The 56,691-nt window shown below is 56.6% G+C and carries 55 protein-coding genes and 1 pseudogene (1 of these 56 only partly in view); 30 read left to right on the top strand and 26 right to left on the bottom strand.

What is annotated here, in order from left to right; all coding sequences use genetic code 11:
- Nucleotides 1–45 precede the first annotated feature (45 nt).
- Together HBN68_RS20665 and HBN68_RS20670 are read right to left on the bottom strand one after the other, a co-directional pair.
- Nucleotides 46–885: pseudogene (locus tag HBN68_RS20665) on the bottom strand (IS66 family transposase); the annotation flags it as partial.
- Entirely contained in the window at nt 825–989 is a 165-nt protein-coding gene (locus HBN68_RS20670; protein ID WP_262373582.1) for a hypothetical protein, read from the bottom strand. The pseudogene HBN68_RS20665 and the gene HBN68_RS20670, both read right to left, overlap by 61 nt.
- A 375-nt stretch (nt 990–1,364) precedes the next feature.
- On the opposite strand from HBN68_RS20670, the gene HBN68_RS20675 reads away from it, so the two are divergent.
- From HBN68_RS20675 to HBN68_RS20690, 4 genes are all read left to right on the top strand, one after another.
- The gene (locus HBN68_RS20675; protein WP_262373578.1) at nt 1,365–1,874 is read left to right on the top strand and encodes a fimbrial protein; all 510 of its coding nucleotides are present in this window, start codon (nt 1,365–1,367) and stop codon (nt 1,872–1,874) included.
- Nucleotides 1,875–2,009: 135 nt separating this feature from the next.
- Nucleotides 2,010–2,714: a molecular chaperone gene (locus HBN68_RS20680; protein ID WP_262373579.1), complete on the top strand. Its 705-nt coding sequence runs from the start codon at nt 2,010–2,012 to the stop codon at nt 2,712–2,714.
- Between the two features lie 41 nt (nt 2,715–2,755).
- Nucleotides 2,756–5,263, top strand: a complete 2,508-nt coding sequence (locus tag HBN68_RS20685; protein WP_169965929.1) for a fimbria/pilus outer membrane usher protein — start codon at nt 2,756–2,758, stop codon at nt 5,261–5,263.
- 57 nt (nt 5,264–5,320) lie between these two features.
- Entirely contained in the window at nt 5,321–6,412 is a 1,092-nt protein-coding gene (locus tag HBN68_RS20690; RefSeq protein ID WP_169965931.1) for a fimbrial protein, read from the top strand.
- 47 nt (nt 6,413–6,459) lie between these two features.
- Here the strand turns inward: HBN68_RS20690 and HBN68_RS20695 are convergent, their stop codons facing one another.
- The 3 genes from HBN68_RS20695 to HBN68_RS20705 all read right to left on the bottom strand — a co-directional run bounded on the left by HBN68_RS20695 (nt 6,460) and on the right by HBN68_RS20705 (nt 12,477).
- Nucleotides 6,460–7,938, bottom strand: coding sequence for a hypothetical protein (locus HBN68_RS20695; protein ID WP_169965933.1), 1,479 nt, complete (start codon nt 7,936–7,938; stop codon nt 6,460–6,462).
- A 141-nt stretch (nt 7,939–8,079) separates the two neighbouring features.
- Nucleotides 8,080–10,284: an autotransporter outer membrane beta-barrel domain-containing protein gene (locus HBN68_RS20700; RefSeq protein ID WP_169965935.1), complete on the bottom strand. Its 2,205-nt coding sequence runs from the start codon at nt 10,282–10,284 to the stop codon at nt 8,080–8,082.
- A 222-nt stretch (nt 10,285–10,506) separates the two neighbouring features.
- Complete coding sequence (locus HBN68_RS20705) at nt 10,507–12,477, bottom strand: hypothetical protein (RefSeq protein WP_169965937.1); 1,971 nt, start codon at nt 12,475–12,477, stop codon at nt 10,507–10,509.
- Nucleotides 12,478–13,019: 542 nt separating this feature from the next.
- Between HBN68_RS20705 and HBN68_RS20710 the strand changes: the two genes are divergently transcribed.
- Complete coding sequence (locus HBN68_RS20710) at nt 13,020–13,370, top strand: DUF3077 domain-containing protein (RefSeq protein ID WP_169965939.1); 351 nt, start codon at nt 13,020–13,022, stop codon at nt 13,368–13,370.
- Between the two features lie 83 nt (nt 13,371–13,453).
- Here HBN68_RS20710 and HBN68_RS20715 read toward each other — a convergent pair whose 3' ends face one another.
- Together HBN68_RS20715 and HBN68_RS20720 are read right to left on the bottom strand one after the other, a co-directional pair.
- Nucleotides 13,454–14,614, bottom strand: coding sequence for a patatin-like phospholipase family protein (locus HBN68_RS20715; protein ID WP_169965941.1), 1,161 nt, complete (start codon nt 14,612–14,614; stop codon nt 13,454–13,456).
- A 27-nt stretch (nt 14,615–14,641) separates the two neighbouring features.
- A complete protein-coding gene (locus HBN68_RS20720; protein ID WP_094994009.1) occupies nt 14,642–15,574 on the bottom strand; it encodes a lipid A biosynthesis lauroyl acyltransferase in 933 nt (310 codons plus the stop codon).
- Between the two features lie 120 nt (nt 15,575–15,694).
- On the opposite strand from HBN68_RS20720, the gene minC reads away from it, so the two are divergent.
- From minC to HBN68_RS20755, 7 genes are all read left to right on the top strand, one after another.
- Nucleotides 15,695–16,432, top strand: a complete 738-nt coding sequence (minC, locus tag HBN68_RS20725; protein ID WP_169965943.1) for a septum site-determining protein MinC — start codon at nt 15,695–15,697, stop codon at nt 16,430–16,432.
- A 200-nt stretch (nt 16,433–16,632) separates the two neighbouring features.
- Nucleotides 16,633–17,445: a septum site-determining protein MinD gene (gene minD, locus HBN68_RS20730; RefSeq protein WP_094994011.1), complete on the top strand. Its 813-nt coding sequence runs from the start codon at nt 16,633–16,635 to the stop codon at nt 17,443–17,445.
- A 3-nt stretch (nt 17,446–17,448) separates the two neighbouring features.
- Nucleotides 17,449–17,703, top strand: a complete 255-nt coding sequence (minE, locus tag HBN68_RS20735; protein ID WP_003175252.1) for a cell division topological specificity factor MinE — start codon at nt 17,449–17,451, stop codon at nt 17,701–17,703.
- A gap of 90 nt (nt 17,704–17,793) precedes the next feature.
- The gene (locus HBN68_RS20740) at nt 17,794–18,429 is read left to right on the top strand and encodes an RluA family pseudouridine synthase (RefSeq protein ID WP_047274219.1); all 636 of its coding nucleotides are present in this window, start codon (nt 17,794–17,796) and stop codon (nt 18,427–18,429) included.
- A gap of 128 nt (nt 18,430–18,557) precedes the next feature.
- Complete coding sequence (locus HBN68_RS20745; RefSeq protein ID WP_094994012.1) at nt 18,558–19,847, top strand: M18 family aminopeptidase; 1,290 nt, start codon at nt 18,558–18,560, stop codon at nt 19,845–19,847.
- Nucleotides 19,848–19,982: 135 nt separating this feature from the next.
- Complete coding sequence (locus HBN68_RS20750) at nt 19,983–20,165, top strand: hypothetical protein (RefSeq protein WP_048365256.1); 183 nt, start codon at nt 19,983–19,985, stop codon at nt 20,163–20,165.
- A 119-nt stretch (nt 20,166–20,284) separates the two neighbouring features.
- Nucleotides 20,285–22,444 carry a mechanosensitive ion channel family protein gene (locus HBN68_RS20755; RefSeq protein WP_094994014.1) on the top strand — a complete coding sequence of 720 codons (2,160 nt, stop codon included), beginning with the start codon at nt 20,285–20,287 and terminating at the stop codon, nt 22,442–22,444.
- Here HBN68_RS20755 and HBN68_RS20760 read toward each other — a convergent pair.
- Nucleotides 22,441–23,163, bottom strand: coding sequence for a UTRA domain-containing protein (locus tag HBN68_RS20760; RefSeq protein ID WP_169965945.1), 723 nt, complete (start codon nt 23,161–23,163; stop codon nt 22,441–22,443). The two genes, HBN68_RS20755 and HBN68_RS20760, sit on opposite strands and share 4 nt — an antisense overlap.
- 331 nt (nt 23,164–23,494) lie before the next feature.
- Here HBN68_RS20760 and HBN68_RS20765 point away from each other — a divergent pair, with 331 nt between their 5' ends.
- The 6 genes from HBN68_RS20765 to HBN68_RS20790 all read left to right on the top strand — a co-directional run bounded on the left by HBN68_RS20765 (nt 23,495) and on the right by HBN68_RS20790 (nt 28,773).
- The gene (locus tag HBN68_RS20765; protein ID WP_169965947.1) at nt 23,495–24,562 is read left to right on the top strand and encodes an ABC transporter substrate-binding protein; all 1,068 of its coding nucleotides are present in this window, start codon (nt 23,495–23,497) and stop codon (nt 24,560–24,562) included.
- Between the two features lie 101 nt (nt 24,563–24,663).
- Nucleotides 24,664–25,479: an alkaline phosphatase family protein gene (locus tag HBN68_RS20770; RefSeq protein WP_169965949.1), complete on the top strand. Its 816-nt coding sequence runs from the start codon at nt 24,664–24,666 to the stop codon at nt 25,477–25,479.
- A complete protein-coding gene (locus HBN68_RS20775) occupies nt 25,476–26,312 on the top strand; it encodes an ABC transporter permease subunit (RefSeq protein ID WP_169965951.1) in 837 nt (278 codons plus the stop codon). Before HBN68_RS20770 ends, HBN68_RS20775 begins: the two co-directional genes overlap by 4 nt.
- Nucleotides 26,299–27,099 carry an ABC transporter permease gene (locus HBN68_RS20780; RefSeq protein ID WP_169965952.1) on the top strand — a complete coding sequence of 267 codons (801 nt, stop codon included), beginning with the start codon at nt 26,299–26,301 and terminating at the stop codon, nt 27,097–27,099. Before HBN68_RS20775 ends, HBN68_RS20780 begins: the two co-directional genes overlap by 14 nt.
- On the top strand, nt 27,096–28,085 hold the full coding sequence (locus tag HBN68_RS20785) for an ABC transporter ATP-binding protein (RefSeq protein WP_169965954.1): 990 nt from the start codon (nt 27,096–27,098) through the stop codon (nt 28,083–28,085). Before HBN68_RS20780 ends, HBN68_RS20785 begins: the two co-directional genes overlap by 4 nt.
- Before the next feature lie 34 nt (nt 28,086–28,119).
- Nucleotides 28,120–28,773 carry an HAD family hydrolase gene (locus HBN68_RS20790; protein WP_094994021.1) on the top strand — a complete coding sequence of 218 codons (654 nt, stop codon included), beginning with the start codon at nt 28,120–28,122 and terminating at the stop codon, nt 28,771–28,773.
- Nucleotides 28,774–28,815: 42 nt separating this feature from the next.
- On the opposite strand, the gene HBN68_RS20795 is transcribed toward HBN68_RS20790, so the two are convergent.
- Entirely contained in the window at nt 28,816–29,778 is a 963-nt protein-coding gene (locus HBN68_RS20795) for a zinc-binding dehydrogenase (RefSeq protein ID WP_169965956.1), read from the bottom strand.
- Between the two features lie 139 nt (nt 29,779–29,917).
- Between HBN68_RS20795 and HBN68_RS20800 the strand changes: the two genes are divergently transcribed.
- Complete coding sequence (locus HBN68_RS20800) at nt 29,918–31,999, top strand: carboxy terminal-processing peptidase (protein WP_169965958.1); 2,082 nt, start codon at nt 29,918–29,920, stop codon at nt 31,997–31,999.
- A gap of 91 nt (nt 32,000–32,090) precedes the next feature.
- Here the strand turns inward: HBN68_RS20800 and HBN68_RS20805 are convergent, their stop codons facing one another.
- From HBN68_RS20805 to HBN68_RS20820, 4 genes are all read right to left on the bottom strand, one after another.
- Nucleotides 32,091–32,546 carry an SEL1-like repeat protein gene (locus tag HBN68_RS20805; RefSeq protein ID WP_094994024.1) on the bottom strand — a complete coding sequence of 152 codons (456 nt, stop codon included), beginning with the start codon at nt 32,544–32,546 and terminating at the stop codon, nt 32,091–32,093.
- Nucleotides 32,547–32,915 (bottom strand): hypothetical protein, encoded by a 369-nt coding sequence (locus HBN68_RS20810; RefSeq protein WP_094994025.1) that lies wholly within the window; start codon nt 32,913–32,915, stop codon nt 32,547–32,549.
- A complete protein-coding gene (locus HBN68_RS20815; RefSeq protein ID WP_094994026.1) occupies nt 32,912–33,250 on the bottom strand; it encodes a helix-turn-helix transcriptional regulator in 339 nt (112 codons plus the stop codon). The genes HBN68_RS20810 and HBN68_RS20815 overlap by 4 nt, the downstream gene beginning before the upstream one ends.
- A gap of 415 nt (nt 33,251–33,665) precedes the next feature.
- Nucleotides 33,666–34,403, bottom strand: a complete 738-nt coding sequence (locus tag HBN68_RS20820) for an FKBP-type peptidyl-prolyl cis-trans isomerase (protein WP_094994027.1) — start codon at nt 34,401–34,403, stop codon at nt 33,666–33,668.
- A 266-nt stretch (nt 34,404–34,669) separates the two neighbouring features.
- On the opposite strand from HBN68_RS20820, the gene HBN68_RS20825 reads away from it, so the two are divergent.
- A complete protein-coding gene (locus tag HBN68_RS20825; RefSeq protein WP_169965960.1) occupies nt 34,670–36,484 on the top strand; it encodes a di-heme-cytochrome C peroxidase in 1,815 nt (604 codons plus the stop codon).
- 46 nt (nt 36,485–36,530) lie between these two features.
- Nucleotides 36,531–37,667 carry a catalase family protein gene (locus HBN68_RS20830; protein WP_169965962.1) on the top strand — a complete coding sequence of 379 codons (1,137 nt, stop codon included), beginning with the start codon at nt 36,531–36,533 and terminating at the stop codon, nt 37,665–37,667.
- Nucleotides 37,668–37,741: 74 nt separating this feature from the next.
- Here HBN68_RS20830 and cysB read toward each other — a convergent pair whose 3' ends face one another.
- From cysB to HBN68_RS20850, 4 genes are all read right to left on the bottom strand, one after another.
- Entirely contained in the window at nt 37,742–38,716 is a 975-nt protein-coding gene (gene cysB / locus HBN68_RS20835) for an HTH-type transcriptional regulator CysB (RefSeq protein ID WP_047277772.1), read from the bottom strand.
- A gap of 105 nt (nt 38,717–38,821) precedes the next feature.
- Nucleotides 38,822–39,331: a universal stress protein gene (locus HBN68_RS20840; RefSeq protein WP_094994030.1), complete on the bottom strand. Its 510-nt coding sequence runs from the start codon at nt 39,329–39,331 to the stop codon at nt 38,822–38,824.
- 83 nt (nt 39,332–39,414) lie between these two features.
- On the bottom strand, nt 39,415–40,332 hold the full coding sequence (locus HBN68_RS20845) for a 5'-nucleotidase (RefSeq protein ID WP_094994031.1): 918 nt from the start codon (nt 40,330–40,332) through the stop codon (nt 39,415–39,417).
- A 38-nt stretch (nt 40,333–40,370) separates the two neighbouring features.
- Nucleotides 40,371–40,757 carry a thioredoxin family protein gene (locus tag HBN68_RS20850; protein WP_169965964.1) on the bottom strand — a complete coding sequence of 129 codons (387 nt, stop codon included), beginning with the start codon at nt 40,755–40,757 and terminating at the stop codon, nt 40,371–40,373.
- On the opposite strand from HBN68_RS20850, the gene HBN68_RS20855 reads away from it, so the two are divergent.
- Together HBN68_RS20855 and HBN68_RS20860 are read left to right on the top strand one after the other, a co-directional pair.
- Nucleotides 40,756–41,202 (top strand): PilZ domain-containing protein, encoded by a 447-nt coding sequence (locus HBN68_RS20855; protein WP_094994032.1) that lies wholly within the window; start codon nt 40,756–40,758, stop codon nt 41,200–41,202. The genes HBN68_RS20850 and HBN68_RS20855 overlap by 2 nt on opposite strands.
- A 131-nt stretch (nt 41,203–41,333) precedes the next feature.
- On the top strand, nt 41,334–42,410 hold the full coding sequence (locus HBN68_RS20860) for a 3-deoxy-7-phosphoheptulonate synthase (RefSeq protein WP_094994072.1): 1,077 nt from the start codon (nt 41,334–41,336) through the stop codon (nt 42,408–42,410).
- A 59-nt stretch (nt 42,411–42,469) separates the two neighbouring features.
- Here the strand turns inward: HBN68_RS20860 and ppk2 are convergent, their stop codons facing one another.
- The 3 genes from ppk2 to HBN68_RS20875 form a co-directional block, all read right to left on the bottom strand.
- Nucleotides 42,470–43,390, bottom strand: coding sequence for a polyphosphate kinase 2 (gene ppk2 / locus HBN68_RS20865; protein WP_202969409.1), 921 nt, complete (start codon nt 43,388–43,390; stop codon nt 42,470–42,472).
- A gap of 423 nt (nt 43,391–43,813) precedes the next feature.
- Nucleotides 43,814–44,320 (bottom strand): macro domain-containing protein, encoded by a 507-nt coding sequence (locus tag HBN68_RS20870; protein ID WP_094994034.1) that lies wholly within the window; start codon nt 44,318–44,320, stop codon nt 43,814–43,816.
- A gap of 161 nt (nt 44,321–44,481) precedes the next feature.
- Complete coding sequence (locus HBN68_RS20875; RefSeq protein WP_094994035.1) at nt 44,482–44,763, bottom strand: GNAT family N-acetyltransferase; 282 nt, start codon at nt 44,761–44,763, stop codon at nt 44,482–44,484.
- A gap of 482 nt (nt 44,764–45,245) precedes the next feature.
- Here HBN68_RS20875 and oprI point away from each other — a divergent pair, with 482 nt between their 5' ends.
- Nucleotides 45,246–45,497 (top strand): outer membrane lipoprotei OprI, encoded by a 252-nt coding sequence (gene oprI, locus HBN68_RS20880; RefSeq protein WP_003172710.1) that lies wholly within the window; start codon nt 45,246–45,248, stop codon nt 45,495–45,497.
- 121 nt (nt 45,498–45,618) lie between these two features.
- Here oprI and HBN68_RS20885 read toward each other — a convergent pair whose 3' ends face one another.
- The 3 genes from HBN68_RS20885 to HBN68_RS20895 form a co-directional block, all read right to left on the bottom strand.
- Entirely contained in the window at nt 45,619–46,674 is a 1,056-nt protein-coding gene (locus HBN68_RS20885) for a L,D-transpeptidase family protein (RefSeq protein WP_169965966.1), read from the bottom strand.
- A gap of 109 nt (nt 46,675–46,783) precedes the next feature.
- Nucleotides 46,784–47,077 (bottom strand): hypothetical protein, encoded by a 294-nt coding sequence (locus HBN68_RS20890; protein WP_003446817.1) that lies wholly within the window; start codon nt 47,075–47,077, stop codon nt 46,784–46,786.
- Nucleotides 47,078–47,135: 58 nt separating this feature from the next.
- Complete coding sequence (locus HBN68_RS20895; RefSeq protein ID WP_094994037.1) at nt 47,136–47,741, bottom strand: arylesterase; 606 nt, start codon at nt 47,739–47,741, stop codon at nt 47,136–47,138.
- Nucleotides 47,742–47,751: 10 nt separating this feature from the next.
- Here HBN68_RS20895 and HBN68_RS20900 point away from each other — a divergent pair, with 10 nt between their 5' ends.
- The 4 genes from HBN68_RS20900 to HBN68_RS20915 all read left to right on the top strand — a co-directional run bounded on the left by HBN68_RS20900 (nt 47,752) and on the right by HBN68_RS20915 (nt 52,439).
- The gene (locus HBN68_RS20900; protein WP_094994038.1) at nt 47,752–48,435 is read left to right on the top strand and encodes an ABC transporter ATP-binding protein; all 684 of its coding nucleotides are present in this window, start codon (nt 47,752–47,754) and stop codon (nt 48,433–48,435) included.
- Nucleotides 48,435–50,939 carry an ABC transporter permease gene (locus HBN68_RS20905; RefSeq protein WP_169965968.1) on the top strand — a complete coding sequence of 835 codons (2,505 nt, stop codon included), beginning with the start codon at nt 48,435–48,437 and terminating at the stop codon, nt 50,937–50,939. The genes HBN68_RS20900 and HBN68_RS20905 overlap by 1 nt, the downstream gene beginning before the upstream one ends.
- A 34-nt stretch (nt 50,940–50,973) precedes the next feature.
- Complete coding sequence (gene greB, locus HBN68_RS20910; protein ID WP_094994040.1) at nt 50,974–51,471, top strand: transcription elongation factor GreB; 498 nt, start codon at nt 50,974–50,976, stop codon at nt 51,469–51,471.
- Between the two features lie 110 nt (nt 51,472–51,581).
- Entirely contained in the window at nt 51,582–52,439 is an 858-nt protein-coding gene (locus HBN68_RS20915; RefSeq protein WP_169965970.1) for a hypothetical protein, read from the top strand.
- Between the two features lie 46 nt (nt 52,440–52,485).
- Here the strand turns inward: HBN68_RS20915 and HBN68_RS20920 are convergent, their stop codons facing one another.
- From HBN68_RS20920 to HBN68_RS20930, 3 genes are all read right to left on the bottom strand, one after another.
- Nucleotides 52,486–52,794: a hypothetical protein gene (locus HBN68_RS20920; protein WP_094994042.1), complete on the bottom strand. Its 309-nt coding sequence runs from the start codon at nt 52,792–52,794 to the stop codon at nt 52,486–52,488.
- A 284-nt stretch (nt 52,795–53,078) separates the two neighbouring features.
- The gene (locus tag HBN68_RS20925; protein WP_094994043.1) at nt 53,079–53,516 is read right to left on the bottom strand and encodes a DoxX family protein; all 438 of its coding nucleotides are present in this window, start codon (nt 53,514–53,516) and stop codon (nt 53,079–53,081) included.
- 103 nt (nt 53,517–53,619) lie between these two features.
- Nucleotides 53,620–55,038 (bottom strand): transglycosylase SLT domain-containing protein, encoded by a 1,419-nt coding sequence (locus HBN68_RS20930; protein WP_169965972.1) that lies wholly within the window; start codon nt 55,036–55,038, stop codon nt 53,620–53,622.
- Between the two features lie 237 nt (nt 55,039–55,275).
- On the opposite strand from HBN68_RS20930, the gene HBN68_RS20935 reads away from it, so the two are divergent.
- Together HBN68_RS20935 and HBN68_RS20940 are read left to right on the top strand one after the other, a co-directional pair.
- Complete coding sequence (locus HBN68_RS20935; RefSeq protein ID WP_094994045.1) at nt 55,276–56,088, top strand: TatD family hydrolase; 813 nt, start codon at nt 55,276–55,278, stop codon at nt 56,086–56,088.
- A gap of 123 nt (nt 56,089–56,211) precedes the next feature.
- On the top strand, nt 56,212–56,691 hold the start of the coding sequence (locus HBN68_RS20940) for a methyl-accepting chemotaxis protein (RefSeq protein WP_169965974.1). It continues 1,002 nt past the right edge of the window; 480 of the gene's 1,482 nt are visible here — the first part of the coding sequence; its start codon is at nt 56,212–56,214; its stop codon lies off the right edge, out of view.

Raw genomic sequence — 56,691 nt, forward strand, 5'->3', positions numbered from 1 at the left:
GTAAGCGCTCCATAAACCCCACCGACTACAAGATGGGTAGAGCGCTTAGCTGGGCGATACCGGCGAGCAGTTCCACGGCAACAGCGCTTCGTAATCTTCAACCGAGTCCGCCAGTGGTAGCCGTTCTAATGCGTGGCGCAGCCACGCATAGGGCTCTTGGCCGTTGGCTTTGGCAGTCTCGACCAAGCTGTAAAGTTGAGCACTGGCGGTCGCGACTTTGGGTGTGTCGCTAAACAACCAGTTCTTTCCTCCGATGACGAAGGGCCTGATCGCGCGCTCGGCAGCGTTGTTGTCGATTGGCAGATAGCCTTCCTCGACATACCGCTCCAGTTTGTTCCAGTTACTTGCCAGATAGCCGATGGCCTTGCCCAAGGCGTTCTGAGACGTAACTTGTGGCTGCGTCTTTTCCATCCAGCTTTTTAACTGAGCCAGTACTGGCAGACTCCGATCATGACGGCCGGTTTTACGATCGTCGTCACACGCATCCTTTAGATCACGCTCTACGCCATACAGTTTGTTGATCAAGTTCAGCGCGATGTCGGCACGTCCTGTCTTGCCTTTAGGCTGCACTTTTTGTGCTTCCACGAACTTGCGACGAGCATGCGCCCAACACCCTAGACGCTCGACCCTGGCTTGCGCACCCAGCGCGTTGTAACCGGCGTAATCATCGGCCATCAGATAGCCGCGATAACCTTCGAGCAGGCGCGTCGGTACCTCCTGCGCACGGCTGGTGGAATAGTCAAAAAGGATCACTGGTTTATCTGGCGGGCCGCCGGTTTGCACCCACATCCAAGACTGGTTGCCTGGGTCTCGGTCAGGCTCTTTCAACACCTGCACGCGCGTTTCATCGCAGTGGACAACACGGCTGCCCAACAGGCTATCTTTATATCCAACTCGACCAGCGCCGCCAGGCCGTCGATAGATTTTCGGAAGTCGACGGTCTTGGGGTACAGATACACTTTTTCGACTTTGGCATCGGGTCGCATCATGGCGAGCTGGCTCCTGAGGGAATCGGGAGCACAGCATCCGGGATCGGATCAGCGCTTTGAATGTGGGGTTTATGGAGCGCTTACCTTTAAACCCCCATCTCTTTACCCACTGCATTTATAACCAATGCAGTGGGCATCTCATACGTTTACATTAACTTATTACCTAATACGTCGCAGCTGTAAAAATGAGAGTTCTCTCATATATACCCTTGCCGCCGCCCCCCTAGACTCGCCCCACACGAGACGCGCTCATACAGCTCCCCTAATTCGTCCCGGCATCGTCTCGGTTTTTTAATGCTTGGACCTCACTTAAGAAGACTCTTCATTTATATGAATATTTCCCGGTTACACGTGTGTTTCGGAATAACGCTGAGCATGTTCGGCTCTTCCGCTTTTGCTACTTCTGGCAATATCGACTTTGAAGGCATGATTACGAGCAGCACGTGCCCTATCGAGATCGTTAACCCGGGTGACGGATCCATCGGAAACCTTGTCAATATGGTTGATGTTGAGGCCAGTCGCTTTACAGCGCTTAATCAAGATCGCGGCGGTAAAGCCTTCTCCCTTCGCCTGTCCCCCGACGCGGGGTGCGCATTAGATCCCGCAAACCCAAATACAGCGACTGTCACGTTCAGCGGCCTAGCAGACGCAACCGGTGATCATTATGCAATCAAAGATAGCGGCGACCCTGCCAAAGGCGTTGTGATTGTCATCAAGAATAAAAGGGGTGATATCGTAAAGAACGGTGTTGAGTCCTCGCCCTTCGACCTGAGCGCAACCTCTCCCACTGATATGGAGTTTGATGCGTTTTACCGCTCAAGCTCCATTCCTGTCAGCGCGGGTTCGGCGTCGGCGAATATTGCCTTCGTAGTGAAAATCAACTGACACCCTTCAACAAGTGCTGCAAACCCTGCTCAAAGGTTTCAGCATCCTGTTAAAGCTGTGCACCAGGACGTATCTGCGTCCTGGTCGAAGGTAATTCTGATGCTTAAGTTCATATCCATACGCCGTGCAGTCAGCATGGCCGTAACGCTACTGCTCGCCACCCAATCGTGTATTAGCCAAGCAGCCTTGAGCCTGGGCGGCACAAGAGTCGTGTTCGAAAGCGACAAACGCAGTGTCTCTGTCATCGTGCGTAATCCCAGCCAGGATACCTATGCAGCCCAGGCCTGGATAAACACAGAAGCAGACGATACAACCACGGCTGTTCCCTTTATTGCATCGCCCCCATTGTTTCGACTTGATCCAGGCAAGGATCAACAGGTGCAAATTAATGGATTGCCAAATGCCCTGCCCACGGATCGAGAGTCACTGTTTTACTTCAATATTCAAGAAATCCCGCAAACCAACGCAATAACCACCAATGCACTCAATATTGCTCTGCGCACACGCATCAAACTTTTCTACCGCCCTCAGAACCTTCAGGGCAGTTCTGTAGCGCGCTTAGAGGAGCTTCAGTGGTCGGTTCTGGAAGTTGGCGGTAAGACTCGGTTGAAGGTCAACAACCCAACACCTTTTCATGTGTCGTTTGTACGGCTTGAGGTGCTTGTAAACGGCAAGTCGGTTGTACTCCAACAGCCGACCATGGCGACGCCCCTTAGCGAGCATACCTTTGACCTTCCGGGTATGAAACCCATGCCAGGGATGCAGGTCGTGTTTTCTGCCATCAATGACTATGGCGCCTATACCTCACCCATAACTCGCCCTATTCAGACAGTCCGCTAAAGCGCTTACGCACCAAACTCTTCATCGCCAGGAACTTACTCATGATCCGCCCTCTTGAACGAGCGCTGCCCCCCAGTGCGCGCGTCGCTCAGCTTTTTGCTGTTGGTATTGCATTCTGCGCAGTGATCGAAGTTCGGCCCGCAAGGGCCCAAACTGTTGAATTTCAACATGGCTTTATGCGCCAAAACAGCGAGCACAGCGAGGACGTCAGCGCCTTGGCTTTAAAAAGCCTGTCAGAAAAAAATGCACTACCTCCCGGTCGCTACCGTGTCGCCCTGAGAATCAATCAAAACTATTTCGCCGAGCGAGAGATCACGTTCGAATCCAATCCTCAGAACAACGGGCTGTCACCGTGCCTCAATGCTGAGCTTTTAAAAGAAATGGGCGTTAGATCCGAGACATTCAGGCCCGAACACAACGCTCAAGCGTGTATCGATTTGCCAAACCTTATCAGCGGCGCAAGTTTCACTATGGACAATAGCACCCTGCGCCTCTCCGTTTCGATTCCTCACATTGCGATGCGTCGCGACATCATAGGCTTTGTACCTGTCGGGCAGTGGCAAACAGGAATCAACGCAGCTTTTCTCAACTATCAAGTCTCTGCCCAACAAGGCAACAGCCGTTACTTAGGGAGTCGAGAAAGCCAAGACATGAACTTGACCAGTGGCCTGAACTTGGGGGCTTGGCGCTTTCGCAGCAATCAGTCACTGCGACAGAACGACGACGGCCAACGCGAATGGCTGAGGGCTTATACCTTTCTACAACGCGATCTCCCCGGCACACATGCCATCCTGACACTTGGCGAAACATTCACCTCTGGCGACGTTTTTCGCAGCATGCCGATCATGGGGCTCTCGATAAATTCTGACCTGGGCATGTTGCCTGATGTTTTACAAGGTTACGCACCTGTAATCCGTGGCGTCGCACAAAGTCGCGCCAAACTGGAGGTGCTGCAAAATGGCTACCCCATCTACTCCACTTATGTGAGCCCTGGCGCGTATGCAATAGAAGATCTGAGTACGGTGGGGGGCAGTGGTGAACTGGAGGTAGTCTTGACCGAAGAAGACGGCCAAATCTCTCGCCGTACTTTGCCCTATGCCAGCATTGGTAACTTGCTGCGTCGTGGCGTGTGGCGCTACAACGCGACAGTCGCAAGGTATAATTCGGCTTACGAACTTGAAGAGCCGCTACTCTGGCAAGGCACTTTGGCGATGGGGACTCTCTGGAATTCAACGCTTTATGGCGGTGCGCTTGCAAGCGAATTTTATCGTGCTGGCACTCTGGGACTGGCTAGAGATTTCGGTTCGGCGGGTGCTTTGTCGCTCGATGTCACGCACGCTAATGCAGAGGTTGACTCTGAGACATCACACGTCGTGCAAGGTATGAGCTACGCCATCAAATATGGCAAATCGTTTGAAACCCGTACCAACTTGCGCTTTGCCGGGTATCGATACTCGACTGAGGGTTATCGCGACTTTGAGGAGGCACTTCGCGAACGCCGTCAGGACGGATTTTATGGCAGCCGTCGCAGCAGACTGGAAGCGTCCGTTTACCAAAATCTGGGTAAAAGCAGCTCTATAGGCCTGACTTTTTCCCATCAGGATTATTGGTTCAGTGACTATCAACAGCGTCAGTTTCAATTGCAGTTCAATACTCACCACAAAGGCATCAGCTACAACCTATATGCCTCACAGGCACTGAGCGAACGCAATGGCATGAAGACTAACCGCCAGATTGGGTTAAGCATTTCACTACCGCTTGATTTCGGTCGTTCTACATCCCTGACCTATGACGCGCAGAAATATGGTGATCGCTTGAGTCAGCGCGCCAGCCTTGGCGGGAATGCAATTGACAATCGACTTAGTTATCGCGCATCAGTCAGCCACGAAAATACCCAGCAAACATCCGCAACGATCGCCCTCGGTTATCAGACGGCCTTTGGCAGCGTGGGCGCTGGCTTCACCCACGGTCGTGATCATCGCAATCTCAGCCTAAATGCCAGCGGAGCCGTACTCTTGCATGATTCGGGTATCGAGTTTGGTCCGTACCTGGGTGAAACCATGGGGATCATCGAAGTTCCCGATATCCCTGACATCGGCGTCGTCAACTCCCCAGGAGTACGAACCAACCAACGTGGTTTTGCCCTGGTTCCTTATCTTCGGCCATATCGGGTGAATGAAGTGCAGTTGAAAACAGATGATCTGGGCCCTGAAATCGATATTGATAACGGCACGACCCAATTGATTCCACGTCGCGGCGCCATTGTTAAAGCAACATTCAATGCCCGAAAAGTCACGCGCATGGTTATAACGGGCTTCACATCAGCAGGCACCCCGCTGCCTTTTGGCGCACGAGTGAGTGATTCGACTAATCAAGAGCTCGGTATGGTAGGTCAAGGTGGTCAGGTCATGTTGAGCGGCGCAACAGGCAAAAAAACCCTGCAAATACTTTGGGGCGATGACGCTCGCCAAGGCTGCAAATTACACGTGGACACCTCAACGATGGAGCACCGCAATGGGTATTACCTGCAAACCCTACAGTGCCAATAACTCACTCTGCATCAATGTCTGCATGACTACTCCCCCCTTCACACGTTCGGAGCCTGCATGAAACGTTCAATTTCATGGCTGTTAGGTCTAGTCATTTTTAGCCACCTGCTGCCCGTATGGTCTGCGGACAGTACGAACACCTGCTATTGGCAGCCGTTAGTTCCTCAAGGCCCCCAGCTTTACCGTTATGACATGGGCAGTGTTTACATACCGCGAGATGCTCAAGTAGGCAGCGTCATAGGAGAGTTCAAGAAAGGAGGTGCCAGCTACGATGAAAACAACGCAGTCCTTAAGTGTTCCAATGATGGCAATCATATCCTCGATTTTGATATTAGTGCGTTCAATACTATTTCGCCGGTGATGCTGCCCCCTGTGAACGGCGAAGACGTAAATGGTAAAGTCATTGAAACTAATATCAGTGGCGTCGGGGCGTATATAGAGTTAGGAAGTCCATTCAACGGCGGAGGACCTAATGTATTTGAACCCAATGGACCTCCATCTGTACCGTTCACTGCCATTCACAACAAACGAATGACAGCAGAAATGACTCTGTCATTGCTTATTCATAAAATAACACTAATTAAAACAGGTGCCATCACGGCTGGACCGCAATTCCTGGATGGCAGTATATTGGCGACATCCACCCTATCAGGTGTCGGCAAGGCATTTGATTTTGGTATATCCGGAACAGTCATCCAGGCCCAGTGCAGTGTTTCTGCTACAGCCGTTAGTGCAGACCCTGTTGATCTTAAACAGTGGGTCATGACAGACTTCAGTGGACCCGGAACCGGTACAACCCCTGTACCTTTCTCTATAAAACTTGATAATTGCATTGCAGACCCGGCTAACGCCAACATAGCGACTGCTCATATTTTTCTGGAGGGCGCTAAAGGCTCAGCGCCCATTGATGCACAAAAGGGCATATTTAGTCTCAGCCCCGACTCAACAGCGAAGGGCTTTGGGATTCAAATATTACAAAACGATGGCATAACACCTTATGAACTCCAGAAGGTAATACCCATTATTAAAATCACGCCCGGGGAAGTTCTAATGAATTTCAAAGCGCGCTTCATACAGACCGGCCCTAGCAAAGATCTAGAACCCGGAAATGCTAAGGGCGCACTTGGGTTCACCATCACGTATCAATAAAAATAAGCGCCTCATCTGTGGAACGAGGAGGCGCACAAGCAATACGATTACTTCTCCAACTTTAAAAAATATTTACGGTACTCATCTTCGTCCATCCAGGTCTCTTTATCATCGAAGCTGAACACGGTGACTAAGGTCAGCTCGCTGGGTATTTTGAAGGGTGCAATCTCCTCAGCCGTTATCTTCCAGGTAATGGTATCCCCGACATTATCCTCTGTAACCATCAGCCCAGGCTCAATCTGAAACTCAGCCACTAGCTGAATGCCGCTCACACCTTTAGCCCAAATATGAACGTATTGGCCTGGCAATATCCAAAACCACTTAAGTTCAAGTGTGACATCCAGTCCGGCCGGCGGAAAATTGCTGACACTTACGCTGGGTGAAGCACAGGATGCGTAAGGCAGCCCATTACTCTGCACCATATTCATCTGTACTGTTAACGTTTCAGAATCAATCCCTTGTTCATCACCGCCCCCTATCAACTGGACTTGGTATTTAACGGGAAAAGAATGCCCCATATTTTGGGGCATGTACGCTGTCGACACTGGGAATAATCGATCAGTCGGCAGTTCACTCCAATCGCTTACATAATACCCAGGCTTACCCTCCCGGCCCCAAAACACCCTGACCTTTTCACCAGGGTATATATCATTGGTCTTGGGTATTTCAACGGTAACGCCCTGCCTCGCATTAATCGGGTCCAGATTGACTGTAGAACCCGCTCCGCTGGCCTCCATCACTTTGGGTCGAGGGAGGTTGCGGGGGGCAGCCGCTGCCTGCACTTGCAATTCAATCCGTTCCGAAGCCAGGCTGACGTTACCGGCACGGTCCTCAACTTGATAATGGGCATAGCGTTTGCCGTCGCCACGGGTACGGATCATATCCCCGGTAAACGTTAACGGCGGTAAAACCCCAGTGATATCGTCTATCTCCAAGGTGAGTGTATCCACCACTTCAATATCAGTGTCAGATGAGCCCCAGTACCAGGTAATCATATCCCCCACCTTTTTGCCGCTGTAGTCAGGCAGGGTGGCTAACACTTGATCATTGTTTGCGGGGTCTGCCAGGTAGGCAGCGGTGATGCTGTTGGGGGGGCTGACTTCGGGGGGGAAAATCAAGGTGCTGTCAGTGGCTAAAAGGGGCGAGTTTTTATCAATGGTGATCGTAAAGACTTTAGAACCTTGAGTCGTCTGGCTCCAAATAGTGACTAGATAATGAAGCTCGTGCTCACCTTCCAAAAGCCGGTCAGCCGGAATGGGCACAAAAAGATCATTTGCATTAATAGGCGCTGTCCACACCTTTTTACCCACTTCAACAGTCCCGAGGAAAATTTGAATCTGTTCAGGGTCTTGCTCAGAGGGCTGAGAGTTCTCCCATAATTCAAATTTAACTTTAAGAGGGTTGAAAGGGTCGCTCCAGGCTGCTCGTGCAAGAAGGTTTATTTCTTCACCATCCGCTATATCAGGCAATGGGGCGGGGTCTGTTGAGGGTGGGGGCAGTAACGCCAAGGCATTAGTTGACAGCATGGCAGTCTTCCGTTGATAAGGGTCAAGTAACGAGGGCGGAACCCGCGAATCGTCTCGCCCTCGGGTAATAACCATTTAATCCAACTTGACTTCTGCTGGACACTGTCAGAAGTAACAGTATCCAACATTAAACCAGTCGTTTTACCAGCTATAACGTACGCCTACATTGGCGCCCCATGGCTGTTCAATTTTGTCGCCATTGCTGTAATCAAAATCAGCGTGCACTGAAACCTTGTCAGTCAGCGTCACGGCAATACCAGCGCCCAACTCGCCACGAGAGCCCGAAAGGTCATTATTGAAGACGTTATTATTGACCTCAACCTTGGTGTTATTGGCAAACTCGTGAACGTAGGCCGCACGTATGTACGGTTGCATCACCTTACCCTCACCCAGATTAAAATTACGCCCGGCAGTTGCACCGACTTTGCCAAGCAGGGAATGCGTGCTCTCGCCTTCTGCAGACAAATCGTTGTCCAGGTGATAATTTTTGCCGCCAACGACAAGGCCCGATAACTGAGTGAAAGGTTCGACAAAATAATCGTCGGCCAACGCGATATGACGTCCGAACTCCAGAGACGCCCCCACACCATTGTTGTCATAGCGGCCTTTGGTCTGGGTACCATCGCTCAGTTGAACCTTGGACTCGTTCTGAAAACGGTTGAACTTAAGCACACCGTCAAAATAGTAACCGCTTTGTTGATCCATCCAGGTGGTGTAGGCACCCACATAGTAACTATTGACGGTGCCCGAGGTACCACCGCTCAGAGCCAGATCGGATTTGCTGTAGCCACCCAGCACCCCCACCAGCCACTGCCCATCACCCAAAGGTAACGGCGCGTCCGCACCAAAAGACAAGCCTTGTTGATTTTGCTGATAGGCCACGCCGGAACTGGCGCTGACATCAAACTTGTTACCATAGGCACGCATCCAGCCACCAGCCTGGCCCTGATCCATGCGCACATCGCCCATGCGGCTGCGCAACGTACTTAGCTCGCCATACCACACAGTGGGTGCGGCATTGAACAACGCCATCACCGATCGGGTGCCCGGGCTTATAACGCGAGACGTCGTGTCCAGATACCAGTCGTTTTCACCATGTTTGATCAGGTCGTAATCAAAAGCCCCCAAGCTCACCATGCCACCTGCCAAGGCGAATGAAGCATCACCCGCCTCAATGTGCACGACCGCAGTGGAGCCCGGTGCAACAGGTTCGGTGCCACTGCTTTCAAGCGCCACCAGATGGTTGCCGCTAGCGGTACCCGTAACCGTCAAGGTATTGATCTGGCCCGTGGTGAAATTGTTGTACATGTAAAAAGTGCCACCAGTGCCAGACAGGTTGGCCACAGACAATGAATAAAAATCGCCCGGCTTACCGAACTGCACACCGCCATCATTGAGCGACAGATTCTCGACAGTACCATTACCGTCCATAATCCAGCGGGCATCGCTGTTAACCGTAAGGCTTTGAACATTGTCCAGTTTGCCGGTCAGTGTGGCCTGATTCTGCAGCGTCACATTAGCGGTGCTCATGTCGTCTGCGACGATATTGCCGACCAAATTACTGTTATCCACCGTCAAATTACCTTCGGCACCCCTAACGACTTCCATCAAGGTGCCGTTACTACCCTTCAACGTTGACTGATCGCGCACAATAATATCGGCCACTACCGCACCGACTCCGAGGGTATCGACAAGAATGGCCGATCCGGCGAGCCCCTCAACATGCGTCTTGTCGCTCAAAACAAGCGTGTTTTTTCCAGAAACATTTATATCGACACTGACCTGAATGCCTGCTCTGTTTCCCGTAATAACACTATCACTGGCATTGACTGTGCCACTAAACATGCGAAGACCTGTCGCACTATTACCCGTTCCAGACACAGTGCTACCAATCAAATTAAGCTCGCTCAGACCATTGACCACAATGCCATGAGCCACGCCGGTGATCGTACTACCAATCACGTCAGCAGAAGAACTTCTTGAATCAGCTACACCGTAACTTACAACCAGTCCTACTTGATCGCTGCTGATCGTACTGCCCGTTATAGTGGCCGTGCCGCCTTGCAAACTGACCCCGGCTTTACCAATAGCGTTTACCTCTGAACCCGTCAGATTCAGCGTTGACCCTTGCACTGAAATGCCTGCCGTTTTGGCCCCAACGGCATTTAACGTAGCATCATTAATCAAATCATAATTAAAGACTGCAGTACTCGAATCTATATCCAGTGTCGTACCATCAATCACTTTTGCAAGGCTGTGTTCACTCACCACTAATAAGGGAGCAACAGATAACATCTTCAGCGCAAATGAAAGTCGATTCATGTTGAAAACTTCAAAAACAGGCATGAGAGGCTCCTTGATCTAAACGATGCGTGGCAAAGCGTACCCTTTCTAAGAACGACGAATTGCCTTGCATAAAGGTGCCGGAGATTACTCAGAAACCCGCTAAGAATATGCAGGCGAATCCTGACGATGGCGTAGGATAAAAACTACGTTCATCCATATCTCCTGAAAATACCTATAGGCAGTTGCGAAACCCTAATAGCCTCGCAACTGCCGTGCTTTAGCTTATGGAACTGTACTCAGGTCGCAGGTGCCACCGCCTGCTGACAGAACGACCCCCGTGTCGGACGCAGCAGAGGTTTCATCTTTTCCATTTACAGATAAGGTGTAGGTGACCTCACCTTTGCCTTCCTGATCGGTAGGTCCAGCCCATGTAGGCAGAATCTTAGTGTCGTAAGGTCCGACGAACCACATCACACCATTGGCTGCCTCCACATCACTAATAGGTCCCAGCGTTTCACTCAAACCCGCTCCAGGAACAAGCACGGGATTGCCGTAGGTTGTATAGGCCTTCCATTCAACATCAATCGTCATCCCCGATTTCAGGTAGTCACTTGGGGGAATCAAGTAATGGAAGCCAATTTCCCCTCCTTCAATGACCAACGATCTGCAGGTCAGTCTTTTTGTTGTAGAGCCGATGAGGTTTTGCGGTTCAGCGAGAGGCAGATTAATCTTCAAGAAATCAATCTGCACGTGCGCAACAACTGAAGAGTCATCATTATGAGCGGCAGCCGAATTGCTGAGCGTGTAATGCACGGGCATCTTAGCGCTATTTCCTTCGGGCTTGATGACATCCCAATCGAGGTCGATTGGAACGGTATCACCGGCTGTGTCGTTTGCCGTATCGATGATGTAAGGGATGCCGATCGCTTTACCATTCCAATAAACTTGATAGGTATCACCATCCGCGAGAGGCGCAACCAACGTAATGTCTGCACGAATCGGTTGATCTTCATCATTGGCTTCAAGTACGTTTTCTACGCCCGACTGACCGAACACCTTAGGAGCCAGCAGCGCAGGGTTGGTCGGATCAGGCCAATCCGGATTCTCAGGACCTGGCTTAAAGAAGTCGACCTTGACCACTGTTTGTTTCTCGGATTCAAACGCTACCCCTCCGCGATAGACCGTGTAATAAACAGGTGTATCAACTTCTCCAGTGTTCACACCGTATTCGTCTTTCATATGCATTATCGGGACGGGAAGGCTAAACCTCTCGGGGTTCACTCCTACCGGGGTGCGAATACTCACGGGGTTTGATCCCCAAACTATCTCGATTTCATCAGTTTCTTTACCATTGGGGATGCGGGGGAACTCCACATGCACCCCGGTATAAGCATCTGCACGATTTATGATGCCATCCGAAGCCTCCGGCACAGTAGGCGAAACCATCGTAGAAGGTGGCAAATCGCCTAACGCCACCGGGATCAGGTCATAAGCCGAAATCAAACTGCGGTTACCTGCTTTGTCTATAAGGGTATACCCACAGCAATACCGACCATCGGGCAACGCTTTGATAGTAGCGACCGGAATTTTCACCTTGCCATCAGTCCCAGGCACTACATCAATCGGGTCAATATTCTCGGGGTCTTCAGGCAACTTGTCAGGCAACCAAGTAAAGGCAATTTGATCGCCTTCTGCCGCTCCGGTCCAACTCGGAACAGTCCCTTCAATATCCGTCAGCCCGTTCAGGGTAGTGTCAAAGATCGGGCCACCACCAAATCCGAAAGTAACTTTACCCGGCACGTCTGGAAAGTTCGGCGGAATTTTATCGATGACGATAGGAACTCTACTTGAAGCCGTCTCGGTCTCTACATAATTGAAGTGAACGTACCAAAGTTCAAACGGCCCTTCATTACTCGTATCCAACAAAAAATCGCTAGGAATGGTGATTATCTGAGGGAAGCCGGTGATAGGGCTGGGGTAGGTCTCTGTTTTAAGATCAACATAATCTGAGCTCCCAACCCGAGCAATTCTCAATGAAATTTTATCAGCCTCATTAGGCGGAGGCTGTTGACCCCAGTCGGGTATTTCTACCTCTATCCCCTTGTCGAGTAACTTACGCTCTAACAGTCCTGCCGGATTCCCCGCAATGACCCCTCTGACCACAGGGTCTTTCACGCTTACGTTTACAGCACGCCCTGCCACTCGATGAGCCCAAGCCGGTTGCGATGCCTGTTTATTATCTTTACGTGCCATAAATCGCTCTCCGATAAATATCGACTAGCCACTGAGAAATTAATTGCTATTAGCACTCTTGGGTAAATCAAGACGAGTGGGATAGCAATTTTTCCTACACTTCGTGCGACGTGTAAGACCCCACGTGGATTAAGCGCGCTTATTTAAAATCGCGAAACTGTCAAACTTGACAGGTATTTATGCATACAGCCCACGCGCCTCTCAGCCACGCAAATCAGCCATTTCGTACGACTTTTCTCTTTCAAATATCCGACATATCCGAGAAAATCCCGCTCGCTTGCGCCCAGTCAAATCGAGGTCTAGTCTCGGCCCATCGCTGCACATTCAGCGGTCGGGTTTAGTCGCCCGTTTTGTATGCGGCGCAAGGCGCCACCTCCGCGAGGCGCTTTTTTTACGGCCTGCGTTTTATGGTGGCCGTGCGCAGGGCGCCCTCGTGGCGCGCCGGGTTCCGTATACACCGGTCGACTAACCTGCGTACGGCTGCCACCCCCTCGTTTAGTCGCGACAGGTGATAGCTCCTTTTATGTATACGGAGTTGCCCCATGAAAAAGATCGTCCCCGACCCACCTGCTTTCACCCTGCAAGACGCTGCGCCGTGCGATCCACAGTTGTTGGACCGGGCCGCCGCCGATCGTGCGCTTGATTACTACCTGCACGGCCATAAGCCCACTCGCCCCGTGGACACGACCACGTATGCCATCGCGAACAGCGTCAATTTAGAAGCGGCTTTGGCCCAAGCGTCAGACTTGTTGCGCTGCGCCGGGGCATCGGCGACTGAGGCGGGGAATGGCATGAGCGGGCCTGCGCGCGACCTGGTGTTGTCGATCACACATTTGGTTGCACTGGCCAAAGCCTACGTTGATAAGTCGCTGGACAGTCTGACAACGCACTGACGCAGCACGCGCCTGAGTGCAAGCAGGCGCGACACAACAGGTTGTGCCGCCGGACATCCGCTCCCGGTGCGCGTCAACACCCCCTACAGATTGTGGGCGTCAATGCCCAAAAAGCGCGAGAGTGCTTCGCGTTGGGCCAGCGCATCCTTGCGCCCCAGTTCGATCAACTCGGTGCAGTACCCCTTCTCGAACAACAAATAGCTGAGCACACCTGCGCCACTGGTTTTGGTCGCACCCGGCCCACGTAAAAACAGGCGCAGGGCGGCGGGCAGTTCATGGCGATGCCGCGCGGCAATTTCGTCGAGGGGCTGGCTGGGGGCAATCACCAGCACGTCCACCGGCGCCAGGCCCGGGCCGTGGGGTTGGTCGGGCAGTAAACGGCTGAAGTGGTTCAGGCGCTCCAGCAGTTCAATGTCGCTCTCAAGGCTGTCAATAAACGTACTGTTGAGCAGGTGGCCGCCGATTTGCGCCAGACTCGGTTGTCGGGCGTTTAAATGGCGCGCTTGTGCGCCTGCCGTGTCCGGCCCTCGCGGGTTGCCGCTGACACCGACCACCAACACCCGCGTAGCGCCCAGATGCAGGGCCGGGCTGATAGGCGCAGACTGACGCACGGCGCCATCACCGAAGTACTCTTCGCCGATGTTGACCGGAGCAAATAAAAGCGGGATGGCCGAGCTGGCCAGCAGGTGTTCGACCGTCAAGGCGGCTGGCCGCCCGATACGGCGATGGCGCAACCAACCGTCGATGGCGCGCTCACTTTGGTAAAAGGTCACGGCCTGGCCCGAGGTATAGCCAAAAGCAGTCAGTGCCACGGCGCGCAACTGCTGCGCCGCAATGGCCTGATCGATCCCCGAAAAGCTGATGTTGTCGTTGAGCAAATCGCGCAACGGCGAACTGTTGAGCAGCGCCACCGGCGCCTGAGGGCCAAGCCCCAACACACTGCGACTCACAAAACGGCTGGCCTGATGAATCACGCCCGGCCAGTCACTGCGCATCACCCGATGGCTTTCGAGGTGCCGCCAGAAGGCGGTCAATCGCTCGACGGCGAGGGTAAAGTTCAGTGCGCCGCTGGCCAGGCTGACTGCATTGATCGCCCCGGCCGAGGTGCCGACGATAACCGGGAACGGGTTGGGCGCGCCCGCGGGCAGCAACTGGGCAATGGCCGCCAGCACCCCCACCTGATACGCGGCACGCGCGCCGCCGCCCGAGAGAATCAGGCCGGTTACCGGCGGCACGCCGCTCACCGACGGGCGCCCTGCAGGCGGCGCGGGTCAGCGGCGCGCGTCGTACAACTTGGGCTCGCCCGGCGGGCGGGTCTTGAAACGGCGGTGAGCCCACAGGTATTGCTCGGGGCACTCACGAATGGCCCGTTCGACCCACTGATTGATGCGCAGGCAATCGGCCTCATCGCTTTCTCCGGGGAAATCCTTCAAAGGCGGATGAATCACCAATTTGTAACCACTGCCATCCGCCAGCCGTTGTTGAGTAAAGGGCACAACCTGCGCTTTGCCCAGCTTGGCAAACTTGCTGGTGGCGGTCACGGTTGCCGCCTGAATGCCAAACAAGGGCACGAAGATACTCTGCTTGGCGCCGTAGTCCTGATCCGGCGCGTACCAAATCGCACGGCCTGAACGCAGTAACTTGAGCATGCCGCGAACGTCATCACGCTCCACCGCAAGCGAATCCAGGTTGTGGCGCTCGCGGCCGCGTCGCTGAATGAAGTCGAACAGCGCATTCCCATGCTCGCGGTACATGCCATCGATGGTGTGTTTTTGCCCGAGCAAGGCGGCGCCGATCTCCAGCGTCGTGAAGTGGAAAGCCATGAGGATCACGCCCTTGCCTTCCAACTGCGCCTGCTTGAGATGCTCCAGCCCTTCTACATGGGCCAGCTTGGCCAGACGCGGCTTAGGCCACCACCAGCTCATGGCCATTTCAAAAAACGCGATACCGGTTGACGCAAAGTTTTGCTTGAGCAAGCGCTTGCGCTCAGCGGCGCACTTTTCGGGGAAGCACAATTCAAGGTTACGCGCGGCAATGCGCCGACGAGCACCGGCAACCCGGTACATCAGCGCACCCAACACACGCCCTAACCCCAACTGCACTTTATAAGGTAGCTGCACCACCAGCCAAAGCACGCCAAGGCCCAACCACAGCGGCCAAAAACGCGGGTGTAAAAAAGCAGCACGAAAACGCGGGCGATCCATTAATGATTCCGGACAGACACAAGGGCCGGGCATTCTACATCGTTCGACCCCGCTTGCGGCTCGCGGGCGTTCTCGTTATAAGTCTCAGCACTTTAAGTGACAAGCCGCAGTAAACCGACCATGAGCCAAACCGAATCGCTAGACCAAGCCCCTGTGTTCCAGCTTAAGGGCAGTATGCTCGCCATCACGGTGCTGGAACTGGCCAAAAACAACCTTGACGCCCTGGATCGCCAACTGGCTGCCAAAGTGGCACAAGCCCCGAATTTCTTCAGCAACACCCCGCTCGTTCTGGCATTAGACAAAATGCCCGCCGGCGAAGGCGCCATTGATTTGCCGGGCCTGATGCGCGTCTGCCGCCAACATGGCCTGCGCACCCTGGCCATTCGCGCCAGCCGCATTGAAGACATTGCCGCCGCGATTGCCATCGACCTGCCCGTGCTGCCGCCGTCCGGCGCACGTGAGCGACCGATTGAGCCGGTCGAAGCCGAGGTCAAGAAAAAGCCCGAAAGACCGCCTGAGCCGGTGGTCAAACCGACCCGCATCATCACCAGCCCCGTACGCGGTGGCCAGACGGTGTATGCCGAAGGTGGCGACCTGGTGGTCATGGCGGCGGTCAGCCCCGGTGCGGAACTTATGGCCGATGGCAACATCCATGTGTACGGGCCAATGCGCGGTCGTGCACTGGCCGGACATAAAGGCAATACCAAGGCGCGGATTTTCTGCCAGCAGTTGAGCGCCGAACTGGTGTCGATTGCCGGCAAGTACAAAGTGTCGGAAGACCTGCGCCGTGATCCATTGTGGGGTGCAGGGGTTCAAATCAGTCTGTCAAGTGACATGTTGAACATCACCCGTCTTTAACGGATACTCTCGCCATTTTCCAACCATCTCAAAAGCGTAGAGAAAACAGTTTAAACCTTGTAGGAAATCAACAATCAGCCAGCGCTTACTCAAGTAAACGCCGAGCTGCACGATCATCCGCCAGGACTGTTCACCTGCCGTCGTTAATAGAGATGTTATTCAGGGGCTAAAAAGTCCTTTTTCCTTAGGGGTGAAACACCTTGGCCAAGATTCTCGTGGTTACATCCGGCAAGGGTGGTGTGGGTAAGACCACCACCAGCGCCGCTATCGGTACCGGCCTCGCACTGCGCGGCCATAAAACAGTCATCGTCGACTTCGACGTTGGCCTGCGTAACCTGGACTTGATCATGGGCTGCGAGCGCCGCGTGGTGTATGACTTCGTGAACGTGGTCAACGGCGAAGCCAACCTGCAACAGGCACTGATCAAAGACAAGCGCCTGGAAAACCTGTACGTGCTGGCCGCCAGCCAGACCCGTGACAAGGACGCATTGACCAAGGAAGGCGTCGAAAAAGTTCTGATGGAACTCAAAGAAACCTTCGAATTCGTGGTGTGCGATTCCCCGGCCGGTATCGAGACCGGTGCGCACTTGGCCATGTACTTCGCAGACGAAGCGATTGTCGTGACCAACCCTGAAGTTTCCTCGGTACGTGACTCGGACCGCATGCTCGGCCTGCTGGCCAGCAAGTCCAAGCGTGCTGAAGAAGGCCAGGACCCGATCAAGGAGCACTTGTTGCTCACCCGTTACAACCCGGAGCGCGTCAGCAGCGGAGAAATGCTCGGCGTTGAAGACGTCAAGGAAATCCTCGCCGTGACCCTGCTGGGCGTGATTCCGGAATCCCAGGCTGTTTTGAAAGCTTCCAACCAAGGCGTGCCCGTCATTCTTGACGACCAGAGCGACGCTGGCCAGGCCTACAGCGATGCGGTTGATCGCTTGCTGGGCAAGACCGTGGAACATCGTTTCCTCGATGTTAAGAAGAAGGGATTCTTCGAGCGTATCTTTGGAGGCAACTAAACAATGAAATTTCTCGACTTCTTTCGCGCCAACAAAAAGCCAAGCACCGCGTCGGTCGCGAAAGAGCGTCTACAGATCATCGTGGCGCACGAACGCGGCCAACGGAGCACGCCGGATTACCTGCCCGCCTTGCAGAAAGAGCTGGTAGAAGTGATTCGTAAATACGTCAATATCGGCAACGATGACGTGCATGTCGCGCTGGAAAACGACGGCAGCTGCTCGATTCTGGAACTCAACATCACCCTGCCAGATCGTTAACCGATCCGGCCGACACCACGGCGACCTGGGCGCCTTCTTTGCGGAGAAGGTTCCCACGTCGCCGTTGGCGTTTCTCAAGAGGCTGTTTTAATGCCGTTGTCGAACATCCATATCATCCATGAGGACGCTGGCGTTCTTGTGGTCAACAAACCGACGTTGCTGCTGTCCGTGCCCGGCCGCGCAGAAGACAACAAGGATTGCCTGATTACCCGTCTGCAAGAAAACGGCTACCCCGAAGCGCGCATCGTGCATCGCCTAGATTGGGAAACGTCCGGGATCATTTTGCTGGCGCGGGATGCTGACACCCACCGCGAATTGTCTCGCCAGTTTCATGACCGTGAAACCGAAAAAGCCTACACCGCATTGGCCTGGGGCCAACCGGCGCTGGACAGCGGCACCATCGATTTGCCACTGCGCTACGACCCGCCGACCAAACCCCGGCATGTGGTGGATCACGAATTCGGCAAAAACGCGCTCACCTTCTGGAAAGTCCTGGAGCGCTGCGGTGATTACTGCCGTGTGGAACTGACGCCGATCACCGGCCGCTCGCATCAACTGCGGGTGCACATGCTGTCCATCGGCCACCCGCTGCTGGGCGACGGCCTGTATGCCCATGAACAGGCACTGGCCGCCTACCCGCGACTGTGCCTGCACGCCAGCATGCTGAGCTTCACCCACCCGCAAACGGGTGAGCGCCTGCGCTTCGAGTGCCCGGCGCCCTTCTGATCCCAGGCACACCCCGTGCGTCGTCGCTGTCGAGAAACGAAAGCAACGACGACGGGATTCACCCGCTCTTGGGATCAAATTGTGTGGCCAATGCGCTAAACTCGCGGCCTTGCTGTCTGGAGTAACTTATGCGCGAAGAGTTGAACCAAGGCCTGATCGACTTTCTCAAGGCCTCCCCTACCCCCTTTCATGCCACCGCCAGTATGGTTCTGCGTCTGGAGGCCGCCGGTTATCAGCGCCTCGACGAACGCGAAACCTGGTTCACTGAAGCCAACGGGCGCTATTACGTCACTCGCAACGACTCCTCCATCGTGGCTTTCAAGCTGGGCCGTCACTCGCCCTTGCACGGTGGCATTCGCATGGTCGGCGCGCACACAGACAGCCCCTGCCTGCGGGTCAAGCCTCAACCCGAACTGCAGCGCCAAGGCTTTTGGCAACTGGGCGTCGAAGTGTACGGCGGTGCCTTGCTGGCGCCTTGGTTCGACCGCGACCTGTCGCTGGCCGGGCGCGTCACTTTCCGCCGCGACGGTAAAGTCGAAAGCCAGTTGATCGATTTCAGGGCGCCCATTGCGACCATTCCGAACTTGGCGATCCACCTCAATCGCGCCGCCAACGAAGGCTGGGCGATTAACCCGCAGACCGAATTACCGCCGATTCTGGCCCAGGTCGCGGGCGATGAACGTGTGGACTTCCGCGCCTTGCTGACCGACCAACTGGCCCGTGAGCACGGCCTTAACGCTGACGTGGTGCTCGATTACGAGTTGAGCTTCTACGACACCCAGAGTGCCGCAGTGATCGGTCTCAATGGCGATTTCATCGCCGGCGCCCGTCTCGACAACCTGCTGTCGTGCTATGCCGGGCTGCAAGCGCTGCTCAATACCGAGACCGAAGAAACATGCTTGTTCGTGGCCAATGACCACGAAGAGGTCGGCTCTTGTTCGGCCTGCGGCGCCGATGGCCCGATGCTGGAGCAGATCCTGCAACGCCTGCTGCCCGAAGGGGATGAGCTCGTCCGTACCCTCCAGAAATCCCTGCTGGTGTCTGCAGACAACGCTCATGGCGTTCACCCCAACTACGCCGACAAACACGACGCCAACCACGGTCCGAAACTCAATGCCGGGCCGGTGATCAAGGTCAACAGCAATCAGCGTTACGCCACCAACAGCGAAACGGCCGGTTTCTTCCGCCACCTGTGCATGGCCGAAGAAGTACCGGTGCAAAGTTTTGTGGTACGCAGTGACATGGGTTGCGGCTCCACCATCGGCCCGATCACGGCCAGCCACTTGGGTGTACGCACCGTGGATATCGGCCTGCCTACCTTCGCCATGCATTCCATTCGCGAACTGGCCGGCAGCCATGACCTGGCGCATTTGGTCAAAGTGCTGAGCGCGTTCTACGCCAGCCAGCAACTCCCCTGAAGCCGAGCGGAGCGGGCCTGCCCCGCTCCGTTAGCTGAAATGTGCGGGCGTACGGCTCAATTTTGATACACGTCACCGCACACTTTCACAATCGGGCCTAGACTGGAGCCCATTCATTCCTTCAGGTCCATAACAATGATCGAGATGTCTGCGTTCCACTCCATGATGATTCCCATTGTGTGCGGCATGTTGCTGCTGACTATCGGTTTCACCCTTCGTGAGCGAACCAGCGGCATCGGCGTCCTGATGATCTGGTGCGGCATGCTGCTGATTTTCGGCACCATCGTGTTCAAGATTCTGGCCAAGCTGAATTCCTGAACGCCTGAGCTTTTTTAGCAAAATCCAGCGATGATTGATTTCATGTGTGACAAGAAATGAATCATCGCTGCCCCTAGCGTACACTCGGTCAACCTGCCCCCCTTGAGGTTGATCGCCCAGTGCTTGTTCGTTTGTTCGCCCTGCCTTATTTACTGCTCGTTTGCGTACTGACGCTATCGCCCCTGACGTCTGCGCACGCGGTCGGCTTGCCCGGCCTGTTAGGCAGCCCGGATAAAACCCAGGCTCAACCCACCGAGCCTCTGGGCCAGTCGCTGGACGAAGTGATTAAAAACCTGGAGAACGATCAGCAGCGCAGCAAACTGTTGGCCGATTTGAAGAAGCTGCGCGACGCCACCAAGAAGGCGCAACCCGAAGCTGAAATCGGCGTGCTTGGGCTAATCGGCAGCACCCTGACCGACCTTGAAAAACAGTTCATGGGCACAGACAGCCCGACCTCGCGCTGGGCACGAGAAATCGAACAGGCACAAGACGAACTCAACGACCTGATGTTGCCTGCCAGCCAATGGCTGCCGATCATTTTTGCCTTTGCGCTCATCATCATGGTCTGGAGCCTGCTGGCCGCGCTGCTGATTTGGGTCAGCCACCGGGTGCGCCTGCGCTTTGGCCTGAGCGAAGAGTTGCCGCAGCATCCCAAGGCGGTAGACATGCTGCGTTTTGCCCTGCGCAAGTTGGGCCCGTGGCTGGTGGCCTTGATGATCACCGTGTACATGAGCTATTCGTTGCCGTCTTCGCTGGGCAAGGATTTGGCCATGGTGCTGGCGTATGCGCTGGTCATCGGCACCTGTTTTTCGGCCATTTGCGTGATTGCTTTTTCCCTCCTCGATGGCCCGCACCGCCACCGCGCCCTGCACATCCTGCGGCATCAGGCCTTTCGCCCGCTGTGGTGGATCGGCAGCTTTGCTGCCTTCGGCCAAGCCCTCAGCGACCCACGGCTGGTGGCCACGCTGGGTGTGCACCTGGCACACACGGCCGCCACGTTTGCCAATGTCATGGCTGCGCTGTCCACCGGCTTGTTCATCATTCGCTTCCGCCGCCCGATTGCTCACCTGATTCGCAACCAACCTCTTTCCCGACGCCTGACCCGGCGCGCCTTGAGCGACACCATTGAACTGCTCGGCACGTACTGGTGGATTGCAGCGCTGATTCTGGTGGGCATCTCGCTGGCCGCGACGTTTATCTCGGCGGGCGACACCAGCACTGCGTTGCGGCAGTCGTTGATTTGCACCGTGTTGGTGGTGCTGTGCATGGTCATTAACGGCCTGGTACGTCGGCACGCGCAAAAACCGCAACGCGGGCACAAGCGGCACGCCCTGTACTCCGAACGCCTGAAAAGCTTCGTCTACACCCTCGCACACCTGGTGGTGTGGCTGGTGTTCATCGAGCTGGGCCTGCGGGTATGGGGCCTGTCGCTGATTCGCATCACCGAGGGCGACGGCCATGAGATCACCGTCAAACTGTTCGGTCTGGGCGGTACGCTGCTGTTTGCCTGGCTGATCTGGATTCTGGCCGATACGGCCATCCACCATGCCCTGACCCGTTCACGCAAAGGGCTGGCCAACGCCCGCGCGCAAACCATGATGCCGCTGATCCGCAACGTGCTGTTCGCGGCCATTTTCATCATTGCGCTGATCGTGGCCCTCGCCAACATGGGCATGAACGTGACGCCCCTGCTGGCCGGTGCCGGTGTTATCGGTCTGGCCATTGGTTTCGGCGCGCAGTCATTGGTTGCGGACTTGATTACTGGCCTGTTCATCATCATTGAAGACTCGCTGGCCATCGACGATTACGTGGACGTCGGCGGCCACTTGGGCACTGTCGAAGGGCTGACCATCCGCACCGTGCGCTTGCGTGACATCGACGGCATCGTGCACACCATCCCGTTCAGCGAAATCAAAAGCATCAAGAACTACTCGCGCGAATTCGGCTACGCGATCTTTCGCGTGGCCATTCCTTACAACATGGAAATCGATGACGCGATCAAGTTGATGCGCGAGGTCGGGCAAAAGATGCGCTCCGACCCGCTTCAGCGTCGCAATATCTGGTCACCGCTGGAAATTCAGGGGGTTGAAAGTTTTGAATCGGGCAGCGCGATTTTACGTGCGCGCTTCAAGACCGCGCCGATCAAGCAATGGGAAGTGTCGCGCGCGTTCAACCTGTCGCTCAAACGGCACCTGGACGAAGCCGGGCTCGATCTGGCCACGCCGCGCCTGAGCGTGCAGGTGATCACGGCAGGCAGCGGTGTTTTACAAAAGGATTAATCCTGCCCCTGCACCTCGACGCCAACATGGATGGCGTCATGTCGCCAGTATTCCAGGTCGCAGTCGATCAGCCGCCCGTGCTGATCGTAGTTGACCCGTGCGATGCGTAGCCCCGGACTGCCCATCGACACTTTCAAGGCAGCGGCGGCGGCCACCGGCAAGGCTGTGGGCACGATCTCGAATTGCACCCGACCGTAATGCAAATCGTAGTGGCGGGCATACAGCTCGGTGATCGACTGCGTCAGATCAAACTCCAAAATCCGTGGGAAGTATTGTGGATTCAAGTAGTGCTCTACATACAGCACCCGTCGTCCGTCGATACGCCGTCCCCGGCAAATTTGAATCACGCTGGACAGTGCCGGTAACTTCAAACGCTCGCACACGGCGGCAGACGCAGGCTGCAACCGCACCGAAATCACATCCGTGGTGGGCACTCGCCCTTGGGCGCTGACCATCGCGTGAAAATGACTGCGCTGCATCAGGTTGTAGGCCAGTCGCGGTGGCGAGATAAACCAGCCGCGCCGCTCTTCGCGGTACACCACCCCTTGGGCTTCGAGTTGCAAGAGTGCTTCGCGCACCGTCACCCGCGTGGTGTCGAACAACTCACTGAGTTTGCGCTCTGCAGGCAATTGGCTGCCGCAGGCCAGTAAGCCGTGCCCGATTTGCTCCTGCAGCGCACGGCTAATGGCTGTCACCGCCTTGGGGGCTTCTTCACGCATAACGTTACCTATCTGGACTAGTCCAGCACCAAATATGGGCAAATGCGGGCCGTTTGCTCCGCGATCCTGAGGTGCCAAGCCTAGGCAGCTCACATGACTGTTCGATGACATGCCTTGCCATTACTGTCGCCAATGTCCCGAAAAACGCGGCTAACGCCATGGTCTACGCTTACTTGCAATGCGTGCGCTGGCCTCAATCTGCCCGTGCGCAGTGGATGCCGACATCAAAGTGTCATACGCCCGGCCTAAATTGGCTCAGGTATTGCTGACCTAGACCAACACCCTGAAAAAGCCCCATAAAAAAACGAGTGAAAAAACCAAGGAGCTACGGATGAAACAGTTTTTTCTGGCATCACTGTTAGGTTCAAGCATCGCTCTGTGCAGCACGGCCATGGCCGCCGACGTCGATTTGAAAACCCTCGAAGCAGCTGCCCGCGCCGAAGGCGTGGTCAACAGCGTGGGCATGCCCGATGAGTGGGCCAACTGGAAAGGCACGTGGGCCGATTTGAACACGCTCTACGGCTTGAAGCACATTGACACCGACATGAGTTCAGCCCAGGAAGTGGCCAAGTTTGCAGCTGAAAAAGACAACGCCAGCGCCGACATCGGTGACGTGGGCGCTGCGTTCGGGCCGATTGCCGTGTCCAAAGGCGTGACCCAGCCCTACAAGCCGACCACCTGGGAGCAAATCCCCGACTGGGCCAAGGACAAAGACGGCAACTGGGCGCTGGCCTACACCGGCACTATTGCGTTTATCGTCAATAAAAAGCTGCTGCACGGTTCCGATGTGCCGACCAAATGGGCTGACCTGAAAACCGGAAAGTACAAAGTGTCTATCGGTGATGTCAGCACCGCGGCCCAAGCCACCAATGGTGTACTCGCCGCTGCACTGGCCAATGGCGGGGATGAAAAGAACATTCAGCCGGCCCTGATCATGTTTGCTGACATCGCCAAACAAGGGCGCCTGTCGCTGGCCAATCCGACCATCGCCACGCTGGAAAAAGGCGAGGTCGAAGTGGGTGTTGTCTGGGACTTCAACGGCCTGAGCTACAAGGCCAAGATGGCCAACCCCGATGACTATGTGGTGCTGATCCCCTCGGATGGCTCCGTCATTTCGGGGTACACCACCCTCATCAACAAATACGCCAAGCACCCTAACGCGGCTAAATTGACCCGTGAGTTCATCTTCAGCGATGCAGGGCAAATCAACCTTGCAAAGGGCAACGCTCGGCCGATTCGGGCTGATCACTTGACGCTGCCAGAAGACGTGCAACGTAAGTTGCTGCCAAATGAGCAATACAAAGGCGTAACCCCGATCAAAGATGCCGATGCCTGGGAGAAAACGTCCAAGGCCCTGCCTCAGCTGTGGCAGGAAGAAGTCATCATTAATATGCAGTAACGCCCTAACCCCTGTAGCCGCTTCGCCGCAGACTGCGATCCACCGCGCAGCCTGCGGCAGTGGCTGGCAGGCGGCATGCTCTTTCGCTTGCGGAGTGGTAGATGAAACACAAGGTCATTTTGGTAGTACTCGACGGACTCAATTACGAAGTTGCCCGCCATGCCATGGGGCATTTGCAGGCGTATGTGGGTGCCGAACGGGCAGCCCTGTACAAAATGGCGTGTGAACTACCCTCACTGTCGCGCCCGCTGTACGAGTGCATCCTGACCGGCGTATCGCCCATTGACAGCGGCATCGTGCACAACAATGTGTCGCGTCTGTCCCACCAGCGCAGCGTGTTCCACTACGCGCGCGAAGCGGGCCTGAGTACGGCCGCCGCGGCCTATCACTGGGTCAGCGAACTGTATAACCGCTCGCCGTTTATCATCCCGCGTGACCGCCACACCGAAGCACCGGATTACCCGATCCAGTACGGGCATTTTTACTGGACCGATCACTACCCCGACTCTCACCTGTTCGCTGACGCAGAGCATTTGCGTGTTAAACATTCGCCCGACTTCCTGCTGGTGCACCCGATGAACATTGACGATGCCGGGCACAAACATGGCCTGGACTCGGCGCAGTACCGAAACAGTGCGCGCTCGGCCGACATCATTCTGGCTGACTACCTGCAAGGCTGGCTGGACGCGGGTTATCAGGTGCTGGTGACTGCCGACCATGGCATGAACAATGACCGCTCGCACAATGGCTTGCTCGACGAGGAACGCCAGGTCCCGCTGTTTGTGCTGGGCGAAGCGTTCAGCTTCAACCCCGACGTTGAACCTCGGCAAACCGAGCTGTGCGGCACGGTATGCCAATTACTGGGCGTGGCCCATGACAAGCCCGTGTGCCACGACCTGCTGAGGCCCGCCCCATGAGTCGAGGGAAATGGCTCGCCTTGTTATGCCTGCTGCCGTTCGCGGTGTTTTTTATCGTGTTCCAGATCGCACCCTTGGTGTGGGTGCTGATTCACAGCGTGCAATCGCAAGACAGCGGCTGGGGCCTGGCCAACTTCAGCAAAATTGTCAGTTCAAAGTTTTACAGACAGGCGATTCAGCACAGCCTGGAGATCAGCTTCTGGTCGAGCGTATTTGGCATTGTGATCGCGGTGCTGGGCACTTATTCACTGCGCAAAGTGGATTCGCGGCTGCGTAATTTCGTCAACGCCTTTGCCAACATGACCAGTAATTTCTCCGGCGTGCCGCTGGCCTTTGCCTTCATCATCCTGCTGGGGTTCAACGGCAGTATCACGATCATGCTCAAACAGGCGGGGATCATCGAGGATTTCAACCTGTACTCCAAAACTGGGCTGATCATTCTTTACACCTATTTCCAGATCCCGCTGGGCGTGTTGCTGCTGTACACGGCTTTCGACTCGCTGCGTGAAGACTGGCGCGAATCAGCTTCGCTGCTGGGCGCCAACAGTTGGCAATTCTGGCGTTTTATTGGCTTGCCGGTACTCACCCCCGCCCTGCTTGGCACGTTCGTGATTTTGCTGGCCAATGCCTTGGGCGCTTACGCCACGGTTTACGCGTTGACCACCGGCAACTTCAACGTATTGCCGATCCGGATTGCCGCGTTGGTATCGGGCGATATCAGCCTCGACCCGAACATGGCCAGCGCCCTGGCCGTGATTCTGGTGGGTTTGATGACCTTGGTGACGCTGGTGCATCAGTGGCTGTTGAAGAGGACTTACCATGTCGCGCGCTGAATCCACATCCGCCAGCCTGTATCACCGTAGTGTGGTCTGGCTGCTGTTCCTGATCCTGCTGCTGCCGTTACTGGGCACGCTGATCTACTCCATCGCCAGCAGTTGGTCGGCCACCATTGTGCCCAACGGGTTCACCTTCAAGTGGTACATCCAGTTGTGGGGCGATCCGCGATTTCTGGCGGCATTCGGGCAGTCGCTGCTGGTCTGCGTGGCAGCACTGGCGCTGTCGGTGGTGCTGATTTTGCCGTTGCTGTTTGTGGTGCACTACCACTTCCCGAAGCTCGACGCGCTAATGAACATTCTGATCCTGCTGCCCTTTGCCGTGCCGCCCGTGGTGTCGTCGGTGGGCCTGCTGCAACTGTATGGCTCCGGCCCGCTGCAAATGGTGGGAACCCCGTGGATTCTGATTGGCTGTTATTTCACTGTCGCGCTGCCCTTCATGTACCGCGCTATCACCAACAATCTGCAGGCAATCAACCTGCGCGACTTGATGGACGCTGCTCAATTGCTGGGCGCCAATACCTGGCAAGCTGCGTTTCTGGTGGTGCTGCCCAACTTGCGCAAAGGCTTGCTGGTAGCGCTGTTGCTGTCGTTCTCGTTCCTCTTCGGTGAGTTCGTGTTTGCCAACATTCTGGTGGGCACCCGCTACGAAACCCTGCAGGTGTTCCTGAACAACATGCGCAACATCAGCGGCCATTTCACCAGCGCACTGGTGATCTCTTATTTCCTCTTTGTATTGGTGCTGACCTGGGTTGCCACCTTATTGAACAAGGACAAAAGCCAATGAGCTTCGTCAGCGTCGAACATCTGCAAAAAAGCTATTCCGGCACCCCGGTGTTCAGCGACATCAATTGCAGCATCGCCAAGGGAGAATTCGTCACCCTGCTCGGCCCGTCGGGGTGCGGCAAGTCCACCCTGCTGCGCTGTATTGCCGGGCTGACGCCCGTGGACGAGGGCACAATCCTGCTCGACGGTCAGGACATTGTCCCGCTGAGCCCGCAAAAGCGCGGCATTGGCATGGTGTTTCAAAGTTACGCGCTGTTCCCCAACATGACGGTCGAGCAAAATGTGGCCTTTGGCCTGCGCATGCAAAAGGTCAATGCCAATGACAGCCACAAGCGGGTAACTGAGGTGCTGCAACTGGTGGAGCTTAATGACTACGCCAAACGTTACCCGCATCAGTTGTCGGGGGGGCAATGCCAGCGCGTGGCGCTGGCGCGCTCGCTGGTCACTCGCCCGCGCCTGTTGCTGCTGGACGAGCCACTGTCTGCACTGGATGCACGGATTCGCAAACACTTGCGCGAGCAGATTCGTCAGATCCAACGCGAACTTAACTTGACCACCATCTTCGTGACCCACGATCAGGAAGAAGCGCTGACGATGAGTGATCGCATCTTCTTGATGAACCAGGGCCGCATTGTCCAAAGCGGCAATGCGCAAACCCTGTACGCAGCCCCGGTGGATGCCTTTGCGGCCGGTTTTATTGGTAACTACAACCTGCTGGATCCGGAGGCGGCCACGCGCCTGTTGCAACGTCCGGTTACCAGCCGGATCGCAATCCGTCCCGAGACCCTTGGATTAAGCCTGCAAGGCGAACCCGACGCACTGATCCGCAGCCACAGCCTGCTGGGCAATGTGATCCGCTATCGCGTAGAAGTCCGCGGCGTGGAGTTGATCGTCGACGTGCTCAATCGCTCATCGGCGGATTTGCTCCCGGATGGCCAGCGGGCTGCCCTGACCATCGATCCAAGCACCCTGTGTGAGGTAGCCTGATGTTCTTGAATTCACTGAAAAGAGAGTCGCGCTGATGGCTTTGGCAATTTTTGATCTGGACGAAACCCTCATTCACGGCGACTGCGCCACCCTGTGGAGCGAACAGATGGGCCGTTTGGGCTGGGTTGACCCCGAGTCGTTCATGAAGCGTAACAATGAACTCATGGATGCCTACAGCCGGGGCGAGCTGGCCATGGAGGCGTACATGGCATTCAGCCTTGAGCCAATGATCGGCCGCACACCTGAAGAGATTGAACACCTGGTCGAGCCCTGGGTGGAAGACGCTATCGAGCCGATCATATTCAGTGACGCCACCCGCACCATTGCTGCCCATCGCAAGGCCGGAGACCGGATTTTGGTGATTTCCGCCTCAGGCACCCATTTGGTCAAGCCGATTGCAAAACGCCTGGGCATCGATGAGGTGCTGGGCATTGAGCTGGAGATCAAGCACGGGGTATACACGGGCAACACCGTTGGCACGCTGACGTACCGCGAAGGCAAGATCACCCGCTTGCTGGAGTGGCTGGACGCCGAAGAAGAAAATCTGGAAGGGGCGAGTTTTTATTCCGATTCACGCAACGACTTGCCGCTGCTGCTGAAAGTGGATCACCCGCACACGGTCAACCCTGACCCGGTATTGCGCGAACACGCTGAAAAAGCCGGGTGGCCGGTTCATCACTGGAAGTAAGCGCCCAAGCCCCTCTCCGCACAGGACAGGGGCTTAGCCGATTTACACCAGGCTGGGGTCAATCACCAGCACCAGCTTGCCGGACACCTGATTGCCGGCCAACTCATCAAACGCTTCTTGCGCCTGCTCAATCGGGAAGGTTTTAGCCAGTTGTGGGCTCAAACGATTCTCGGTGAACAAAGGCCATACTTGCTGACCCAAATCACTGAGCAAGTCCGCTTTAAACTGGTCGTCACGGCTGCGCAGGGTCGAACCCAACAGCTGGATCCGCTTGCCCAGTACGATGGCCAGATCCAGCTCAGCCTTGCGCCCGCCCATCAAACCGATCAGCACCCAGCGACCGTCCTGAGCCAGCAACGTCAGGTTGGACTCCACGTAATTGGCACCCACCGGGTCCAGCACCACGTCGAACGGCCCCAGCGCCTTGAGGCTGTCGAGCCCCTCGTTACGCAGCACGCCACCTTGCGCCCCCAGTGCTTGGCAATACGCCAGGCGCTCTGCAGACCCCACACTGACCCAGCACGGGCTGCCAAAGGCTTTGCACAGTTGAATGGCGGCTGAACCGACGCCACTCGCACCTGCGTGTAACAGCACTTTTTCACCGGGTTTCAAACCGGCCAGCTGGAACAAGTTCAACCAGGCTGTGCTGTACACCTCGGGCAATGCCGCGGCTTCAACCAGCGACAAACCTTCAGGCACCGGCAAGGCATGGCGCGCATCCACCACCACTTCCTCGGCCATGCCGCCCCCGGCCAGCAGCGCACATACCCGGTCACCCACTTGCCACGACGATCCGGGACCAACTTCGCTGATCACGCCCGAACATTCCAGGCCCAGCACGTGACTGGCGCCTGGCGGTGGCGGATAGAGCCCCGCACGCTGTAAAAGATCGGCACGGTTAAGCCCCGCTGCCGCCACACGAATCCGAATTTGCCCTGCATCGCAGGTGGGACTTGGCTCTTCAACCCACTTCACTTGACCTTCAACGCCTTGCAATGCTTTCACAGTGCCTCCATAGTGAGTCCGGACTGAGCCCGGCGCTGAAGCACCGGGCTTTTTGCATTATGCGACCGGTCCTTGATGGAACCGGCGACTTCAAAGACGGCCTAATATGCGTTATCAATTGCCCCCGCGTCGAATCAGCATGAAGCATTTATTCCCTAGCACCGCACTTGCCCTATTCATTGGCCTCGGCGTTTTGCCGCTTTCGGCCAATACATTCGCCGCTAACAGTTGGGATAACCTTCAGCCCGATCGTGATGAGGTAATTGCCAGTCTTAACGTTGTTGAGCTGCTCAAGCGCCATCATTACAGCAAGCCGCCACTGGATGACGCACGTTCCGTGATCATCTATGACAGCTACCTGAAGCTGCTCGACCCCTCGCGCAGTTATTTCCTGGCCAGCGATATTGCCGAATTCGACAAATGGAAAACCCAATTTGACGATTTCCTCAAAAGCGGCGACCTCAACCCTGGCTTCACGATCTACAAGCGCTACCTGGACCGGGTCAAATCGCGTCTGGACTTCGCTCTTGCAGAGCTGAACAAGGGGGTCGACTCGTTTGACTTCAACGCCAAAGAGACACTGGAGGTCGACCGCAAGGACGCGCCGTGGCTCAAGACTGAAGCCGAACTCAACGACCTGTGGCGCAAACGCCTTAAAGACGAAGTGCTGCGCCTGAAAATTGCTGGCAAAGAGCCTGCAAAAATCCAGGAACTGCTGACCAAGCGTTACAAGAACCAATTGTCGCGCCTTGATCAGACCCGCAGCGAAGACATCTTCCAGGCGTATATCAACACCTTCGCCATGTCTTACGACCCGCACACCAATTACCTGTCGCCCGATAATGCGGAAAACTTTGACATCAACATGAGCCTGTCGCTGGAAGGCATTGGCGCCGTGTTGCAAAGCGATAACGACCAAGTGAAGGTCGTGCGTCTGGTGCCAGCAGGCCCGGCGGACAAGACCAAGCAGGTTGCCCCGGCGGATAAAATCATCGGCGTTGCACAAGGCGACAAAGAGATGGTCGACGTCATCGGCTGGCGTCTGGACGAAGTGGTCAAGTTAATTCGCGGCCCTAAAGGCTCTGTCGTGCGCCTGGAGGTGATTCCGGCCAGCAATGCGCCGAATGACCAGACCAGCAAGGTTGTGTCCATCACCCGCGAAGCCGTGAAGCTTGAAGAGCAAGCGGCCAAGAAGTCGATCCTGAACCTGAAACAGGACGGCAAAAACTACAAACTTGGCGTGATTGAAATTCCGGCCTTCTATCTGGACTTCAAGGCATTCCGTGCCGGTGACCCGAATTACAAGAGCACCACCCGCGACGTCAAGAAACTGCTGACCGAGTTGCAGAAGGAACAAGTCGATGGCGTGATTATCGACCTGCGCAACAACGGGGGCGGTTCGTTGCAGGAAGCAACCGAGCTGACCAGCCTGTTCATCGACAAGGGTCCGACCGTGCTGGTGCGTAATGCTGACGGCAAGGTCGATGTCCTGGAAGACGAAAACCCGGGCGCTTTCTACAAAGGCCCGATGGCGTTGCTGGTTAACCGCCTGTCGGCATCGGCGTCGGAGATTTTTGCCGGCGCCATGCAGGATTATCACCGCGCGCTGATCATCGGTGGCCAGACCTTCGGCAAAGGCACCGTGCAGACCATTCAACCGCTTAACCATGGCGAACTGAAACTGACACTGGCCAAGTTCTACCGGGTTTCCGGTCAGAGCACCCAGCATCAGGGCGTTCTGCCTGACGTCGCATTTCCGTCGATCATCGACACCAAGGAAATCGGTGAAAGCGCACTGCCTGAAGCCATGCCATGGGACACCATCCGCCCGGCGATCAAGCCTGCGGTTGACCCCTTCAAGCCTTTCATTGCCAAGCTCAAGGCGGACCATGAAGCGCGCACGGCCAAGGATGCGGAATTCATCTTTATCCGTGACAAGCTGTCGTTGGCAGACACGTTGATGAACGAGAAGACCGTCAGCCTGAATGAAGCCGAGCGCCGCGCGCAGCACGCCGACATTGAAGCCAAGCAACTGGCGATGGAAAACGCCCGTCGCCAGGCCAAAGGCGAAGCACCGCTCAAGGAAATGAAGAAAGAAGACGAAGATGCTCTGCCGGTCGAGCCTGAAAAGACCAAACCGGAAGATGACGCTTACTTGAGTGAGACCGGGCGCATCTTGCTGGACTACCTGAAGCTCAATGGTCAGGTGGCCAAAAGGTAACGGTTGATCGGCAACAGTGGATTGATTCACCGATGTAAAAAGGGCGGGCCGCGTGAAGCGGCCCGCCCTTTTTATTGGCACGGTCGCCAGGTTAGCCCGACACAGCCTGATAGCGACGGGCCTGCTCGGGATCGGCCAGCAATCCCGGACCACCTTGCTCATACAACGCTGCCAATTTGATCGGTGCCAAGGGATGACCCGCATTGGCCGCCATGATCCACCAGCGCACCGCTTCGGCGGCATCAGGCGCTTTGTTCACGCTTCCTGCAAGGCTGAACACGCCGACTTGGTAGGCGGCTTTGCCATCGCCCGCCAGACCCGCCAGGCGCAACAGACGCACGCCCTCCTCCTTGGCGCCCAGCCCTTGACCGCGAAAGGCCAGGATGTGGCCATAGAAGCTTTGAGCGTCGGTATCACCCAGGTTAGCCATGCGCGCAAACTGACCTTCCATCCAGCGCCATAACCACGGCTGGCGTACACACCAGCGCCAGTGAAATAACCTGCGCGCCAGCCAGTAGCTTAAGCGCGCCTTAAGTCGCCAGAACACTCAGGCCTCCTCATGTTCGTACGCATGTTCAAACACGCGTACCACTTCAGAAGCATGCCAGGACGCGGCGGCTACGCCATCCGGCGGGCCGCTGAAACGCCCCAGTCGTTGCACACATTCGAAAAAACCGGTGCGCGGCAAACGACTGGCCCCCTGGCTGATGACCAATGAGCTGCGCAAGGGCTGCTCGGCCTTGGTATCCAGGGCAGCCAAATGTTCGAGGGCGGCCGTCAGGGTCAGCATTGCCGGGCTGGGCAACTGCAAGCGCTCCAGCAACGCACGGTAGGTCACCAGATGCCGCTGTCGGCGCGCCTGATCGAGTTCAGCCAGCAATCCGTCCCAGTGTTGACGACTGATGCGCACGCTCATGACGCGTCCCTCCATCCAGTGATGCCCAACTCCCAACCGAGGCTGCGACTGATGGCGCTGTCGGGCAGTCGCTCGCCGCTTTCGATCATGCTCAGGTAAGACGGGCTGATGCCCACCGTGCGTGCCAGCGCCTCAAGTGCCAGCCCTTTTGCTTCGCGCAAGCTTCGCAGTTGATCAAGCCCTGGCAGTGCCTGCTCAGGCTCTGGCGCGGGGGGTGCCTCGATGGGTGCCAACGGCTGATTCAAGCCCGCCGCCTTGAGCAGTGCCTGATAGCTTTCCCATGACAGAACCGCGTACTCGGGTTCACCGTTGCGCTTGATAATTTGAAGATCCATTACTAAACCCCGTCAGACTTTTAAGTAAATCGAGTCGGAACTTTCCTTAGAAGCTTAATCCTAACAGCCGATAAGGTCTTGGGGGTTTTTGTTCTGACGCAGGATAAAAATCATCGAGCGGTGGAGAATAGCCAGCGGGGAGAAAAATGTTATCCACACAAATTGTGGATAACCTTGTGAACAGAGCTGATTTTGGCCTCTGAGAGGCCCGTTCTATAAGGGCTGCGCTCAGATCGGGCATTTTTTACACACATAAAAAAACCCACAAATTCATTGACTTGGCAGTCAACTGGCACTAGCGCTCAAGGCTTACAGCCTTGGTGAGGCCCGCCACAGAGTGGACCAACCGCGTAAGAAGGGGACTACAAAAACGCAAACGCCCCGTCGAGACGGGGCGCTGTGTGTCGCGAAACGCTTATTTGCTGGCAGGTGCTGCCGGAGCAGTTTCCTGGTCAGCGTTTGCCGGATCTTTGATGCCCAGCAGTTCCAGGTCAAATACCAGCACCGAGTTGGCCGGAATGGCCGGGCTTGGGCTTTGAGCGCCGTAAGCCAGCTCGCTAGGAATGTACAGCTTGTACTTCTCGCCCACGTGCATCAGTTGCAAGCCTTCAACCCAACCCGGGATCACGCCGCTTACCGGCAGATCAATCGGGCTGCCGCGCTCAACCGAGCTGTCGAACACCTTGCCGTCGATCAGTTTGCCTTCGTAGTGAACCGTCACAACGTCGGTCGCTTTTGGCTGTGGACCATCCGCTTTCTTGATCACTTCGTATTGCAAGCCAGAAGCTGTGGTGGTGACACCGGCCTTCTTGCCGTTTTCTTCGAGGAATTTTTTGCCTGCAGCAGAGGCTTCTTCACTCATTTTGGTCAGACGCTCTTCTGCACGCTTTTGCAGCGCCGAGAAGGCTTCGATCAGCTCATCATCTTTGAGTTTCTGCTCTTTCTTGCCAACGGCATCTTCGATGCCCAGGGCGACGGCTTTGGAATCCAGATCATCCATGCCTTCTTGAGCCAGGCTCTTGCCCATGTTCAGGCCAATGCCATAAGAAGCTTTTTGTGCCGGAGTTTTCAGCTCTACGCTGGTCTGCGAATCGCAACCCGCCAGTACCAGGCTTACCAGAGCCACAGCTGCCGCCAACCGATGCTGTTTCATGCTATTTCCTTGTTCATGCGCCAAATGGGCAATCGAATAAAGCCGCGAGCTTATCAGGCGGCCGCGACCAATGGCTACCGGCATGAGAGCGACAAAACGATCAGAAGTTCACGCTTAAAACACAATTCATAATCGCCGCAACTTTTGTTAACACTTAAGGCAGTCTGTCAAGGCTTGCGCACTTTTTCCAGAGGGAACTAATGGCTACTTGATGCCAGCCACTCTGTAAGGCATAAGACTGTAAAAAATTGACAAGGAGCGTGACAGTGCGTCTGTTTTACCGTGTTCTGCTAATCCTGCTGGTGGCCGTGGCGGGGCTGATTGCAGTGGTCGTTTATTTCACCGCCAATCCCCACTTACCTGCCTATAAGGCGCCGCAGCAACTGCATTATCTGGATCAATGGAGCCCGGCAGACCGCCAGACGTATTACTACACGCCCCAAGGCACTCAAGTAAAAGGTTTGCGCTACAACTGGTTCAGTGCGCTGGAGCTGCCATTTTCGCAACAACCCTTCGCCGCGCCCGAGTACCTGGCGCGCTTCGGGTTTCTGGTCGAGCCACAACAAAAAGCCAGTGCGGCCAACCCCGGCAACTTGCCTGTGGGCTTCACACGCCACAGCAACCCCGGCAGCACGGTCGAGTACCTCGACATCACCTGCGCCGCCTGCCACACCGGCGAACTGCGTTATCAGGGGCAAGCCTTGCGCGTGGATGGCGCGCCGGCCCAGCACGTGCTGCCCTCAAGCGTACCCACCCTGCGCGGTGGCAGCTTCGGCCAAGCGTTAGTGGCCAGCCTGGCCGCCACGTATTACAACCCCTGGAAATTCGAGCGTTTTGCCCGCACCGTGCTGGGCGATGACTATGACGCGCAGCACAAACAGTTGCGCAGCGAGTTCAAAGCCTCGTCAGACAATTTCCTTGCCGTGGCCTGGAATGACACCCATCGCGGCCTCTACCCCACGTTGGAAGGCCCCGGCCGCACGGACGCCTTCGGCCGCATAGCCAATGCCAGCTTTGGCGACGCGATATCCCCTGACAACTACCGCGTGGCCGACGCCCCCGTGGATTACCCGCATTTATGGGACATGTGGACGTTCGATTGGGTGCAGTGGACCGCCTCGGCCAAGCAGCCGATGGCACGCAATATCGGGGAAGCCCTGGGCGTCGGTGCCACCCTGAATTTCTTCGACAGCCATGGTCAGCCATTACAAGGTGATGCACGTTACCCCTCGAGTGTTCGGGTAACTGATTTGCACCTGATTGAAGAAACCCTGCAAAAACTCAAACCGCCGGTGTGGCCTGAAGCCCTCTTCGGCCAGATCGACCGCCCGTTGGCCGCCAAAGGACGAGCCCTGTTCTCCGAAAACTGCGCCGGGTGCCACGTGCCGCAGGTCAAGGACGAAGATGGCCGCCGCGTGCAACAGCTCACGGTGATCCCGCTGGACGTGATTGGCACCGACCCCAATACCGCGAATAACATCGCTGATAATCGCTACGACGTGAGCGCCCTGCAATGGGACCCGGCTGAGTTGGCGCAGATGAATGTCACATTGTTCCCACACAGCGATGAACCGCTGGACTTGCATCAACTGTCCGTTGCCAAAGGGTTGGCGTACATCACCGCCTTTGTTGAAAAGCATGCGTACAACGCTGCCGGAATCAGCCCGCAGGAACAGGATCGCCTGAATGGATATGGGCTGCCGATTGCCGTGCAAGAGGTGCGCGCTTACAAGGCTCGGCCGCTGGACGGGATCTGGGCCACGGCGCCGTATTTGCACAACGGCTCGGTCCCCACCTTGTATCAGTTGCTGTCGCCTCAGTCCGAGCGCGACGAAACGTTTTACCGCGGCACGTTTGAGTACGATCCGCGTCATCTGGGGTATCGCACCGAAGCCTTTGACGGTGGCTTTGTGCTCGACACCCGCATCAGTGGTAACCACAACAGCGGCCATGAATTTCGCGCCGGGCCGCAGGGCAATGGCGTAATCGGGCGCTTGCTGCACCCTGAAGAACGCTGGGCCTTGCTGGAGTACCTGAAGGTACTCGGCAGCCCGCTTGCACAACAGTTGCCCGCGCTATGAGAGGGCCATTGCGAAGCTCGGCCTCAATCACTAAAAGGATGTTTGTATGCTGACCACTCTTTGGACGCGTCTGGGCTCATGGCTGGGCAAGTTGCTGCTGGCACTGATCGCGCTGGGGTTAGTCGGCTGGGCGTTGGCCACCGGCTGGTATGCCTGGCAGCACCGCGGGCCCGTGTCGACTCAAGAAGAAATCCCGGCCGGTGAAGCCGCAATGACCCGGGATACGATTCAGACCGCCATCAAAATCGTCGATCAGCACCGGGAAAACACCCGCTACCTGCGCGATGCTCACGCCAAGGCACATGGCTGCGTCAAAGCGGAGGTTGAGGTGTTGAACGACCTTGACCCGGCCCTGCGTCAAGGTGTCTTCGCCGAGCCCGGCAAGACCTGGCACGCCGTGGTGCGCCTGTCCAACGGAAACGCTTACCCGCAATTTGACAGCATTCGCGATGCACGGGGCATGGCTATCAAATTGCTAGATGTTCCGGGCACCCAATTGATGGCCAGTCAACAAGGCCGAACCGAACAGGATTTTGTGATGTTCAACCATCCCAATTTCTTCGTCAGCGATGTGGCCGAGTACCGACAAAACATCGGGGCGCAGGCCGACGGCAAAAAAGTCATGGCGTTCTTTCCGTCATGGAACCCGAAAGACTGGCAGGTTCGTCATTTGTTCATTGCCTTGGCGACGCTGTCACCTGCCCCGGCCAGCCCGATACAAACCACGTATTTTTCGGTCTCGCCTTACAAATTTGGCAGCGTAAACGCCAAATTCCGGGTAGCACCCGACCCTGATCGATGCCCGGCCTACGCCCTGCCCGAGCAGAACCAGGCGCTGCCTAATTTCTTGCGCAATGCGCTGACTCAACAACTGTCCACGGACCGCGTACCTGCCTGTTTCGTGTTGCAAATTCAGCGTCAGAACGCCAATCGCTACATGCCGATCGAGGACACCAGTATTGAGTGGCAAGAGTCGCAGGCACCGTTCGAGACGGTGGCGCGGGTCACTGTGCCCGCGCAAGACTTTGATACCCCAAGCCAGAATTTGACGTGTGACAACCTGTCGTTCAACCCGTGGCACGGGATTGACGCGCATCGGCCCATTGGCGGCATCAACCGGTTGCGCAAGGCCGTGTATGAGTCGGTCAGCGACTACCGCCACTCTCGCAACGCCGAACAGTAATCGCACAGCGGCCCGTCTCAGGCAGACGGGCCTTGCCGCTAGTCCTCCCCGGTTACCGGGACGGACATGAGCGTTTAGTGAACGGGTAATTCGACGCCTTCGAACAGGTCTTCAAGCTCTTGTTTGTTATGGCACTGGATAGCTTTGGCCATCACTTCGCGGGTCAGGTGCGGCGCAAATTTTTCGATGAAATCGCACATAAAACCGCGCAGGAACGTGCCACGTCGGAAACCGATTTTGGTGATGCTCGACTCGAACAGTTCGCTGGCGTCCAGCACCACCAAATCTTTATCAAGGTTAGTGTCGACGGCCATTTTGGCCACGATCCCAACCCCCAGGCCAAGGCGGACATAGGTCTTGATGACGTCGGCGTCGGCTGCGGTGAACACCACTTTGGGTGTAAGACCACGGTGGCTGAACGCTTCGTCAAGCTTCGAACGGCCGGTGAAACCGAACACGTACGTCACGATAGGGTATTCGGCCAGTGCTTCAAGGGTCAGCTTGGGTAGCTTGGTCAGCGGATGCCCCTGAGGCACCACGACGCAGCGGTTCCAGCGATAGCACGGCATCATCACCAGGTCGCCGAACAGTTCAAGGGCTTCAGTGGCAATGGCGAAATCAACGGTGCCATCTGCCGCCATTTCGGCGATTTGCATCGGCGAGCCCTGGTGCATGTGCAGCGAGACATCCGGGTATTGTTTGATGAAGTTGCTGATTACCGGCGGCAAGGCATAACGCGCTTGCGTATGGGTGGTCGCAATCGACAGGGTGCCTTTCTTCTCGTTGGAGAACTCTTGGGCAATCTGCTTGATGCTTTCAACTTTGCGCAGGATCTCGCCTGCCGTGGTGATGATACGCTCGCCTGCCGGCGTGACGCGGGTCAGGTGCTTGCCGCTGCGGGCAAAGACTTCGACGCCCAATTCGTCTTCAAGCAAGCGAATCTGTTTGCTGATACCCGGCTGTGAGGTGTAAAGGCTTTGTGCGGTGGCGGAAACGTTGAGGTCGTGGTGCGCCACTTCCCAGATGTAGCGCAATTGTTGAAGCTTCATATGCATCCCTCAAAGCAAATAGACGCCAAGGGTATCGGCGGCGGTATATAACTATATGGAAGGTCAGAAGAAGAAATCTAGAACTTTTTTATCGTTATGAGCCCTCTATGCGCCTTCACCATCCGTGCGACGCCGGCGCTGCAGCAGCGGCACCAGGTACACCGGCATTTGCGCCAGCTCGATGACCTGCGCTGCGGTACGTCCCAAACGGCGAAGCCCTGCGGTGGACTGGCCATGACTGCCCAGAATCAACAGGTCAACCGCCAGGCTGTTCGATTGCTGCAAAATCACCTGCGCCGGCTCCCCCTGAATCGCCTTGACCGAGCGAATCAGGGCCAGTTCCTGCCCGCCTTCGCCCAACTCGTCGCGCAGGTTTTGCAATACCCGCAGCTCAATGTTCGACAACATGGTGCTCATGCCCTGACGGTGCAACGCGCTGAATGCCTCTTCATCGAGATAACTCTGCAACACCGACTCAGCGAACAGCCCCATTGGCTCCACGGCATGCACCACGTACAAGTCCGCGCGGAAGGTCCGCGCCAGTCCCAAGGCGTGCTGCATCACCAGCGGCGCATAAATACCGAGGTCATTGGCAAACAGTATCGAGCGAATCATGCCACCTCCCTCGACTCAATGATTGGCCGAGATGGATTCAGCTTAGCAGCGCCAAGGGAAGTGCGAGGGCTATCACCGTGATGTCAGTCGGCAGGCAAATCCGGCCGTTCATTGCTGATACCGTGGGGCACATGCCCGGTCGCAACCACTTGGCGGGCGCGCTCGCAATGACCGGCCTGATCGTCGAAAAACACGTCAGCAGCGAAGGCTTCGAGAAAGGCTGACTTGTCCAGGCCACCCAAAAACAGCGATTCATCCAGCCGGATGTCCCAGTCACGCAGGGTACGAATCACCCGCTCATGGGCGGGCGCCGAGCGCGCCGTCACCAGCGCTGTGCGAATCGGACAGGCGTCATCCGGGAATTCACGCTGCAACAGGTTCAGCGCCTCCAGAAACCCCTTGAAGGGGCCGCCGCGCAACGGGCTGCGCGCCGAGTCACGCTCCAGGGATTGAAATGCTTCGATACCGCCCGACTGGTACACGCGCTCGGCTTCGTCCGAAAACAGCACGGCATCCCCGTCAAACGCTATGCGCAGTTCTTTGTTTTCAGCCCGCCGCGTGCCTCCGGACAAAATCGTCGCGGCCGCGAAGCCGGCGTCCAGCGCGCTACGGACATCATCGGCGTGGGTTGATAAAAACAAGTCGCAGCCAAAGGCATTGAGATAAGGATGGGGATTGCGCCCTCCTGAGAAGGCCGCCCGGGAAATGGCCAGCCCGTAATGCTGGATCGAATTGAAGACCCTCAAGCCGGTATCGGCGCTGTTGCGCGAGACCAGCACCACTTCAACGCGCTCGCGGCCGAGGGTGGCATTGAAGCTCAACAGCTTTTGCACTAGTGCAAAGGCATCTCCCGGCGCCAGCACTTCATCTTCATGCTCAATCTGGTACTGGCGATACGCTTCAATGCCCCGGGCCAGATAGACCTCATGGCTTTCACTCAGATCGAACAGGGCGCGGGACGAAATCGCCAGCACCAACTTGCCTTTCAAGCCTTTACTCATGTCGCCTCCACAGGGTGTGCATGGGGTGAACGACCGGTTCAAGGCAGATCGTCCGGTTCCGTCATCAAGGCCAGCCGGATGTGATGCGCCAGCTCGCCTTCACTCAAACGCGATTTCAATTCGCCATAACATTGGCCGTCCCGCACCACAAACAGTGTCGGCAAATGGAAAATCCCATAACGCTGCACCAAGCCACCGTTATCGCCTGCGTCAATCCAGCACAGCCGGTCAACGGGCAGCACCATCGCGGGCAACATTTGGCGGGCGACTCGGCAGCTCGAACACCCGGCGCCAGTGAATATCACCAGTGAGGTACCGGGCAGTTCCAGCAAATGCCGGTCCGCATCAAAATCTGTCAGTTCCATTTCACCCACTATACTGAGGCAAACAATATCAAAGTGCTGGCACTTGGAGTGTGCGTTCATGGGTCGCTTTTTACCCCACCCAGATGATATTCCCGCTGAGATTACGCCCCGCGAACAACCCGCCCTTTCACGCCAGAAGCTGCACTCTATCAGCCTTGGCGGCGTTTCATGCAACAGCGATCGAGGCTGGAAGCGTGGAGCAGCCGTCGACATTCACATGCCTACCCTGGGTCTGGATGCACATTACGCGGGCTACATCGCCTGGTGCGAAAAACGTGCACAGGGCTACCGTGTTGGCATTACCTTTACCGATGCCTCGACGCTATTTGGCGCACGCATGGGCGAACAGGTGTGTCAGATCGAACACTTTTACCGCTTGCAGCGATTACAAAACCCGCAGGTAGACAACATAGAAGCACTGGCGCTGGAATGGATCAGCCTCAATGCTGTGGAGTTCTCTCAAGCCACCCTGGAGCGCGCGCTGGGTCAACCGGCACTGGATTAAACCTGCGTGTGCCCATTGTCGGATAACCGCTTTACGCGTTAAGGTTCGGCTCCCCGTTGCGCTCAATCATGCTGTGCTCCGCCGCACGGGGATCGCTGGCGGCCGGCACCCGTGACCTGACGAGTAACACGATGGCTGATTTACCGATCGACGACCTAAACGTTGCCTCCAACGAAACCCTGATCACACCTGAACAGCTCAAGCGCGAGATGCCTCTGCGTGAAACTGCGTTGCAGACTGTGACCAAAGGCCGTGAGGTGATTCGCAACATCCTGGATGGCAAAGACCATCGACTGTTCGTTGTCATCGGGCCTTGCTCGATCCACGATATCAAGGCTGCCCACGAATACGCCGAGCGCCTCAAGGCCCTCGCCGCTGAAGTCAGCGATACGCTGTACTTGGTCATGCGGGTGTATTTTGAAAAACCACGCACCACCGTCGGCTGGAAAGGCCTGATCAACGACCCGTACCTGGATGACTCGTTCAAGATCGAAGACGGTCTGCACATCGGGCGTAAACTGTTGCTCGACCTGGCTGAAATGGGCCTGCCGACTGCGACTGAAGCGTTGGACCCAATCTCCCCGCAATACCTGCAAGACCTGATCAGCTGGTCGGCCATTGGTGCCCGCACCACCGAATCGCAAACCCACCGCGAAATGGCTTCCGGCCTGTCTTCGGCCGTTGGCTTCAAGAACGGCACCGATGGTGGCCTGACGGTAGCGATCAACGCCTTGCAATCAGTTTCCAGCCCGCACCGCTTTCTGGGTATCAATCAGGAAGGCGGCGTCTCGATTGTCACCACCAAAGGCAACGCATACGGCCACGTCGTACTGCGCGGCGGCAACGGCAAGCCGAACTACGACTCCGTGAGCGTCGCCCTGTGCGAGCAGGCGCTGACCAAAGCGAAAATTCGCCCGAACATCATGGTCGATTGCAGCCACGCCAACTCCAACAAAGACCCGGCCTTGCAGCCACTGGTCATGGAAAACGTGGCCAATCAGATCGCCGAAGGCAATCAGTCGATTATCGGCCTGATGGTCGAAAGCCATTTGAACTGGGGCTGCCAGGCCATCCCTAAAAACCTTGAAGATTTGCAATACGGTGTGTCGATTACCGATGCGTGCATCGACTGGGCAAGCACCGAGAGCACCCTGCGCAGCATGCGTGCCAAGCTCAAGGATGTTCTGCCTAAACGTGCTCGCGGCTAACCACCGCCACGGCTGAACCTGCAGGGGCGCACCCGCTCCTGCAGGAGCTTTACACCGTTCTACAACGGAATCGAAGCCCGGCGTTCGCCGCGCTCATACACCACGTTGGCGCGTCCCACGATCAAAGGATCAAGCGCACCGATACCTTTCAAATCCTTATCGGCATACGGCAACTTGTGCAGTACATAGCGCATGGCGCTCAACCGCGCGCGCTTCTTGCAATTGGACTTGATCACGGTCCAGGGTGCATCCGAGGTATCGGTGTACGAGAACATGCCTTCCTTGGCCTTGGTGTAATCGTCCCACTTGTCCAGAGACGCCAGATCGATCGGGCTGAGTTTCCAGTGTTTAAGCGGATGTTTCTCGCGTTCTTTAAAACGTCGACGCTGCTCATCCCGGCTGACTGAAAACCAGAACTTGATCAGGTGGACGTTACTGCGCACCAGCATGCGTTCGAAATCCGGTGTCTGGCGCATGAACTCCAGGTATTCATCGTCCGAACAGAAGCCCATCACCCGCTCAACGCCAGCGCGGTTGTACCAGCTTCGGTCAAACATCACGATTTCACCTGCTGTGGGCAAATGCTGAACATAGCGCTGGAAATACCATTGGCCACGCTCTACTTCGCTGGGTTTCTCCAGCGCGACAATTCGCGCACCCCGAGGGTTGAGGTGTTCCATGAAACGCTTGATCGAACCGCCCTTGCCCGCCGCATCCCGCCCTTCGAACAGAATGACGACTTTCTGGCCAGTTTCCTTGACCCAGGCTTGTAGCTTGAGCAGTTCAACTTGCAGGCGATATTTCTCGCGCTCGTAGTTACGGCGCGACATCAGGTTCTTATAGGGGTAATTGCCTTTGCGCCAATCCGGTGCCAATTGATCGTCCGGGTGCAGGGGGCGCTGGTGAAACACCGACTCGCTTTCCTGACTCAGCAACGCATTGCGCAACACCACCGCATCGTCGGGAGACATGCCCGACATCAAGGTGCCCAAGGTCTGGATAAGCCCCTGCGTATCGCCCTGCGGAATTTGCTGAAGGATGTCTTTGACCGCCGCACTGGTCGCTGCCTGGCGCGACTGAATTTTATCTTCGACTACGTGCCGCTGAAGTTGCGCCGGGCTCTGCGTCGGAGCGACATCACCGGACTGGGCGCGGCGTGGGCGGACGCTGCGTGGCGCTTTTTTGGCTGCGGGCTTTACAGAAGCAGTGCGAGTGACCACATCGGTCATGAGATTTCCTTAAATGAACGGCGGATGATTCAAATAAATACAGCATCTGTCACCCAACACCCTAGACACAGATCAAAAACCTTCCGATCAGATTCGCAGCAAACGCAGGCACCCCGCGAGAACGACATACTCGCGGGGTGCAGGTTGTGCGTTTTAAACGTGAGCGCCGCGACGTTAACCCAGTTGCTCGTCCGCTTTTATACCCTTGCGATAGACCTCATACACGATGACATCAGCGTTGAGTTCGCCCAGGTACTTTTCAATCAGAGGCTTGACGTCTTGCCATTCCAGCCCGCCGACGCCGGTGGCCAGACGCGGTAACGCCACGCTTTTGATGTGCTCGTCAGTCACATACCGGGCCAGTTCCCGCAAGGCATGCCCGACGTTTTTCAGGGTTGCCTTGCCGGGCTTGGCGGCATGACCGGCGTGTAGGGAGTCTTGAGTCAACAGGTTCACAATGCTGCGCACCCCACCCTTGTCATCCACACCCGACCAGCACCAGATCTCACCGGGCTGCGGTGCCTTGCTGTGGGCAGCGTGACGATAGTCCGCCACCAGGGATGGCCAACGCTCACGCAGAGCCAGCGCCAGGCCGGTATCGAAAGGATCCTGAGGCGCAATGCCGTGAGCAATCACCTGCGCTTGACTCAGTAAAATGTCGCCTTCGACTTCACGGATCATATGCGTTCTCTCCACAGTCAATAATCCGGGCTCGGCAACGCGCCTCCCCCGCCTGATTCCAGACTAAGCGAGGGGGTCAGTGTTCACGTTGATTCAGGTCAATAGCGGCAAGAAGGGCGTCGAGTGACGCCCGGGGTGGCGGGCAGCGAGCATAAAAGGGATCACAGTTTGGCTGGAGTACGTTTGTGGCGTTCCATATAACGCTCCACGTAAGAACATGAAGGAATTACGTCATAGCCCATCTTCTCGGCGTAATCGAGTGCTTCTTCAGTCAATGCGGCAGCAATTCCGCGACCACGCAGGGCGTTGGGAACAAAGGTGCGGTAGATATCCAGAGTCTGCTTGCCCAGATCCATGTAGGTCAGGTAAGCACGATGACCGTCGACAGTGGTCTCAAACTGGTGACCTGCCTGGTCATGGTGGATGGACAACGCCTCGCTCATCATTACTCCTCGCGGGTCTTGAACCGTGACCCCTACCTTACTGTTGTTTTTCCACCGAGGGAACCACTGCGCACCAAGCGTTGACCTTGCGCAGTAGCAAGATGCCAGCCTGTGTAAAGCGTAGTCAAACTCGAGATAAACGCTCGCTAAACTCGACCTGACCGAAGCGTCTCTCGCTCAGCCTCATGCCAGTCCATTGAACATTTTGCGGAATGTTGAAGCTATGACGAGAATCCGGCGCTAAAGTCACTTGAAACCTGACGCCCTATCCCCACATAGGGCGATGTGCTTAGTGCGTCAAACCGACTGTTTTACAAGCACAATCTGTTAAAGCTAGCCCATGGCCAGTCATTACCAATTATTTTTTTTGGTTCTTGCGCTAGGTCAGTTTACTTACTACAAGTAATGGGTAGTATGTACGCCGGCTGTTTCCTCATGTTGAAGGAGCAGCTTCAATTAGAAAGTCCTTGAAGGGGAACACGATGAACAACGTTCTGAAATTCTCTGCTCTGGCATTGGCCGCAGTTCTGGCTACCGGTTGCAGCAGCGTATCTAAAGAAACTGAAGCCCGTCTGACTGCAACTGAAGATGCAGCAGCACGTTCCCAGGCTCGTGCTGACGAAGCCTACCGTAAAGCTGACGAAGCGCTGGCTGCTGCTCAAAAAGCACAACAGACTGCTGATGAAGCTAACGAACGTGCTCTGCGCATGCTTGAAAAAGCAAGCCGCAAGTAATAGTCCTTCGGGGCTGTTACCAGCCGACCCATTTTATGGGTCGGTTTTTTTGCCTGAGATATTTTCAACAGGCAAAAAAAGCCGCCGCAATCACCGACTGCGGCGGCTTTTTAGTGATCGATTACTGCACGTAATCGAGCGACTGGCCCTGCGGCTCTTCACTTAGGCCAGGAACTTGCGGCACTACAGCAGTGCTGATTCCAATTTCGGCGGGTACACCCGTTTCTGCCACCACAACAGGGAACGCTTTTTCCTTGTCGATCTGAATAGTGTCTTCAAGCGCTTTGTGCTTGAGCACAAAGTTCATGAAACCAGCCCACTTTTGCTCTTTGTCTTCTTGCGTCAAATGCGACTTGTCGCTCTTGGCGAGCAGAGAACCGTCTTTGACGTTTAAGGGCTCGTGCACTTCCAGGTACACCTTGCCGCCACTTACACCCATCTTGTAGGGCTCGTTGATGATGCGAACAGGCGTTCCCACCGGCACCAGTTGCGACATTTGCAAGACGTTCTTGTTCAGCATGCGGAAACAGCCGTGGCTAGTGCCGGTGCCAATACCAAACTTGGCATTGGACCCATGGATCAGGTAACCCGGCATGCCCAGCGTAAACTTGAAAGGCCCCAAAGGGTTGTCTGGGCCGGCTGGCACCACGTTGGGCAACGGATCACCATTGCGGGCGTGTTCGGCCTTGATCGACGCGGGAGGCGTCCAGGTCGGGTTCGGTGTCTTGGCGGTGATGCGGGTCTGGCCCACTGGCGACCCCCAGCCCTCACGACCAATGCCCAGCGGAAAGGTATACACCTTGTTTTGATCCTTGGGGTAGTAATACAACCGGTATTCGGCCAGGTTGATCACGATCCCTTCCCGCTTGCCGGGGGGCAGGATGAACTGCGTCGGTAACACGATATCGGTGTCCACCAGCGTGCCGTCGGAATTCTTTTTGACCGGCAACCAGGCATCGATGCCCGGGTTGGCGGCAATCATCTCTGAATAGCCCAGCTCATGCTCATTGCCCAGATCTGCGAAAGAGTCTTCGTAGCGGCCCTTGATGATTTGTACTTGCCCGACGACGTCTTCACCGGGCGGCGGCAACGGAAATTCAAGAGCAGCAACAGGGCCTGCCACACACAGTGCGGCAACTGACAGACAACGGGTGACGGCAGGTAGGCGCGACAACATCCGGAACATCCTTCGCATAATCAACGGGGGACAAAAAGGGGAAAGTGTACACGCAGCCTGCCGGGTTCAGGAGGCGGCGTACCTCGCAAAAATGGTCAGACGAGGTAGATCATAGTTCAAAGCGCAATTCAGGCCAGATCGGCTCGGTGCCACGGCGCTGCGATTCAATGATTGCGCGGCACAGCGGACACAGACGGTGGTCTTGAAATACCTTGCGCGTCACGTCCGACCAGCGCGGCTGCGCAGGCAGCAACGAGCCGCATAACGTACGGTCGATGGTGCCTCCCAGCTCCAATTGACGCGTCACCAGATGCACCCGTACCTCCTGGCAGGCGAACAAATCGAGCTGTTCGTCAGGCTCGATCAGTTGATAGGCATATAAAGACCAGGCAGGACGCGACATCGGGGGCTCCAAATCGGGGGGGCGCCACCTTAGCCGAAACGCTGCGACTAGAAAAGCATCAAAGCAACGGTTTTAGCACAGGCCACACATTATCCAGCAGACGCTTCTGTGCAGCGGCTGCAGGGTGCAAGCCATCTGCCTGCATCCACTGGGGATTGCCCCCGACGCCCTCAAGGAAAAACGGCACCAGCGCGATCTGTTTTTCAGCAGCCAGCTGCGTATAAACCTCGGCGAAGGCGTCGGTGTAACGTTTGCCATAATTGGGTGGCAACTTCATTCCTAACAGCAGCACCTTGGCGCCCGCGGTTTTGGCGCTATCGATCATACCGGCAAGATTTTGTTTCAATTGAGCCGGCAACTGACCGCGCAAGCCGTCATTACCCCCCAATTCGACAATCACCACATCCGGTTTATGCTCTGTAAGCAGCGCAGGCAAACGCGCAAGACCGCCCGCACTGGTATCACCACTGATAGACGCATTGACCACCTGATCGGGGTGACCTTCCTGTGCAAGTCGCTGCTCAAGCAAAGACACCCAGCCCAGCCGGGTATCCAGGCCGAAACCCGCGCTGATACTATCGCCGACGATCAAAATTGTTCCCGCCGCTGCGTTCTGCGCCATGCACATCAGGGCCAGAGCAGCACTTAAAAACCACACACGCATCGGATTCTCCATGGGCGAACGTATTCTCACCGCGCAGAACCTTAGCAAAGTGGTTCCCAGCGCGGAAGGCGAGTTAATCATCCTTCACCCGCTGAACCTCGAACTGCGTCAAGGCGACAGCCTGGCCATCGTCGGCGCATCCGGCTCTGGCAAATCCACACTGCTGGGATTATTGGCCGGGCTCGACCTGCCCAGTGCAGGCGAAGTCATCCTCGCAGGGCGCGCGTTGAGCACCTTGGACGAAGACCAGCGCGCCAGGGTTCGCGCCGAACATGTCGGCTTTGTGTTTCAGTCCTTTCAACTGCTCGACAGCCTTAACGCACTGGAAAACGTCATGTTGCCGATGGAGCTGGAAGGCCGCAAAGATGCCCGCGAACACGCCCGCCACCTGTTGGAGCGCGTCGGACTGGGTCAGCGCCTGAGCCATTCACCGCGCCAACTGTCCGGCGGGGAACAGCAACGCGTGGCCATCGCCCGCGCGTTCGCCGCCGAACCCGATGTGTTGTTCGCTGATGAACCCACCGGCAACCTCGACAGTCACACGGGTGAGCGCATCACCGATCTACTCTTTGAGCTCAATCAAGAGCGTGGCACCACGCTGGTGCTGGTGACTCACGACGAACGCCTGGCACACCGCTGCCGGCGCCTGATCCGCCTTGAAGCCGGCCAGTTGGTCGGCCCTCTGGAGCCTTGATGGCACGTTTGCCCCTGCTACGCCTGTTGAGCCTTGCCATCCGCCAGCTGCTGCGCGATGCGCGGGCAGGCGAACTGCGCGTTCTGTTCTTCGCCCTGCTGGTGGCGGTGGCGGCGAGTACCGCCATCGGTTATTTCGGTGCGCGCCTGAACGGCGCAATGCTGCTGCGAGCCACAGAGTTCCTTGGCGCCGATCTGGTACTCGATGGCACCTCCCCCGCTCGTGACGAACAAGTTCGCTTAGGGAAGGAATTGGGCCTTAAACACGCGCGGATCGTAGAGTTCTCCAGTGTGATTGCCACCGACAACGGTATTCAACTGTCCAGCATCAAGGCCGCAGACGATGCCTATCCCTTACGCGGCGAACTGAAAAGCGCAGCACAACCTTACGCTCAAGAGCAGCCCGGCGGCGGCCCGAAACCGGGTGAGGCCTGGGCCGAATCACGCCTGCTGACAGCACTGGACCTCAAGGTCGGTGATCCGATCGAGGTGGGTTCAAAAACGGTGCGCATCACCCGCGTTCTGACTTACGAACCCGACCGGGCTGGCAACCTTTACAGCCTGACCCCACGGGTACTCATCAACCTGGATGACTTGGACGCCACCGGCATCGTACAGCCCGGTAGCCGGGTCAATTTCCGCGAGCTGTGGAGCGGCGAAGCACCCGCGCTGGCGTCCTATCGCCAAGTCATACAGCCCGGACTCGATGCCAACCAACGTTTGCTGGACGCTCGCGACGGCAATCAGCAAATCGGCGGCGCGTTGGGCAAGGCCGAGCGCTACCTGAACATGGCCAGTCTGGTCGCCGTATTGCTGGCGGGCGTTGCCGTGGCACTGTCGGCCACCCGTTTTGCCAATCGCCGCTTCGATGCCAGCGCGCTGCTGCGCTGCCTGGGGTTGTCCCGCCGCGAAACGCTAATCCTGTTTGCCCTGCAGCTCACCGTGCTCGGGTTGCTGGCCAGTGTGGCAGGCGCGTTGACGGGCTGGCTCGCGCAGCTCGGTTTGTTCGCCTTGCTCCATGATTTATTGCCCGCCGACGTACCGCCGGGCGGCCTGCTACCTGCCCTTGCCGGCATGGGAACCGGGCTGGTGGCGCTGGCAGGTTTCGCCTTGCCGCCGCTGGCCGCGCTGGGACGAGTACCTCCGCTGAGGGTGTTGCGTCGCGACCTGCTGCCCATCCCCGCCAGCACCTGGAGCATCTATGGCGCGGCCCTGCTCGCGCTTGGGCTGATCATGTGGCGCATGAGCCTTGATCTGGTCCTGACATTTGCCCTGCTGGGTGGCGGTATTCTGGCCGCACTGGGTTTGGGCGGCTTGTTGCTAATGGGCCTGCAAAGTCTGCGCCGTCTATTGGCGGGCGCCTCGTTACCGTGGCGACTCGGGCTGGGACAACTGCTGCGCCACCCGCTGGCGGCCGCCGGTCAAGCCTTGGCGTTCGGGCTGATTCTGCTGTCGATGGCGCTGATTGCCCTGTTACGCGGGGAACTGCTGGACACGTGGCAAAACCAACTCCCCAAAGACGCGCCCAATTACTTTGCGCTTAACATCCTGCCTGCTGACAAAGACGCTTTTGGGGCGCGACTGATGCAACTGCAAGCCAAGGCCGCGCCGCTTTATCCCGTCGTACCGGGTCGCTTGATCAGCATCAATGGTGAAGCCGTGCAGGGCCTCGTAAGCAAGGACTCCAGCGGCGACAAAGCCATTCAACGCGACTTGAGCCTGACCTGGGCGGCTAACCTGCCCGCGGGCAATGAATTGACAACGGGCCAATGGTGGACCCAACAACCCGGCGACGGCATTCCCGGCGTTTCGGTCGAGGCCAAAGTGGCCCAAAGCCTCAAACTGAAACTGGGTGACCACCTGACCTTCAGCGTCGGCGGTGCCCGGCGTGAAGCACAAGTCACCAGCCTGCGCAGCATCAACTGGGACAATTTCCAACCCAACTTCTTCATGATCTTCCAGCCTGGCACTTTGCAGGACTTGCCGGCCACCTACCTGACCAGTTTCTATCTGGCGCCGGGCCATGACCGGGAAATCATCGAACTGTCCCGCCGTTTCCCGGCGGTGACGATTTTGCCCATTGAAGCCCTGTTGGCCCAACTGCGCAGCATCCTTGCGCAAGTCACCATCGCAGTCGAATACGTGCTGTTGTTTGTGCTGGCAGCCGGTATGGCGGTGCTGTTTTCTGGCTTGCAATCCACCCTGGACGAACGCATTCGCCAGGGCGCTTTGCTCCGTGCACTGGGGGCCCAGCGCACGCTGTTAATCAAGGCGCGCCGGATCGAGTTTGGCCTGCTCGGCGCCACCAGCGGGCTACTCGCCGCCATCGGCGCCGAACTGGTCAGTCTGGTGCTGTACCGCTTTGCGTTCGATCTGCCATGGCACCCGCACCCGTGGCTATTGTTGCTGCCAGTGGCGGGCGCCTTGATGGTGGGTGCCGCAGGTGTCTTCGGTACACGCAAAGCCCTCAATACCAGCCCGCTGACAGTGCTGCGCGAGGGCTGATAGACTCGCGACCTTCTCCCCCAATGGATTGCCCATGAGCCGCTATCGCCCACCACGCCCTGCTGGCACCGCGCTGATCACTCCCGAAGGTGAAGCGCGGATGCGGGCCGAGCTGCACGAGTTGTGGCACGTGCGTCGTCCCCAGGTCACGCAATCTGTCAGCGAGGCCGCAGCGCAGGGCGATCGCTCTGAAAACGCCGAATATACGTACGGCAAAAAGATGCTGCGTGAAATCGACAGCCGTGTGCGATTCCTGACCAAGCGTCTCGAAAGTCTCAAAGTGGTAAGTGACAAGCCCAGCGATCCTAATAAGGTGTATTTCGGTGCTTGGGTCACGATTGAGGATGAAGACGGCAAACACGCGCGCTACCGCATTGTCGGCCCGGATGAACTGGATTTGAAACAGGGGTTGATCAGCATCGACTCACCACTGGCCCGCGCATTAATCGGCAAGCCGCTGGATGCTCAAGTGCAAGTCCAGACCCCTACCGGCGAACAATGGGTGTGTATCGTGGCGATCGACTACCCCTGATGTAAAGCGCCTGCTAAAGATGTAGCCACATATGTATTAGCCATTCATCCATTCATTCCAGTTCTATGCTCAGGTTAATCAACCAACGGTCATTCAAGGAGTGAAAGACCATGAGCACGAAGAACAACCGTTACTGGATGAGTGACGTTCCCGGCCTACAACATTTGCATATTGGCGAACTCATATTGCCAGGCAGCCATGACTCCGGGAGCGACAAGGAAGCGCCTAACTTCCAGTGGCCACAAGCGATTACCCAAGACGTATCCCCCAAGAAACAGCTGGAGGATGGCATCCGGGCACTGGATTTAAGGGTGGCGTTCTACGCCAAGTACCCAGTCGCAGACGCGCGACGCTTTCAGTTATTCCACGGCACATCATCGGGCCGTACAGTCGAGCACGACATCCTGCAGATGCTCAGGCAATTCTACGCAGACAAACAATCGCAAAAAGAAATCGTTGTGCTGGATTTCCACGAGTTCCGGGACTTCACACCCCAAGCCCACGAAGAGCTGCAAGCGCTAATCTCAAAGGTGCTCGGCACATTGATCATCCCGGAAAAATGCGCTCGGTTAACACTTGAGGCGCTATGGAAAGAACACCCGGGCGCAACGGTCGTGGCGGCCTACAATCACGACACTGACTCGCCGCTGCTGTGGCGAGGCGTGGACCAACGCTGGAGCGGTGAAAACCTGATATCCACCCATCACCTCAAACGCTTTATGGACAGCACGCTCGATCGGTATAAAAGCCCTTATAAACTCGTTGCCATCCAGTGCGCCAAGTATGTATTACCGCTGCATGTTCCCGATGATTTCAGTGACAAAGTCAATACCTGGTTCAAATCGGACAATGCAGAAAGTTATATACAACACTTTTTTATCATCAACACCGACTGGGCAACACGCAGCGAACTGGTGAATCATTGCAAACATGCCAATGAAATAAGAGCTCACCAACAGCGCTCATAAGGGTGTGCGCCAAGTAATTCATATAAAGACTTGGCGCAGAGACGCTTTAACGCAACGTAATCAGCCCTTGGCGAGAAACGCGTACCAGGTTGTGGATGACGGCCTCGGCCTGGTGTGGACGGGGTGACTGAATCACGGCCAAGTCAAAGCTGTCATTGGCAAACCGCGCTAAAGCGTCACCCTCTTCCACAAACTGAATCAAAAACGCCGAAGCCCGACCTTTCCTGCGCGGCCAACCGTCCAAATAGCGCAACAGCGTGGGCTGATGTTTGCCACCCAGGAGGATTTTAGGATTACGAAAAGTTTGATTGGCCGTGATCGGCGCGAGACGTACAAGGGGACGTGGCTGACTCATTTATCGGGTTCTCCGCCTCAGGATTCTGCGTGGCAGGTGAGAGGCAACACCGAACCAGCGCTTTAGCGGTATTTCAAGGCCTGTTACCGGCCTCTTGGGTGATCAGTCGAACACCCGGCGCCCCGCAAGTAGCTGTTTAAATCGGCGCAAGAAAACATCCTAGATAAACCCGGTTACAGCTGTCAAGAATCACGTTCCGGGGCGATCAGCGACGCAGAGAATCAAGAACACAGGCAAGCCTGCTCGACGCGTCCTTTTGCACAAGAGCGAGCAGGCTTCATGGCTTACTTGTTGGCAATCGCCTGATCCAGTGACAGCTTGCCAGCGCCCTCGATTAAAACGGCCAACGTACCGCCCAGCAAGGCCAGCGCAAACTCATAGCCGTTGTTGGCCATGAACAGACCGTTGCTGATATGCACCGTGAAAATCGCCACCAGTAACGTGAAGGTCAGCCCCAACGCTGCAGGCCGGGCCAACAAACCGATAATTAGCGCCAGACCGCCGAAGAACTCCGTGCCGCCCGAGAGCAGTGCCATCAATGTTCCCGGCGCCAGGCCAATGCTTTCCATCCACTGCGCTGTGCCCGCCAGCCCACCGCCACCGAACCAGCCAAAGAGTTTTTGCGAACCGTGGGCAGCGAAGATGATCCCGACCAGAACGCGCAAAACAGTCAAGCCGTAGCCCGCGTGAGTCCCCAAAACGGTATGGGTGAATTTGTTCATGGTGCAGTCCTTTTGTTAATCAGGTTGGGATGTGCCGCCATACTAATCAGTTTTTAGAATGTTAATAGCCGAATAAATCCAAGATAACTATCAGTTATTTCGATTATTTTCGAAGTGCCAGCTTCGGCTCATCAGGCTCCAATGAGTCGCGCTCCCGATCGAAGGCCAAAAAGTATTTATTCACACTATTAACATAGCTGACCGCCCCCATTCCCACCTGCTCCATGGCAATGCGCTCAACCTGAAAGAACCATTGGTTGGGGTTCAACCCCCGGCGTTTAGCCTCGGCGCGCATGCCTTGCACGCGCTCGGGGCCCATGTTGTAGGCCGCCAGTACAAACGCCATGCGCTCGCGTTCATTCAACTTGGGGCTGGCAAAGAACTTGCGCCGAATCATCGCCAGGTATTTGGCCCCGGCCTGCACATTGTTATCGACGCTTTGAATGTTGTTGACCCCCACCCGTTGCGCCGCTGAAGGAGTGATTTGCAACAATCCCATGGCCCCGCCAGAGCCTTTGGCATTGGGGTTGAGTGTGGACTCCTTGAACGCCAACGCCGCCAGATTGAGCCAGTCCATGCCCTGTTGCCGGGCATGTTTTTGCAGCACCGGACGCAATTTTTCGAGCTTCTGCCGGTCAGCCCGCGCCAGCGGGTAGTGGACGCGATACAGGCGTCGATAGACGCGCTCAAATGCCACATTCTGATCGTCAGGGACGCTGTAGGTCGTCAAGAAACGGTCGATGCTGGCCCGCAACATCGAAGCATCGCGCCGCACATACCAGCGCATGGCACCTGGCTCGCTGACCAGTACTTTGCGATCAAAGCGCAGCTTGGGCATCAACGCGGCCCAACGCTCGGCAATCGGCTGCTCGACTAACGTCAAGTGGTAGATCTTGGCTTGCACCATCTCCAGCACATCTTCCACCGCCAGGGTCGGGTCCACCCATTCGATTTTCACGGGCGGCTGTTTGCGCAACGCCAGCTTTTGATTGATCACGTTCACCGCCGCCCCCGCGGCACTGCCCGTCGTCAATGCCACAGTGCGGCCCGACAACTGCTCAAGGCGGGTGAAACGCCGTTCGCCCTTGACGCCCACGAGGATCAGCGCCACGCGATCAATGATCGGCTCGCTCGGGCTCACGGCGTGGGTCGGCTTGACATCCAGCAGCTCGCCGGGCGCCATCAAATCGCCTTCGCCACGCAGCAGCGCGCCGAGCAGTTGATCCTTGGCTTTAGGGATGATTTTGAGGGTGATTTGCTGACCATTGCGCGCATGGCCATTGAGATAACGCTCGAAAGCGCGCAACCGATGGTATTCGACACCAATCGACTGCCCTTGGACTTCGCCCGAGCTGTTGCGGCTTTGATTGACCAGCACGCGCAACACTTGACTGCTGCGAATCTGCGCCAGATCGCGGACCTGACTCGGCTGCCCGGCCTGTAATGGCCCAGGCAGGCGTGCGGTTGCCATAGCAGGCAACAGCATCAGGCACAGCGCAATCCACAGCGTCAGTCTTGTCATCCGTTCTCCGCAAAGAAGACAGCCCTTCAGCGTGCCGGAATACCCGACAACCGGTCGCCCTTTAGGGCATCAGGTGCGCTGTGAGCGGTGTGCAATTGCGCGGTTACAGCGAACCCTGTACCGGGAATTGCGCAATTGCGGCATTCAAAGACAACCATAACTCTCTGTAGTTCTTGGTTTTTCTTATTAAATCTGCAGCTCTGATATGCTTCGCGGCCTGTGGCCTGAGGTAGCACCATGCAACTCATCGATATCGGCGTCAACCTGACCAACCCCAGCTTCGACGGCAAACATGAGGCCGTTCTGGAGCGTGCCTACGCTGCAGGCGTATGCCAATTGGTGCTCACGGGCACCAGCGTTGACGGCAGCGAACAAGCCTTGCAGCTGTGCCATGAGCAGGATGAAAGTGCCTTGCGGCTGTTTTCGACGGCGGGCATACACCCGCACTCGGCCAGCGACTGGAATGCCGACAGCGCCCGGCGTTTACACGCGTTGCTCAAAGAGCCACGGGTGCTTGCGGTGGGCGAATGCGGTCTGGACTTCAACCGTGATTTTTCGCCACGCCCGCAACAGGAAAAAGTGCTGGAAGAACAGTTGGCGATGGCGGTGGACTTGCAATTGCCTGTGTTTTTGCACGAGCGCGACGCCAATCAGCGTTTGCTGGAGATCCTGCGCGACTACCGCGACCGCCTGCCTGCTGCCGTGGTGCATTGTTTCACCGGCGAACAACGGGCGCTGTTCAGTTATCTGGACCTGGATTTACACATCGGCATCACCGGCTGGATCTGCGACGAACGCCGTGGTACGCATTTGCACCCACTGGTGCGCAACATTCCTCGCGGTCGCCTGATGCTGGAGAGTGACGCGCCGTATTTACTGCCCCGCACGCTGCGCCCTAAACCCAAAAATGGCCGCAACGAACCGGCTTATCTCCCTGAAGTGCTGCGTGAAGTCGCACTGCACCGAGGTGAAACACAAGCCGATCTGGCCGCACACAGCACTGCCTGTGCCCGCACCTTTTTTAGTTTACCGGCCATCCATCACGATTAAGGCGCCGGAGGGACCGTAAGCAGGCTGGCGCCCTTGACCCACATCAACAAGATCGCCATGGTTTGGCGGCACAATGATGGCACCTTGCCAATATTGTTTCCGCCAAATCAGAGAAGACCTTCCATGGGTGCCTGGCTTAGCAACATCTCGCTCAAATACAAGTTCTGGGCCGTCAACGCGGTGGCCTTCGTCACCACGCTGTTGCTGGTCCTCTACGCCGTGCAGCTCGAACAGCAGTCGCGCAGCGACGCCGCTCAAGCCAACGCCCATGCGCAGGCACAATTGCTAAGTGCCTGGCCGCGCGGCCAAGCCTTGCCCACTGTCGACTTTTTGCTACCGATAACTCCCGGCCAAGTCCCGACGGTGGACGAACAACCCCTGCCGCAGCTCAGTGATGCCAATGGCTGGGTGTCCATCCACCACCTGCCGTTCTTTGGCGAAAATCCACTGCTGGGCGCCGAGGTCGTCACCCGCCCTGACGGTGAGCGGGTTGCCGTGCTGGCCTACGCGCCAAGCCTGGCGCACGTGTTTGTCGAGCGTCTGGCTAATTACGCCGTCGCGGTGTTCGTGCTGATGTTGGCGATGCTCTGCGCTTCGCAACTA

The sequence above is a fragment of the Pseudomonas sp. WS 5078 genome, from assembly GCF_012985745.1.
Classification (GTDB): domain Bacteria; phylum Pseudomonadota; class Gammaproteobacteria; order Pseudomonadales; family Pseudomonadaceae; genus Aquipseudomonas; species Aquipseudomonas lundensis_A.

What these genes read in the sequence shown, in the direction of transcription:
- HBN68_RS20670 (WP_262373582.1), bottom strand. Translation starts at nt 989, where the DNA reads ATGATGCGACCCGATGCCAAAGTCGAAAAAGTGTATCTGTACCCCAAG.
- ppk2 (WP_202969409.1), bottom strand. Translation starts at nt 43,390, where the DNA reads ATGTCGGGCATGTCTCCCGACGATGCGGTGGTGTTGCGCAATGCGTTG.
- HBN68_RS20885 (WP_169965966.1), bottom strand. Translation starts at nt 46,674, where the DNA reads ATGTTGTCGCGCCTACCTGCCGTCACCCGTTGTCTGTCAGTTGCCGCA.
- oprI (WP_003172710.1), top strand. Translation starts at nt 45,246, where the DNA reads ATGAACAACGTTCTGAAATTCTCTGCTCTGGCATTGGCCGCAGTTCTG.
- HBN68_RS20750 (WP_048365256.1), top strand. Translation starts at nt 19,983, where the DNA reads ATGATCGAGATGTCTGCGTTCCACTCCATGATGATTCCCATTGTGTGC.
- HBN68_RS20890 (WP_003446817.1), bottom strand. Translation starts at nt 47,077, where the DNA reads ATGTCGCGTCCTGCCTGGTCTTTATATGCCTATCAACTGATCGAGCCT.
- HBN68_RS20740 (WP_047274219.1), top strand. Translation starts at nt 17,794, where the DNA reads ATGCCGTTGTCGAACATCCATATCATCCATGAGGACGCTGGCGTTCTT.
- HBN68_RS20685 (WP_169965929.1), top strand. Translation starts at nt 2,756, where the DNA reads ATGATCCGCCCTCTTGAACGAGCGCTGCCCCCCAGTGCGCGCGTCGCT.
- HBN68_RS20705 (WP_169965937.1), bottom strand. Translation starts at nt 12,477, where the DNA reads ATGGCACGTAAAGATAATAAACAGGCATCGCAACCGGCTTGGGCTCAT.
- HBN68_RS20675 (WP_262373578.1), top strand. Translation starts at nt 1,365, where the DNA reads ATGTTCGGCTCTTCCGCTTTTGCTACTTCTGGCAATATCGACTTTGAA.
- HBN68_RS20785 (WP_169965954.1), top strand. Translation starts at nt 27,096, where the DNA reads ATGAGCTTCGTCAGCGTCGAACATCTGCAAAAAAGCTATTCCGGCACC.
- HBN68_RS20790 (WP_094994021.1), top strand. Translation starts at nt 28,120, where the DNA reads ATGGCTTTGGCAATTTTTGATCTGGACGAAACCCTCATTCACGGCGAC.
- cysB (WP_047277772.1), bottom strand. Translation starts at nt 38,716, where the DNA reads ATGAAGCTTCAACAATTGCGCTACATCTGGGAAGTGGCGCACCACGAC.
- HBN68_RS20815 (WP_094994026.1), bottom strand. Translation starts at nt 33,250, where the DNA reads ATGGATCTTCAAATTATCAAGCGCAACGGTGAACCCGAGTACGCGGTT.
- HBN68_RS20720 (WP_094994009.1), bottom strand. Translation starts at nt 15,574, where the DNA reads ATGGATCGCCCGCGTTTTCGTGCTGCTTTTTTACACCCGCGTTTTTGG.
- HBN68_RS20760 (WP_169965945.1), bottom strand. Translation starts at nt 23,163, where the DNA reads ATGCGTGAAGAAGCCCCCAAGGCGGTGACAGCCATTAGCCGTGCGCTG.
- HBN68_RS20700 (WP_169965935.1), bottom strand. Translation starts at nt 10,284, where the DNA reads ATGCCTGTTTTTGAAGTTTTCAACATGAATCGACTTTCATTTGCGCTG.
- HBN68_RS20930 (WP_169965972.1), bottom strand. Translation starts at nt 55,038, where the DNA reads ATGACAAGACTGACGCTGTGGATTGCGCTGTGCCTGATGCTGTTGCCT.
- HBN68_RS20935 (WP_094994045.1), top strand. Translation starts at nt 55,276, where the DNA reads ATGCAACTCATCGATATCGGCGTCAACCTGACCAACCCCAGCTTCGAC.
- HBN68_RS20680 (WP_262373579.1), top strand. Translation starts at nt 2,010, where the DNA reads ATGGCCGTAACGCTACTGCTCGCCACCCAATCGTGTATTAGCCAAGCA.
- HBN68_RS20855 (WP_094994032.1), top strand. Translation starts at nt 40,756, where the DNA reads ATGGGTCGCTTTTTACCCCACCCAGATGATATTCCCGCTGAGATTACG.
- HBN68_RS20820 (WP_094994027.1), bottom strand. Translation starts at nt 34,403, where the DNA reads ATGAAACAGCATCGGTTGGCGGCAGCTGTGGCTCTGGTAAGCCTGGTA.
- HBN68_RS20895 (WP_094994037.1), bottom strand. Translation starts at nt 47,741, where the DNA reads ATGCGTGTGTGGTTTTTAAGTGCTGCTCTGGCCCTGATGTGCATGGCG.
- HBN68_RS20745 (WP_094994012.1), top strand. Translation starts at nt 18,558, where the DNA reads ATGCGCGAAGAGTTGAACCAAGGCCTGATCGACTTTCTCAAGGCCTCC.
- HBN68_RS20695 (WP_169965933.1), bottom strand. Translation starts at nt 7,938, where the DNA reads ATGCTGTCAACTAATGCCTTGGCGTTACTGCCCCCACCCTCAACAGAC.
- minC (WP_169965943.1), top strand. Translation starts at nt 15,695, where the DNA reads ATGAGCCAAACCGAATCGCTAGACCAAGCCCCTGTGTTCCAGCTTAAG.
- HBN68_RS20775 (WP_169965951.1), top strand. Translation starts at nt 25,476, where the DNA reads ATGAGTCGAGGGAAATGGCTCGCCTTGTTATGCCTGCTGCCGTTCGCG.
- HBN68_RS20710 (WP_169965939.1), top strand. Translation starts at nt 13,020, where the DNA reads ATGAAAAAGATCGTCCCCGACCCACCTGCTTTCACCCTGCAAGACGCT.
- HBN68_RS20800 (WP_169965958.1), top strand. Translation starts at nt 29,918, where the DNA reads ATGAAGCATTTATTCCCTAGCACCGCACTTGCCCTATTCATTGGCCTC.
- HBN68_RS20905 (WP_169965968.1), top strand. Translation starts at nt 48,435, where the DNA reads ATGGCACGTTTGCCCCTGCTACGCCTGTTGAGCCTTGCCATCCGCCAG.
- HBN68_RS20925 (WP_094994043.1), bottom strand. Translation starts at nt 53,516, where the DNA reads ATGAACAAATTCACCCATACCGTTTTGGGGACTCACGCGGGCTACGGC.
- HBN68_RS20845 (WP_094994031.1), bottom strand. Translation starts at nt 40,332, where the DNA reads ATGAGTAAAGGCTTGAAAGGCAAGTTGGTGCTGGCGATTTCGTCCCGC.
- minE (WP_003175252.1), top strand. Translation starts at nt 17,449, where the DNA reads ATGAAATTTCTCGACTTCTTTCGCGCCAACAAAAAGCCAAGCACCGCG.
- HBN68_RS20875 (WP_094994035.1), bottom strand. Translation starts at nt 44,763, where the DNA reads ATGAGCGAGGCGTTGTCCATCCACCATGACCAGGCAGGTCACCAGTTT.
- HBN68_RS20830 (WP_169965962.1), top strand. Translation starts at nt 36,531, where the DNA reads ATGCTGACCACTCTTTGGACGCGTCTGGGCTCATGGCTGGGCAAGTTG.
- HBN68_RS20840 (WP_094994030.1), bottom strand. Translation starts at nt 39,331, where the DNA reads ATGATTCGCTCGATACTGTTTGCCAATGACCTCGGTATTTATGCGCCG.
- HBN68_RS20770 (WP_169965949.1), top strand. Translation starts at nt 24,664, where the DNA reads ATGAAACACAAGGTCATTTTGGTAGTACTCGACGGACTCAATTACGAA.
- HBN68_RS20870 (WP_094994034.1), bottom strand. Translation starts at nt 44,320, where the DNA reads ATGATCCGTGAAGTCGAAGGCGACATTTTACTGAGTCAAGCGCAGGTG.
- HBN68_RS20780 (WP_169965952.1), top strand. Translation starts at nt 26,299, where the DNA reads ATGTCGCGCGCTGAATCCACATCCGCCAGCCTGTATCACCGTAGTGTG.
- HBN68_RS20810 (WP_094994025.1), bottom strand. Translation starts at nt 32,915, where the DNA reads ATGAGCGTGCGCATCAGTCGTCAACACTGGGACGGATTGCTGGCTGAA.
- greB (WP_094994040.1), top strand. Translation starts at nt 50,974, where the DNA reads ATGAGCCGCTATCGCCCACCACGCCCTGCTGGCACCGCGCTGATCACT.
- HBN68_RS20690 (WP_169965931.1), top strand. Translation starts at nt 5,321, where the DNA reads ATGAAACGTTCAATTTCATGGCTGTTAGGTCTAGTCATTTTTAGCCAC.
- HBN68_RS20850 (WP_169965964.1), bottom strand. Translation starts at nt 40,757, where the DNA reads ATGAACGCACACTCCAAGTGCCAGCACTTTGATATTGTTTGCCTCAGT.
- HBN68_RS20900 (WP_094994038.1), top strand. Translation starts at nt 47,752, where the DNA reads ATGGGCGAACGTATTCTCACCGCGCAGAACCTTAGCAAAGTGGTTCCC.
- HBN68_RS20915 (WP_169965970.1), top strand. Translation starts at nt 51,582, where the DNA reads ATGAGCACGAAGAACAACCGTTACTGGATGAGTGACGTTCCCGGCCTA.
- HBN68_RS20765 (WP_169965947.1), top strand. Translation starts at nt 23,495, where the DNA reads ATGAAACAGTTTTTTCTGGCATCACTGTTAGGTTCAAGCATCGCTCTG.
- HBN68_RS20860 (WP_094994072.1), top strand. Translation starts at nt 41,334, where the DNA reads ATGGCTGATTTACCGATCGACGACCTAAACGTTGCCTCCAACGAAACC.
- HBN68_RS20920 (WP_094994042.1), bottom strand. Translation starts at nt 52,794, where the DNA reads ATGAGTCAGCCACGTCCCCTTGTACGTCTCGCGCCGATCACGGCCAAT.